This window comes from Pseudomonas sp. BN415 (assembly GCF_029871195.1).
GTDB lineage: Bacteria > Pseudomonadota > Gammaproteobacteria > Pseudomonadales > Pseudomonadaceae > Metapseudomonas > Metapseudomonas resinovorans.
On sequence record NZ_SSOK01000071.1, the window covers coordinates 55629 to 109645 of the forward strand.

The following is a 54017-nucleotide window of genomic DNA, read 5'->3' on the forward strand; positions in this document are numbered from 1 at the left end:
TCTTCAAGCTGAAGATCGGCGCGGGCGAAGTGAACCGCGACCTCAAGCACGTGATCGCCATCAAACAGGCCCTGGGCGACAACGCCAGCGTGCGCGTCGACGTGAACCAGGCCTGGGACGAATCCGTCGCCCTGCGTGCCTGCCGCATCCTCGGCGACAACGGCATCGACCTGATCGAGCAGCCGATCTCGCGCATCAACCGTTCCGGCCAGGTGCGCCTGAACCAGCGCAGCCCGGCGCCGATCATGGCCGACGAATCCATCGAAAGTGTCGAAGACGCCTTCAGCCTGGCCGCCGACGGCGCCGCCAGCATCTTCGCCCTTAAGATCGCCAAGAACGGTGGCCCGCGCGCCGTGCTGCGCACCGCGCAGATCGCCGAGGCGGCCGGAATCGCCCTGTATGGCGGCACCATGCTGGAAGGCTCCATCGGCACCCTGGCGTCCGCCCACGCGTTCGTTACCCTCAAGCAACTGACCTGGCACACCGAGCTGTTCGGCCCGCTGCTGCTGACCGAGGAGATCGTCAGCGAAGCACCGGTCTACCGTGACTTCCAGCTGCACGTGCCGCGTACCCCCGGCCTTGGCCTCGCCCTGGACGAAGAGCGCCTGGCGTTCTTCCGCCGCAAGTAAACAGGAGTCCGATCCCATGCTGTTCCACGTAAAAATGACTGTGAAGCTTCCGGTCGACATGGACCCGGCCAAGGCCGCCAAGCTCAAGGCCGACGAGAAAGAACTGGCCCAGCGCCTGCAGCGCGAAGGCAAGTGGCGTCACCTGTGGCGCATCGCCGGTCACTACGCCAACTACAGCGTCTTCGACCTCGCCAGCGTCGAGGAGCTTCACGACACCCTGATGCAGCTGCCGTTGTTCCCCTACATGGAGATTGAGGTGGACGGCCTCTGCCGCCACCCATCGTCGATTCACGAAGACGATCGCTGATCGTTTCGCGCCGATAACAACAAGATGAGGAAATAGCCATGACTATCAAACTGTCCAGCACCGAAAGCGTTCAGAAGTTCTTCCAGGAAGCCAGCGGCTTCAACAACGATCAGGGCAGCCAGCGCATGAAGAAGCTGGTCAACCGCATCCTGATCGACACTGTCAAAATCATCGAAGACCTGGAAGTCACCACCGAGGAGTTCTGGAAGGCGGTGGACTACTTCAACCGCATGGGCGCTCGTGGTGAAGCCGGCTTGCTGGTGGCTGGCCTGGGCCTTGAGCACTACCTCGACCTGCTGCTGGATGCCCAGGACGAGCAGGCCGGTCTGTCCGGCGGCACCCCGCGCACCATCGAAGGCCCGCTGTACGTAGCCGGCGCGCCGCTGTCCGAAGGCGAAACCCGCATGGACGATGGCACCGACCCGGGCACCGTGATGTTCCTCGAAGGCCGCGTACTCGATACCGAAGGCCAGCCCATCGCCGGCGCGGTAGTCGACCTGTGGCACGCCAACACCAAGGGCACCTACTCCTACTTCGACACCACCCAGTCGGACTACAACCTGCGCCGCCGCATCGTCACCGACAGTGAGGGCCGCTACCGCGCCCGCAGCATCGTGCCGTCCGGCTACGGCTGCCCGCCCGATGGCACCACCCAGGAAGTGCTGAACCTGCTGGGCCGCCACGGCAATCGTCCGGCGCACATCCACTTCTTCATCTCTGCGCCGGGTTATCGCCACCTGACCACCCAGATCAACCTGTCCGGCGACGAGTACCTGTGGGACGACTTCGCCTACGCCACCCGCGACGGCCTGGTGGGTGAGGTGCGCTTCACTGAAGACGCCGCTGCCGCCGCTGCCCGTGGCGCCAAGGATCGCTTCGCCGAGATCGAGTTCAACTTCGAGCTGCAATCCGCTTTGACTCCGGAACAGGAAGCGATTCGCGACCGCGTACGCGCCGAAGCCTGAGTCACCGAATTGGTGGGGGAGGCTGGTTCCTCCGCCATTTGAGCCGGCCGTTTGGCCGGCTTTTTTATGGGCGGCTGCTTTCGGGGCAATGCCGAACGCTGCTTCCCTCACCCCGCACTCGGTCTTGCCGCGAATCACTGCTCCAATTCTCCGGATAACCATCCCCGACTTTCCGGATTTCGCCCCTCCTCGGGATGCCGCCTAATCGCCGGAAAACCATCGGAGGTGCTCATGACCCGCCCCAGCGATCCGGCCGAACTGGCCGCCTACTACGACGTGCAATACAACGCCCGCGCCAGCGTCGAGGACTTCGACCAGTACCCACGCCACTACCGCGCGCTGAGTGACGAAGCCCATGCCGGCCTGCGCTGTTTCAAGGATGTTGCCTACGGACCGGGTGCCGGCGAGCGGCTGGATATCTTCCCCGCCGAGCGGCCGGATGCCCCGGTGCTGCTGTTCATCCACGGCGGCTACTGGCGAGCCCTGTCCAAGGCGGATTCCGCCTTTATGGCGCCGGCCCTGACCGCTGCCGGCGCGTGCGTGGTGGTGCTGGACTACGACCTGGCCCCGGCGGTAACCCTCGATCACATCGTCGGCCAGACCCGCCAAGCGCTGGCCTGGCTGCACCGGCATATCGCCGAGTTCGGCGGTGACCCACAGCGCCTGTATGCGAGCGGCAGTTCGGCGGGCGGGCACCTGACCGGGATGCTGCTGGCCGGAGGCTGGCATGGGCGCTACGGCGTGCCAGACGGCGTGCTGCGCGGTGCGCTTCCCATCAGTGGGCTGTTCGACCTACGGCCGCTGCTGGAAACGCATATCAACGGCTGGATGGGGATGGACGAGGCGGCGGCACGGCGCAACAGCCCGACCTTCCACCTGCCCACGCGAGGCGCCGAGCTGGTGATCAGCTACGGGGCGCTGGAGACGGCGGAGTTCGCTCGCCAGTCCCATGACTTCCTCGAGGCCTGGCGCGCGAACGGGCTGCCGGGGCGCTTTGTCGAAGCGCCCGGCCGGAACCATTTCGATGTGGTGCTGGAGCTGGGCCAGCCGGGGACGCCGTTGTACCGGGCGATGTGCGAATTGATGGCGTTGTAGCAGATCCTTTGTGGGGGCGATTTCAATCGCTGAGGGGCACGCAGCGCCCCCAAAGGCAGACCTGCGGCCTGCATCGCGAATGAATTCGCCCCCCACAGTAAAACGTCCCCACAGGGAGCCATTAGCCTCAACCCAACAACTCCCGCAACTGCCCGGTGATCCGCTGCTTCTCTTCCAGCCGCTGCATGATGCGCTGGACGATTTCGTAACGTGTGGTGGCCACGGTCTTCATCTCTGCCAGGGCCTGCAGCGCGATGGCGGATTTCTCCAGGCCGGAGCGGGTCGAGCCGTCCACCTGGGCCAGGCCCGTGCGGGCGTTCTCCGAGGCGTTTTGCAGGCCGCCGACAATCTCCCTGATCTGTTCGCTGGCTTCGTTGGCGCGGCGGGCGAGGTTGCGCACTTCATCGGCCACCACCGCGAAGCCGCGACCCTGCTCGCCGGCGCGTGCCGCTTCGATGGCGGCATTGAGGGCCAGCAGGTTGGTTTGCTTGGCGATCTCCTGGATGCTGCCGACGATGGAGCCGATGCGCTGCGACTGGTCACTGAGGTCGTTGAACACCGCGGTGATATGGACCATATAGTCGCCCAACTGGCTGATCGAGGTTTTCGAGTCTTCGATGCTGCGGGTGCTCAGTTGCAGGCACTCGCCTGCCTGCCGCGCCAGGGTATTGGCCTGCTGCATGTCGGCCTCGCTCTGGGCGATGGCGCCACCGAGGTCGACCAGGCGGGTCAGCAGTGGTTCGAGGGGCAGGCTGGGCACTGGCGATGCGGAGATATCCACAAGGGGCGGCGAGGCGGGCAGCGGCTCCGGGGCTGGCTGGATCACCGGAATCTCGATGACCTGAGCAGGCAGATGGTGATAGAGCAACCCACCGCAGAAGCTGCAGGCGCCGGCCAGGACCAGCGGCCAAGGGCTGGCCAGCAGCCAGGCGGCGAGCATGAACAGGCCGCCGAGAAAGAGCAGCAGGGCGGCCAGGGATTGTCGGGACATGGGGAATCCTTGTCGGTGGCAGGCACCGGGGGAAGTTACCTGTGGGGGCGAATTCATTCGCTAGGGGCGGCGTAGCTGCCCCCAACGAACCTCCGTAGGGCAGCCCTTCGGTCTGCTTCGCGATTGAAATCGCCCCCACAGGTAGAGCAGGCCGTGCCGAGGCCTGATCTTGGTGCTCGGTCTTAGAACAGTGCCAATGTGTAATTGAGGATCAGCCGGTTCTCGTCAATGTCGGTGCGGTAGTTGGAACGTGCGGTGACATTGCGGATGCGCACACCCAGGCCCTTGAGCGAGCCGCTCTGGATCACGTAGCCGATATCCAGGTCGCGTTCCCAGTCCTCGCCTTCGAAGCCCTTGCCGGTATCCACGTTGTCGCCCTTGATGTAGCGCACAGTGGTGGTCAGGCCGGGGATGCCGAGGGCGGCGAAGTCGTAGTCATGGCGCACCTGCCAGGAGCGCTCATCCGCCGAAGCGAACTCGTAGGTCGGCACTTCGTTGCCCAGCGGTGTGATGTTGGCGAACACCTTGGGGAAGCCCTGGTCGCCGTACATGCCCTGGTAGCCGACGAAGAAGGTATGGCCGCCGCGCTTGGCCGAGAGCAGGGAGTAGAAGGCCTGGTTGTCGACCTCCCCGATCAGCTTCTTGCCGTCTTCGGCGGAGTCGTAGAAGCCCATGTTGGCGCCCAGTACCCAGTCACCCACCGGCTCGGCGTGCTTGAGGCTGATCAGGCGCTGGTCGTAGATGTCCTCCAGCTGCGCGTACCAGGCACCTACCGTGGTGCGGTTGGCGTTGAAGGCGTAGTCGGCGCCGGCGTAGTTGAAGGCATCGCTTGCGGCCTGGCGCTGCGGTTGGTAGCCGATCTGGGCCTGGATCTTGTCGTCGCCGGCCTCGTTGCGCAGGCTGGTGCCGGTCAGGTGGCCGCCTTGCAAGGTCAGGCCGGCGATCTCATTGGAGGTGATGCTGGCGCCCTGGTAGCTGGGCGGCAGCAGGCGGATGTCGCTGAACATCAGTACCGGCAGGTTGGGTTGCAGCTCGCCGACTTTCAGCTCGGTCTTCGACATGCGCATCTTGCCGGCCACGCCCAGGCGGCTGTAGTCGTCGGCGGCCTCGCCATCTTCCTGCACCGGCAGCAGGCCGGTGTTGACGCGGTCGGGGCTGCTGTCGAGCTTGATGCCGAGGGTGCCGATGGCATCGATGCCGAAGCCCACCGGTCCAGGGGTATAGCCGGACTTGAAGTTGAGGATGAAGCCCTGGGCCCATTCCTCGGCCTTGGACTGCTGGTTCGGCCCGACGATGTCGGAGAAGTCGCGGCTGAAGTAGTAATTGCGCAGTTGCAGGGTCGCGGTGGAATCCGCGATGAAGCCGGATTCTGCAGCCAGGGCCGAAAGCGGGAGGGTGCTCAAAAGGATCGGGAACGCACGGGACTTGTAGATCATCGCAAGGCTCTTCTTCTTCTGGTTTTCTGGGCGCAACCGTCCGCCGCCGGCCTTCGAGGAGGCCGATGGAGGGCGGGTTGCGTCGGGGTGTCCGGCCCGTCGTGACTACGGGCCGGATTCAAGGGCGAGCTAGACGCCCAGGTATCGGTGCGACAACTCCGGTGTCGCGGCGAGTTGATCCGGCGTGCCCTGCCAGACCTGTCGGCCCTTCTCGATGATGTGGTGGCGATCGACCACCCGCGCCATCTCCTTGAGGTTCTTGTCGATGACCAGGATGGTTTCGCCCTCGGCCTTGAGGGTGGCCAGGCAGTTCCAGATGGTCTCGCGGATCACCGGGGCCAGGCCTTCGGTGGCTTCGTCGAGGATCAGCAACTGCGGGTTGGTCATCAGTGCGCGGCCCACCACCAGCATCTGTTGCTCGCCGCCGGAGAGGGTCCTGGACAATTGCTCCCGGCGCTCTTGCAGACGCGGGAACAGCGCGTAGATGCGCGCCAGGTCCCACTTGCCGCCCTTGGTGGCGGTGGCCAGCAGGTTTTCCTTCACGCTCAGGCTGCCGAAGGCGCGGCGGCCCTCTGGCACCAGTCCGAGGCCCGCCTGGGCGATGCGGTAGGGCATGGCGCCGCGCATCTCCTGGCCGTGGATGCGGATACTGCCGGCACTGGGCTTGAGCAGGCCCATGATGGATTTCACGGTGGTGGTCTTGCCCATGCCGTTACGGCCTATCAGCGAGACCACCTGACCCTGTTCGATGCTCAGGTGCATGTCGAACAGCACCTGGCTCAGGCCGTAGCCGGCCTGCAATCCACTGACTTCAAGCATGTTCTTCCCCCAGGTAGGCAGTGCGGACCTGCGCGTTGCTGCGGACTTCTTCGACGGAGCCGGTGAGGATGGTCTGGCCATAGACCAGTACGGTGATGCGGTCGGCGAGGGCGAACACGGCATCCATGTCGTGCTCTACCAGCAGAATGGCGTAGCGCCCCTTGAGCGACTGGAGCAGCTCGGTCATGCGTGCGGATTCTTCCGCCCCCATGCCGGCCATGGGTTCGTCCAGCAGCAGGACCGAGGCTTCCTGGGCCAGTGCCAGGGCCAGTTCCAGCTGGCGGCGTTCGCCGTGGGACAGCTCGCTCACCAGGTCCTGCGCGCGGCGACCGAGGCCCACCTGTTCCAGGTAGCCCTGGGCCGGGTCCAGCAGGCGGCGGTCACGGGACAGCGGGCGCCACATGCCGAAACTCTTGCCTTCGCGGGCAGCGATGGCCACCGCGACGTTCTCCAGCAGGCTGAAGTCCGGGTAGAGCTGGCTGACCTGGAAGGAGCGGGCCAGGCCCAGGCGCGGCCGCTCATGGGCCGGCACGTCGGTGATGTCCTGGCCGGCGAAGAGGATCTGGCCCTTGTCCGGGCGGATTTCCCCGGCGATCTGCGAGATCAACGTCGACTTGCCGGCGCCGTTGGGGCCGATGATGGCGTGCAACTCGCCAGCGGCCAGCTCCAGGTTGGCGCCGTTGGTGGCTTTCACTGCACCGAAGGCCTTTTCCAGGCCCCGAATGGACAGTTGCGCGCTCATGGGTGCACCTCGCGGGTGGTGGCGACAGGGGGGGACTTGGCGGAGACCTTGCGCGGCCCTTGACGGGCCATCAGCAGGCCGTAGATGCCCTGGCGGCCGAACAGCACTACCAGCAGCAGGAGGGGGCCGAAGATCAGCAGCCAGTGCTCGGTCCACAGGCTCAACAGCTGTTCCAGGCCGAGGTAGACAGCCGCTCCCAGCACCGGGCCGAGGAGGGTGCCGACGCCGCCGAGGATGACCATCGCCATCAGTTCACCGGACTTCTGCCAGGCGCCCATGTCAGGGCTGACGAACAGCGCGTAGTTGGCCCAGAGCACACCGGCCAGCCCCGCGCCGAGGCCGGCGATGACGAAGGTGGTGAGGCGATAGCGCAGGGGTTTCAGGCCGAGGCTGACGGTACGCCGCTCGCTCTGCTTGAGGCCGCGCAGGACGAAGCCGAATCGCGAATCCACCAGGCGCCGACAGAACAACAGCCAGCCCACCAGCAGGGCTACGCAGAGGTAGTAGAACGCGTTGGCGTCATTCAGGTCGAGGCCGGGCAGGCTGTTGCGCTCGTTCATCAGGATGCCGTCGTCACCGCCGTAGAGCGACAGCGAACCGAGGATGAAATAGAGCATCTGGCTGAAGGCCAGGGTGATCATGATGAACTGCACGCCGCTGGTGCGCAGCGACAGGTAGCCCATCACCAGGCCAAGCAGGGCGCAGCAGAGTAGGGCCAGCGGCCAGACCACCAGCGCGCTGTTGCTGCCTTCCCAGCCCCACAGCGGCATCGCCTGCGAGCTGTGGAAGGCGATGATGCCGACCACGTAGCCGCCCAGGCCGAAGAAGGCCGCGTGGCCGAAGCTGACCAGGGCGCCGTAGCCGATCAGCAGGTCCAGGCTGGCGGCGGCCATGCCGTAGATGGCCAGGCGCGTGAACAGGCTGACCAGGAAGGGTTCGTCGAACAGCGCTGCCACCAGGGGCATCAGCGCGAAGGTGGCCAGGCAGGCCAGGTCGATAAAGAGGCGACGGGACATGGGATTCTCCTCAGGCGCGGGCCGGCAGCAGGCCACGCGGACGCACCAGCAGCACCAGGGCCATGACGATGTACGCGCTGGCGGATATCAGCCCGGCGCTCAGGGCACCGCTGACCTCGGCCGGCAGCAGCTGGTCCAGCAGTTGCGGGATGTAGGCGCGGCCCAGGCTGTCGACCATGCCGATCAGCAGGGCGCCCACCAGGGCACCGCGCACCGAGCCAACGCCGCCGACGACGATGACCACGAACGTAGTGATCAGCACCTTCTCGCCCATGCCGATCTCCACCGAGAGCAGCGGCGCGGCCATGAACCCGGCGAGGCCGCAGAGCATGCAGCCGAAAACGAATACCAGGGTGTAGAGACGGCTGATGTTTACCCCCAGCGCACCGACCATCTCGTGGTCGTCGGCGCCGGCGCGAATGAGCATGCCCAGGCGGGTGTGGTTGATCAGCAGCCACATGCCCAACGCCACCAGCAGGCCCGCGCCGATGAAGAGCAGGCGGCTGACCGGGTACATCAGGCCGGGGAGCACTTCGACGAAGGCGTTGTACCAGTCCGGCGTCGGCATGGCCGGCGGGCTGCGGCCGAACAGCAGGGTGATCAGCTCGTTGGTGAAGAACACCACTGCGAGGGTGGCCAGCACCTGGTCCAGATGGTCGCGGTTGTAGAGACGGCGGATGATCCCGGTTTCGATCACCAGGCCGTAGAGCGCGGCACCGGCCAGGGCGGCGAGGCCGCCGAGCCAGAACGAGCCGCTGGCAATGGCGGTATAGGCGGCACAGAAGGCGCCGACCATGTAGAAGGCGCCGTGGGCCAGGTTGATGACGCCCATGATGCCGAAGATCAGCGTCAGGCCGGAGGCGAGCAGAAACAGCAGGGCGCTGTACTGCAGGCCATTGAGAAGTTGTTCGAGCAACAGCATGGCGAAGTCCTGCGGTGGTGGCCCGCCGGTGTGGCCGGCGGGCAGGCGGATCAGGTTGGAATCAGAGCGCGCACTGGGCTGCGTAGCTGTCCACCTGGGCCTTGGCGATGGTCTTCACCGGCACTTCGGCGAGCTTGCCGTCGGCGCCGGCCTGGACCTTGAGCAGGTGCCAGTCGATCACCGCATGCTGGTTGCTGCCGAAGCGGAAGTCGCCACGTACCGAGTCGAAGCGGGCATCGCGCAGGGCCGCGCGGAAGGCATCGGCGTCCTTGAGGTTGCCGTTGGTGGCCTTGAGTGCCGAGCCGATCAGGCGCGCGGTGTCGTAGCCCTGGGCGGCATACATGGTCGGCGCGCGGTTGTACTTCTCGGTGAAGGCCTTGATGAAGGCCTGGTTGGTCGGGTTGTCGGACTGCGGGTTCCAGCCGCTCACCACGTTGACGCCCTCGGCCACGTTGCCGGTAGCCGCGAGCATGCGTTCATCCATGGAAAACACCGGCACCACCATTGGAATGCTCTTCGCCAGACCCGAGCTGCCGTACTGCTTGGCGAAGTTGATGCCGGCACCACCAGGATGGAACTGGAACACGGCGTCCGGGTTCAGCGAGCGGATGCGCGCCAGTTCCACGGAGAAGTCCAGCTGGTTGAGCTTGGTGTAGATCTCGGTGACTTCGCCCTTGAAAGTGCGCTTGAACCCGGCCAGCGCATCGCGACCGGCCTGGTAGTTGGGCGCCAGGATGACCATCTTCTTGTAGCCCAGGTCGTTGGCGGCAACGCCGGCCATCTCATGGGGCACATCGTTCTGGTAGGAGGCAGCGAAGTAGTTCGGCTTGCACTGCGCGCCGGCAAGGTTGGAAGGTGCGGCGTTGGTGCTGATGTAGAAACGGTCGCCCTGGGTGGCGCCGTTGACCACGGCGGCCAGCACATTGGAGAACATCACGCCAGTGTAGAGGGAGATGCCGTCCAGGCTCATGCGGTCGATGATCTGCTTGCCCTTGGCAGGTTGCAGGCCGTCGTCCTCGACCACCAGTTCCACCGGCACGCCGCCGAGTTTGCCGCCTTCCTGCTCCATGGCCAGGCGGAAGGCGTCGCGGGCGTCCTCGCCGAGGTAACCGGCCGGGGTCGAAAGGGTGGTGATGAAGCCGATGCGCACAGGGTCCTGTGCCAGGGCGGGAAGGGAAGAGGCCAGTGCGGCCCCGAGCATCGCAAGTTCAAGGGTCTTTTTCATGGTTACCGCCTTGGTTGCGCAGTGCCGTCGTGACCCGGCCTGCTAGTTGTTGTGTGGGCAGTTGGTGAAGCAGGTGGAGCGCTTTTGTTCTTCTTGCTCTCGTAGGATGGGTGGAGCGGAGCGAAACCCATGCTGGCCGTGCCAGGGCATCGAGTCCGATGGCGCTTGAGGTCGCTAATCGATGGGTTTCGCAGGCTCTACCCATCCTACGGAGAGGTCAGAGCGGGCTTTTCAGGTATTGCTCTCGGTGAACTTCTCGAAATACAGGTGGCCGTTGTCGAGGCTGTTTTCCGTGAGCCAGGTCTTCACCGACTCGACCATCGGCGGCGGGCCGCACAGGTACATGTCGAAGGGGGCTTCGCGCAGGGCGGCTGCATCGAAGTGCTCGGGTACGTAGCCGCGTTTGCCATTCCAGTCCTGACCTTCGTCGCTGATCACCGGGGTGAAGCTGAAACGGGGGATGCGCGCGGCGTAGCCCTGGATGCGCTCCAACTCGCAGAGGTCGGCCACCTGACGCACGCCGTAGAACAGGTGCACCGGCTGGCCGCAGCCGCCGCGCTCGGCGATTTCGTCGAGCATGCCGAGGAAGGCCGAGAGTCCGGTGCCGCCGGCTACCAGCAGCAGCGGCTTCTCGATGTGGCGCATGTAGAAGGCACCCAGTGGGGCCTCGAAGCGGATCTCGTCGCCCACCTTGCAGCGCTCGCGGATGTAGTTGCTCATCGCCCCGTCCGGCAGCAGGCGGATGAGGAACTGCAGCTTGTTCTCTGCATTCGGCCGGTTGGCGAAGGAGTAGGAGCGTTTCGAGTCCGTGCCCGGTACCTGTAAGCGGGCGTATTGGCCCGGCAGGAAGTCGAGGTGCTGGCCGTCGACACCGGCATCCAGGTGAAGGATGGCGGTGCTCGGTGAGACCTGCTCGACATGGGTGACGATGCCGCGCTCTTCCACCGTCTTCGACGCGCCGCAGAGCGCCGAGTCGAAGTCGAAGTAGAAGGCGGCGTCGGACTGCACGCGGGTCTGGCAGGTAAGCATTTTGCGCTGTTCCAGGTCCTTGGCCGACAAGGCCTCCTCGTCCACGTAGTCCATGGCGTAGCGGCCGGACTCGCAGCGGCCCATGCAGGTGCCGCAGACGCCCTCGCGGCAGTCCAGCGGAATGTTGATGCCGTTGCGCAGGGCGGCATCGAGCAGGATCTCGTTGCCGTGCACGGGGAAGAACAGCGTTTTGCCATCGGCAAAACTGAAGGCGACCTTGTGGTTCATGGCGCGTACATCCGGGCAATCAGAGGTGGTAGAAATCGAGCACCGAGTTGATGGTGTCGTTGAGCAGGAGCATGTGCTTGCGGGTGATCTTCCAGCTCTCGCCCGTGGGCTTGAGGTGGTAGGTCGCATGGCCGAAGAACTGCTCGCTCTGGCCTAGCCGGAAGTACAGGGTGTGCCAGTTGGTCTTCACTTCCAGTTGGCCGTCGTCACGCTCCTTGATGCGCACGTTGCTGATCTGGTGCAGGGTGCGCGGCATTGGGATGGTTGAGGCGGCCTTGCCGGTGCGGATGCGGAATACGCGGTCTTCCAGGCCCGAGCGGTTGCTGTAGTAGATCAGCGACATGCCGCGCTTCGGGTCGGTGGTGTACTGGTGCTCGGACTCCCACTGCGGCAGGTGGTACTCACACTGCTCGTCGAACAGGTCCAGGTAGGCGTCCCAGTCCTGGGCGTCGCACAGGGCCGACTTGCGGTAGAGGAACTGTTCGATCTGGTATTGCAGCTGCGGGTTCATGCCTGCACCTCCTGCAGTTTCAGGGCTTTCTGGTCCAGGCCCTGGAGCAGGAACCGCTGCCAGTTGCTGTGCTGGTTCACGTACAGGCCTTCATGGGTGAATTCGGTGCCGGTCATCACCGGGGCGATGCCCAGGGTCTGGCTGTTCGGCGTGGCGCCGGTGACCCACTTGCCGTAGCCGCGGGAGATGTCGCTCCAGCGCTCGAGGCGGCCCTGGAAGCCGCGTTGCTGTTCGCGGAATTCCACCAGGTCGTCGGGGGTGCCGAGGCCGGAGACGTTGAAGAAGTCCTCGAACTGGCGGATGCGGCTCTCGCGGTCGGCGTCGGATTCGCCTTTCACGCCGATGCACTGGCTGATGACCTCGGTCTTGTTCCAGGCCACCGGGCGCACGATGCGCAGTTGGGAGCTGATCTGGTCCATGAAGAACAGGCTGGGGTAGATGTTCAGGTTGCGCAGGCGGTGCATCATCCACTCCGCCTTGGCCTGGCCGTGCTCTTCCACCAGACGCGGCATCACGGTGGCGTAGCCGGGACGCACGGTGGGGTTGGGCATGTCGCTGAACAGCACGCTGTGGCCGTTGTGGAATGAGAACCAGCCATCGTCGGTCTCCGCATCGCCGGCGCCGAGCTTGCTGTAGTCCAGGGTGCTGCTGGCGCCACCCTTGGCGGCGTTGACCTGCTGGCGGTGTTGCACGGTGGCCACGTAGTTGTAGTGCACGGTGCTGACGTGATAACCGTCCAGGCCGTTCTCGTTCTGCAACTTCCAGTTGCCGTCGAAGGTGTAGGTGGACCTGCCGGGCAGCACTTCCAGCTCACCGGTGGGCGACTGGGCGACCATCATGTCGAAGAACACCTTGGCGTCGCCGAGGAAGTCTTCCAGGGAGTCGGTGCCGTTGGGGTCCAGGCTGATGAAGACGAAGCCCTTGTAGCTTTCGATGCGGGCTTTCTTCAGGCCACGGGTGGCCTTGTCGAAGCCTTCCGGGTACTCGCCGGGCGCCTTGACCTTCACCAGACGGCCGTCGCTCTTGTAGCACCAGGCGTGGAAGGGGCAGGTGAAGGTGGACTGGTTGCCCTTGCCCACACGGGTGAGGGTGGCGCCGCGATGCTGGCAGGCGTTGATCAGGGCGTTCAGCGCGCCATTGCCGTCACGGGTGATGATCATTGGCTGGCGGCCGGCGCGCATCGTCATGAAGTCGTGGACGTTGGGGATCTCGCTCTCGTGGCAGGCGTAGATCCAGTTCTTCTCGAAGATCAGCTCCATCTCCAGGTCGAACAGCTCCGGCTCGGTGAACATGTCCCGGGCAATGCGGTACACGCCTTCGGCCGGACGGAAGTCCAGGCAGCCGCTGACGTACTCTCTCCACTGCGCAACGTTTTTATTCGAAGTATTCATGGGTGGCACCTTCCACATCGGGCGAAACAGTGGAGGCCATTAGAAGGAGCCGGGACTTCCCCGGTCTATCCGCTTGGTTGGCAAAGATGCGCCGAAAATTTTGTGTTCGGCTGGCTGGCCGCAAGGCGCAGGGGACGGGGTTTTCAGCGGATTTCGGGCGGTCGGAAAAAGTGGATAGCCTTTGTCCGGGAAGCGGATAGCGGCGAGGTGCTGAAGGGGAATTGAATCCACGCTGTCGGCAGGTTGACGGGGCGCGGTAACGGTGGCCTGGCCTGGATTGGCACGAGGTAACGCAAAATCGTGGAAAGGGCGGATGGCTACCCGATTCGTTCGCTGCGCGCTATCCGAAAAATTGGCGAAGACTATCCGCCGGTGCTGCGCGGGTAACCCTTTGCCTGCGCGCCCTTCCCAAGTCGGGTAACACTGGGGCGCTTCACCTGTCTGGCGGTGCGTCATCGAGTGGCGCCGGTGACGGTGGGCAAGGCGCGCATCGAAACGTTGCTGCGCGTGCTTCAGGGCGTGGCAGCAACGCTCTGGGATGAGGCGTCCAGACGCGCGGTCTGGTTCTTTGAGGTGACCCGTCCGGGGGCGGGAGGAACGGTTCTATCCGGAAAGTTGGCCAATGCTATCCTCGTTTTCTGCTCTTCGAAGGATCGTGCTGGCGTGGCATGGAGCTTGCCTGCTTTAACTCGACGCGCCGCTAGAGCGCGCATCTCCAATTGCCGTGTTGGGTGCCGCGTGATGAGTACGAAGAACCATCTTCATTTTCGAGACATATCCGCCGATCGCTACGATCTGGCCGGAGCCCGGTCCTGGATGTCGAACATTTGCGGCCCTCACCACTTGAAGGTGGCGAGGCCCGAACGCATCCAGTTCCACCACAGCGGCAATGTGCTGCCCTCGATGTCCACGACCCTGGGCTATGTGGAGTACGGCACCGACGTCACCATCGGCGTCGGTGAAGAAATGAACCTCAACTGCTACAGCGTCAGCCTGCCTCTCCGCGGCGAGCAGGAGCTGGCCAAGTCCGGTCGTCTGCTGCATTCGGATCGCGATTGGGGCGTGATCGTCTCGCCCCACGAGCACCAGGAGCTGACCATCGGCGGCGACTGCCACAAGCTGCAAGTGGCCATTCCCCGTGCTGCCATGCAGCAGACGCTGGAAGACCTGCTGCAGCGCAGCGTGGACTTGCCCATATGCTTCCAGGCCGAGATGGACGCCGTGGATGGCGCGGCTGCGTCCTGGTGGCGCATGGCCCGGCACCTGATCGATGAGTTGGAACGCAGCCGTGACCTCTACGGCCAGCTGTTCTTCACCCGCGACCTGGAAAGCGCGCTGATCAAGGGACTGATCCTGGCGCAACCGAACAACTATTCGGACGAGCTGCGCGAGCGTCTGGAGATCAAGCTGCCGCACTACCTGCTGCGTGCCCGCTCGTTCATCCAGGCCCATGCCCGCGAGGACATCTGTCTGGAAGATATCGAGCGAGCCGCCGGCGTTTCGCGCTTCAAGCTGTTCGAGGGCTTCAGGAAGTACTTCGACCAGTCGCCGATGGCCTACTTGAAGAAGCATCGGCTGACCGCCGTGCGCCAGGACATCCTCGAGGATCGCTCGCAGCGCAACATCTCCGAGATTGCCATGGCCTGGGGCTTCAATCACCTCGGGCGCTTCTCCAGCGAGTACCGCAAGCTGTTCGGCGAAACACCGAGCGCCACTGTCCAGCGGCTGGAGGCCAGACGCGGCCTCAGCTTCTGAGGCGAGACCGCTCGTCGCCAACGCTTCGCACTATTGTCGAGCGCTCCCGCTGCCGGACGACTACCAGGGCGAGATCCCTATCAACGTCTGGTTCAGGAGTGCGCACCATGAAAATCGACAATCACCCCGTAGTTTCTCGAGCAGAATGGCTTCAGGCCCGTGAGGCGTTGCTGCGCCAGGAAAAGGCCTTCACCCGCGAGCGCGACAAGCTCAGTGCCGAGCGCCGTGCGCTGCCCTGGGTACGCATCGAGCAGGTCTACGCCTTCGAGGGACCGGACGGCTGGGAAACCCTGGCCGACCTGTTCGACGGGCGCAGCACGCTGGTGGTCTACCACTTCATGTTCGGTCCCGGCTGGAAGGAGGGCTGCCCGGGTTGCTCATTCCTTGCCGACCATATCGACGGCCCCAACCAGCATCTCAAACACCACGATGTGACCTTGCTCTGCGTGTCGCGGGCGCCTTTGCAGGAGTTCCAGGCTTTCCGCAAGCGCATGGGCTGGACGTTCAAGTGGGTGTCGTCCCAGGGCAGCAGCTTCAACCAGGACTTCGGCGTGGCCGCACGGCGCGAAGACATCGACGCCGGCACCGCGCGCTACAACTACGGCACCAGCAAGGACCCGGGCGAGGACATGCCAGGGCTCAGCGTGTTCTACCGCAACGAGGCGGGGCAGATTTTCCACACCTATTCCACCTACGCCCGGGGACTGGACCTGCTGGTGGGGGCGTACAACTTCCTCGACTTGCTGCCCAAGGGACGGGACGAAGCGGAAATCATGGACTGGATGACCTACCACGACCGCTACGAGGACGAGCCCGCCAAGGTGCACAGCTGCTGCGCGGATTAATGCGTCCAGCGCCGCATTACTGGGGTGATTGGCCGTGTAGCCCGGATGAAATCCGGGGGATGGTCCGCTTCTTTGTGGGGGGGAATTCATTTGCCAAGCAGGCCGCCGGTCTGCCCTGACTGGCCCCGGGGGCAACTGCGTTGCCCTTGGCGAATGAATTCGCACCTACAGGAGGTTTACCGCCTCATGCCAGGGCCGCTGCGGTGGTTATCGGTTTTTCCTTCCGCAGTACCAGTGCGCACAGCGCCGGCAGGAACAGCAGGGTCAGCACGGTGCCCACCAGCACGCCGCCGATCAGCACGTAGGCCAGGGATGACCAGAACACCGAGAAGGTCAGCGGGATGAAGGCCAGGGCGGCGGCCAGGGCCGTGAGCAGTACCGGGCGGGCGCGGCGGACGGTGGCTTCGATGATGGCTTCGCGCAGGGGGCGGCCGTGGGCCCGCTCCTGTTCGATCTGGTCGGTGAAGATCAGGGTATTGCGCATCAGGATGCCGCCGATGCCGATCAGCGCCAGGATGGCGTTGAAGCCGAAGGGCTGGTTGAACAGCAGCAGCGCCGGGATGGCGCCGATCAGACCCAGGGGCGCGGTGGCGAAGACCATGAACATCACGCCGAAGGAACGCACCTGGAACATGATCACCACCAGGGTCAGCAGGATCATCACCGGGAACAGCACGGCGAGCGCCTTGTTCGCCTTGGCGCTTTCTTCCACCGGGCCGGCGATGGTCACCTTGTAGCCCGCCGGCAGCTTGGCGATCAGCGGTTGCAGCTGGGCGTAGACGGCCTTCTCCACATCCGGCGGCTGGGTGCCGGCAACGATGTCGGCGCGCACTTCGAAAGTCGGTTCGCGGTCGCGGCGCTTGAGGATGGGATCTTCCATCACAGGCTGGAAGCGGCCGACTTGTTCGAGCGGCACCGAGACGCCGGCTGAGTTGGTGATGGTCAGGCCCTGGATGCCGCCGAGGTTTTCCCGTTGGGCATTCAGCGCCCGCACCATCACGGCCACGGTGCGTGTGCCTTCACGCACTTCGGTCACCGGGTTGCCGGTGAGCAGGGCATTGAGCTGGCTCTTGACTTCGTTGGGGGTGAAGCCGAGCAGGCGCAGGCGGTCCTGGTCCAGTACCAGGCGATAGGCGCTGCTGCGCTCGCCCCAGTCGACGAAGGTGTCGCGGGTCAGGCTGTTGGCTGCGACCACGGTGCGAACGTCTTCGCTGATCTGGCGCAGGGTGTCGAGGTCCGGGCCAGAAACGCGGAACACGACCGGGAAGGGGACCGGCGGGCCGAACAGCAGTTGGGTGACGCGTACGCGTGCGGACGGGAATTCACCGGCTTCGATGCGCTCACGCATGCGCGCCTTGAGGGCGTCGCGGGCGTCTGAGTTCGCTGTCTGCACGATGATCTTGGCGAAGGCCGGGTCCGGCAGTTCGGGGTTCAGGGACAGGAAGAAGCGCGGTGCGCCGCCACCCACGTAGGCGTCAACCAGCTTGGTCTGCGGTTCGTCCAGCAGGGCCTTTTCCAGCTGCGCGACCACGGCTTCGGTGGCCTTGAACGCGCTGCCCGGCGGCATATAGACCTCGACCAGCAGTTCGGAGCGGTCGGAGTTGGGGAAGAACTGCTTCTTCACCACGCCCATGCCCAGGCCGCTGAGCACGAAGGCCAGCACCACCAGCGCGGTGACCGACTTGCGATGGTTGACGCACCAGGTGACCAGCGCGCGCAGGCGCTGGTAGAGGCGGGTGGCGTAGAGCGCTTCATGGCCGCCGGGCACCGGTTTGATGTTCGGCAGCAGTTTCACCCCCAGGTAGGGCGTGAAGAACACCGCTACCACCCAGGAGGCGATCAGGGCGAAGCCGACGATCCAGAAGATGTTGCCGGCGTATTCCCCGGCGCCGGACTTGGCGAAGCCCACCGGCAGGAAGCCGATCACGGTCACCAGGGTGCCGGTAAGCATGGGCGCGGCGGTGGAGGTCCAGGCGAAGGTGGCGGCCTGGACACGGTCCAGGCCTTCCTCCAGTTTCACCACCATCATTTCGATGGCGATGATGGCGTCGTCCACCAGCAGGCCAAGGGACAAGATCAGCGCGCCGAGAGTGATGCGGTCGAACTCGCGGCCGGTCATCAGCATCACTACGAAGACGATGGACAGGGTCAGCGGCACCGCTGCCGCCACCACCAGGCCGACGCGGAAACCCAGGGCCAGCAGGCTGATCAGCATCACTACGCCGAGGGCGACGAAGAACTTGAGCATGAACTCGTTGACCGCGATGCGGATCTTTTCGGCCTGGTCGGAGACCTTGTCGAAGGTCACGCCAAGCGGCAGCCCGGCGTGGATGCGCTCTTCCTCGGCCTGCAGGGATTTGTCCAGCTCCAGGCCATTGAAATGCTTCTCCATGATCACACCGAGCATCAGCGCCGGCTCGCCCTGGTGGCGGATACGGTAGCTGGGTGGATCTTCATAGCCGCGCTTTACCGTGGCGACGTCGGCGATGCGCAGCAGTTTGCCGTTGGCGTTGATGGGCACGTTCTCGATCAGCTTCAGGCTGTCGAAGGCGCCGTCCAGGCGGATGTAGGCGCGCGGCCCGCTGGTTTCGACGAAGCCCGCCGGGGCCACGCCGTTCTGCTTGCCCAGGGCTTCGAAGATCTGTTCGGGCTTGAGGCCCAGGGTCGCCAGGCGCTCATAGGAGAACTCGACGAAGATGCGCTGGGCCTGTTCGCCGAGGATGTTGACCTTCTTCACACCGGGCAGGTTGAGCAGGCCCTGGCGCAGGTCCTCGGCCATCTGCACCAGTTGGCGGTGGGGCAGTTGCTCGGCTTCGAGGGCATAGAGGGCGAAGTAGACGTCGGAGTATTCGTCGTTGAAGAAAGGCCCGACCACGCCTTGCGGCAGACGCTTGGCTTCGTCGGAGAGCTTCTTGCGGGTCTGGTAGAAGAGCTCTTGGATGTCGCCGGGCCGCGTGGAATCGAGGTACTGGAGCTTCATCGAGACGAAGCCAGGTTGGGCGATGGTTTCAACCCGGTCGTAGAAGTCCAGTTCCTGCAGGCGCTTTTCCAGGCGGTCTGCCACCTGCTCCTGCATTTCCCGCGCGGTGGCGCCGGGCCAGGCGGCGGTGATGGTCATGGTCTTGACCGTGAAGGACGGGTCTTCGGCGCGCCCCAGCTTGCTGAAGGCAATGGCGCCGGCGATCAGGGTGGCGATGATCAGGAAGAGGGTGACGGCGCGGTTCTGCACGGCGAAGGCTGAGAGGTTGAAGCGGCTCATCTCAGTGCTCCAGGGCCAGCGACGGCGCCGGCAGTTCGCGGATGCTGTCGCCGGTGTTCAGCAGGTGGGCACCGAGGGCGACGATGCGCTCGCCGGGTTGCACGCCACCTTCCAGCACGGCCTCTTCCTGCTCCAGTCGCACCACGCGTACCGGTCGCAACTCCACGTTGTTGTCCTTGCCAATCACCCAGACACCGGCGCCCTGGCCCTTGTCATGCAGGGCGCCCAGCGGCACGCGCACCAGCTTCTGCTGGGCCGCGCCATCCAGGCGCAGGGTGACTGTGGAACCGATGGCCAGGGCAGCTGATTCCCCGCCCAGGGTGTAGCGAGCACGGAAGGTGCGCGTGGTGGCGTCCGCTGCGGCGGAGAGTTCGCGCAGGGTGGCGGGCACCGCCTCAGCCGCGGCGCCGTAGGGATAGGCACGGGCCGCGTGGCTGGCCAGGGCGCGCTGGGTTTCCGGGATGTCGATCACCGCTTCGCGAGCGCCGTCATGGGCCAGGCTGGCAACCACCTGACCTTCAGCGACCACCTGTCCGCGGTCCACGCGCACGTCGGTGATCACGCCGTCGGCATCGGCCTTCAAGGTCGAGTAGGCGCGGCGGTTTTCCACCTGGGCGGCTTCGGAGGTGGCAGCGGCTTGCTCGGCCTGGGCCACCCGCAGGCGTGTGGCGGCCTGATCGAATATCTGGCGGGAAACAGCGCCGGTGCCGGCCAGACGGCGGTAGCGGGATTCGTCATCACGCGCCTGGCGCAGTTCGGCTTCGGCGGCGGTAACGCGGTTGCGTGCGGCGCGCAGGGCCAGTTCGAAGTCGGTGTTGTCCAGCACCAACAGCACGTCGCCACGTTTGACGCGGGTGCCCGGGTCCACCTTGCGGGCGATCACTTTGCCGCCGACGCGGAAACCCAGGTCGCTGGCGGTACGCGCTGCCACCACGCCGGTGTAGAGGGCGTCCTGCTGGGCGGCGGCTTGCACCTCCGCCACCAGGACAGCGCGCGGTTGCGGCGCCGAGACGCTGGTGTCGGCCTGACTGTTGCAGCCACTCAGGGCCAGCAGGGCGGCAGGAATCAGGGCGAGAAGGGCGGCGTGCGAACGGTTCATGGAGCGATCCTCTGGTTCGGCGGCACAGGGCGGAAATACCGTGGGTCGAAAATATGATAGGCATAATCTAATTTCGTGTATATATGTCACTCGTAATTTAAATCGTCAGCCCAAGGGCGAAGCGACCAACGGAGGTGCATGCGATGAACAATGAACAACACGCAGTAGAACGCATCGCGGACTGCGGTACGCCGTCCGCCATCAGCAATGACGACTGGCAGGCACTGGAGTGGCAGCTGATGGCCCTGGCGCTGGATGGCGAAGTAGAAGGAGTCCGCGCATGAACCCGTCACGCCTGCTGCTGGTGATCCTCATGGTGCTGACCGCCATGGGCGAGATATCCACCCAACTGATCATTCCCGCCCTGGGCAGCATCGAGCAGGGCCTGGGCGCCGCCCGTGGTGGCAGCCTGGCCGCGCTGTCCGCCTTCGTCGCCGCCTTTGGCGTCGGGCAGTTGCTGCTCGGCCCGCTGTCCGACCGCATTGGCCGTCGCCCGGTGCTGATCGGTGGGCTGAGCCTGTACCTGGTCGCCACGGCCTGGATGCTGCTGGCCGACAGCATGACCGGCTTCATCTACGGGCGCGTGGCCCAGGGCCTCGGCGCCTGCGCCGCGCTGGTGTTGGCGCGGGCCATCGTGCGCGATGTGTGGAAGGCCCAGGCCGCGCCGGCCCTGGCCATGACCGTGATCGGCATGCTCAGTGCCATCGCCCTGGCCCCGATGCTGGGCGGCCTGCTCACGCAATGGGGCGGCTGGCACGCGCCCATCCTGGCCTCATTGACCATTGGCAGCCTGGCTCTGTTGGCGGTGCTGGCCTACTACCGCGAATCCAACCCCAGCCTCGACCCTAAGGCCGGTCATCCGGCGACCCTGGCGCGGGACTACTTCGACCTGCTCAAGCAGCGCTCCAGCCGTGCCCTGGCGTTCACCCTGGCGGGCACCTACGGGGCGATGTTCGCGGTCGTGGCCGGTTCCTCGGCTGTCTATATCGGCCTGCTGGGGTTGAGCGCGGCCGAGTACGGCCTGGCCTTCGGCGCCACCATTTCCGGGTTGATCGCCGGGGCGCTGTTCACCCAGCGCAAGATCATGCAACTGGGCCCGCAGCGTATCGTCGGCATCGGCGTGAGCCTGGTCGCAACAGGGGCCCTTGCCACCTTGCTGGTGCATGCCACGCTCGGGTTGTCGGTGCTCGGCCTCTCGCTGCCGCAGGTGCTGGTGACCCTGGGCGGCGGCATGCTGATCCCGGCGTCGGTAGCCGGCGTGGTCATGCCCAACGCCCACCGCGCGGGTCTCGCCGCCGGCCTGATGGGTTTCGCCCAGATGCTCGGCGCCACCTGCAGCGGCCTGCTGCTCGGCGCCCTGCAGGATGGCACCGCCTGGCCGATGATCGGCCTGCAATCGCTGTTCGCCCTGGCCGCCATCAGTGGGTTCACCCTGATGACTCGCAAGCCGCGCAGCGCAGCGGTATCAGCGGCGGGGTAGGGCGATCGACGCGGGAAGGGCGGATGGATTCGCCCTTGCGCTGATCCGCTGGCGGCCAAGGGGACGGTTCGCCGGACACCCGGGCCGGTCGAATTTGAGCGTTGATAGGCGAGCCGTAGCGTCCAACTACCAAACAGGCCGATCAGCAACAGCGCGCTCAAGGTGAGTTTCCTCATTGCTCGGCTCCTCTGTGGGATCGAGGGGCGACAGAACCTGGTTCCCCTGTCATGTCAGGTTCATGACGATGTGCGAATATACGGTTTCTCGGATGTTTTGCGTGGAGTAGAGAGGCGCAAGTACTCGGGTCAGTGCGGGTTCATTACCCTGCTGGCAAGAATCTCGCTGCTCAGATCGGGTGATCCGGTTGGATAGCTTTACCTGATATTCGAAAAATCATATATTCGATAAACCATATCTGTTTGAAGAAATGGTCATGACTTCCAAAACCCGATGACCAGCAGCAGACCCGACGCTTTCCGCCACACCGTTCACGACATCCATGAACGCATCAAGATGTTCGTTCTGGTGAAAACCAAACGTTGAGACCGCTATGGCCGACCATCTGACCCCCACCACTGTATTCAAATGCCTGGCTGACGAAACCCGCGTGCGCCTGATGCTACTCATCACCCGCGAGGACGAGTTGTGTGTTTGCGAACTCACCTGTGCACTGGATGAGAGCCAGCCGAAGGTTTCCCGTCACCTGGCGCAGTTGCGCACCTGCGGGCTATTGGCAGATCGCCGTCAGGGCCAGTGGGTCTACTACCGCCTGCATCCCAACCTGCCCGACTGGGTACACCGCGTGCTGACCACGGCGCTGGACGCCAACCGGCACTGGCTGAGCCCCGACGCGAAGCGGCTGGAAGGCATGGGCGAGCGTCCCGAGCGCGTCGCTGCCTGCTGCTGAGTTTGCCTGCCCGGCGTTATCAGGCCCGGTGATCAAGACCCACTGGTGTCTGGCCGACCCATCGGATTCTCAGGGCTGCCCTGGGGAAATCGAACAACGTTCCATTTGATCCACGCACTTTTTCGAGAACACGAGCATGAGCATCAAAGTCGGTATCAACGGTTTCGGTCGCATCGGTCGCCTGGCGCTGCGCGCTGCCTGGGACTGGCCGGAGTTCGAGTTTGTCCGCATCAATGACGTCGCGGGTGACGCCGCCACCCACGCCCATCTGCTGAACTTCGATTCGGTTCATGGCCGCTGGCAGCACGAAGCCAGTGCCGAAGGCGACTGCGTGTTGATCGGCGGCAAGCGCATCCCGGTCACGGCCAACAAAGCCATCGCCGACACCGACTGGTCCGATTGCGATCTGGTGATCGAGGCCAGCGGCAAGATGAAAACCGTCGCCGTGCTCCAGGCCTATCTGGACCGGGGCGTGAAGCGAGTGGTGGTCAGTGCGCCGGTCAAGGAGAAGGGCGCGCTCAACGTAGTGATGGGGGTCAACCAGCACCTGTTCGACCCGGCGCAGCACCGCATCGTCACCGCCGCGTCCTGCACCACCAACTGCCTGGCGCCGGTGGTCAAGGTGATCCACGAGAGCCTCGGCATCCGCCACGGTTCCATCACCACCATCCACGACCTGACCAATACCCAGAGCATTCTCGACCAGCCGCACAAGGACCTGCGCCGCGCCCGTGCCTCGGGCATGAGCCTGATTCCCACCACCACCGGTTCGGCCACCGCCATCGCAGAGATCTTCCCCGAGCTGCGCGGCCGCTTGAATGGTCACGCCGTGCGGGTGCCGCTGGCCAACGCATCCTTGACCGACTGCGTGTTCGAAGTGGAACGCGCAACCACGGTGGAGGAGGTCAACCAGCTCCTCAGGGCAGCATCGGAGAATGAACTGAAGGGCATTCTCGGCTATGAAGAGCGCCCGCTGGTGTCCATCGACTACCGCACCGACCCGCGCTCGTCGATCATCGACGCACTGTCGACCATGGTGGTCAACGGCACCCAGGTGAAGCTCTATGCCTGGTACGACAATGAATGGGGCTACGCCAACCGCACTGTCGAGCTGGCCCGGCTGGTCGGTCTGGCCGGTTGATCGCACCGGTAGCCCGCATGAAATCCGGGAATGCCCCGAAGCACATTTCCCCGGATGGATATCCGGGCTACCCGCCAGGAGTGGAACCCGATGAAGGCGTTGTCCGGCCTGTCCCCTGAAGTGCGCCAGTACCTGCTAGTGACCGGCAACTACTGGGCCTTCACCCTCACCGACGGTGCCTTGCGCATGTTGGTGGTGCTGCACTTCCACACCCTGGGCTACACGCCACTTCAGATCGCCGCGCTGTTCCTGTTCTACGAGATCTTCGGTGTCATCACCAACCTGCTGGGCGGCTACCTCGGCGCGCGCGTGGGGCTGAACCGCACCATGAACATCGGCCTCGGGATGCAGGTCATCGCGCTGCTGATGCTCACGGTGCCTGCCGCCTGGCTCACCATCCCCTGGGTGATGGGTGCCCAGGCGTTGTCGGGCATCGCCAAGGACCTCAACAAAATGAGCGCCAAGAGCTCCATCAAGCTCCTGGTGCCAGACAGCCAGCAGGGCACGCTCTACAAGTGGGTGGCGATCCTCACCGGCTCCAAGAACGCGCTCAAGGGCGTGGGCTTCTTCCTGGGTGGGGCGCTGCTGGCCCTGCTGGGATTCACGGGCGCGGTCCTGGCCATGGCGGTCGTGCTGAGCTTGATCTGGCTCGGCAGTCTGGTGCTGCTGAAGAAGGATCTGGGCAAGGCCAAGGTCAAGCCGAAGTTCCGCGACATGCTGTCCAAGAGTCGGGCCATCAACATCCTCTCGGCGGCCCGGCTGTTCCTCTTCGGGGCTCGCGACGTCTGGTTCGTGGTCGCGCTGCCGGTGTACCTGAGCACCGTTTTCGGCTGGGACTTCTGGCTGGTCGGCGGCTTCCTCGCCGCGTGGGTCATCGGCTACGGCATCGTGCAGTCCTTTGCGCCGGCCATCACCGGCAAACGGCGTGGGCATGTACCGGACGGCCGCGCGGCTTTCCTATGGGCAAGCTTGCTGGCGGCGTTAGCCGCCGCCATTGCGGTTGGCCTTTCAAGCGGCTGGTCGGCCCAGGTGGTGCTGCTGGGTGGGCTGATGCTGTTCGGTGCGCTGTTCGCCGTGAACTCCTCCCTGCACAGCTACCTGATCGTCAGCTATGCCAAGGAAGACGGCGTATCCCTGGACGTGGGCTTCTACTACATGTCCAACGCGCTGGGGAGGCTGATCGGAACCCTGCTGTCCGGCTGGATCTACCAGGCCTATGGGCTGGAGGCGTGCTTGTGGGTCTCCACGGCTTTCGTGGTGTTGGCCGCAACCATCTCCATCGGCTTGCCCAGGCACTCGCAGAACCTGCAGTCGGCGTGACGGGGTTATCGCTGGAGCGATTCTGAGCACGGCTGGGTTTGAGAAGCGGAAGGCGGGAAAGGCGACCGAACCGGAGTTGTTTGATCGACTCGATGTGGGTATGCGCAAGCGTCCGCCTCTGTCCGATCCCTGCTAGTTGTGGTCGATAGAGCTCGAGCTGCTCCAGTCATTCGCAGGTGCCCGCGGCTGTTCAGTCCTGTTTGATGATTTGGATGAGCTTGCTGAAAATTTCTTCGAATGCGGCCATGGTGACCGGCCCTCATGGTGGTTGGCAGTTTGGTGAAGCAAACAACAGCCGCGCAAAGACGGGAAAATTCCCTATACACATCGCCGACCTCAAAGGAGGAGTTCCGTGTTACTTGCGCGCCGGATTTTGTATAGTTCTAGCTTGCTCCGAACTCCACCGATCGCCAGACACCGCCTGCTGTGGCGATCAGCTTATCGTTGACCCGAAGCTCGCCAGAAAGGAATACCAAGTTACCGGTAATCCTGTTGACTGTTGCAGTGCCAACAACCCAGTCACCTGCTTTTGCTCCGGCAACAAAGTTAGTGTGCAACCCCACAGTGATGCATGGCTTGTTGCCAACCGCGTGAAAGGCGGTGCCGCCTAGAGTATGGTCAAGGAAGGTCATAACCATTCCTCCATGCAGGCGCCCTAGCGGGTTCAGATGCCTCTGCTGTACTAGGAACTTAAATGACCAAGTATTTTCCTCGTTCTTGTGTAACAACGGACCAACCGTTTGCTCAAAGGTGTCGTAGGGGAAAAGCTTGGGGAACGGTTCGTACCCATCAGGGTTTTTATTGTCCTCAGCCACAAAGTCGTCCATAACTACCTCAGCAAAGTTGTTCTGGTGAAATTTATAGAGCGCTCATCCATCATCCAGCGCCATAGCGGTGGAGTAAGAGCAACTGCTGCCATGGTGAAGTAGCCGTAAGGCATCACAGGTGCAGCAGGTTGTTGGCTCAGTAACTGGAAGGGTTTGGCAGGATTAACGTGGTGGTCTGAATGATACCCTAGGTTAAATAGGGCATAATTGGTTAGCGAGTAATTGTCCCAGGAGCTTGTGTAGTCAGCGCGATGGCTGTGTGGACTACGCGTCAGTCCGTAGTGCTGAATATAGTTAACTGTTTCAAGCACAAAAATTGCAATGATGCCCTGCGTCATGAACACAGCGAGCGCGATAGGCCCAAGTAGGAGTAGGACTGCTGCGTAGATTAAACTCTGGATTCCCCATAGAGCGATAACGCGGTTGTGAATAAGGTGGTATTTATGGTTTGAGCGGATTGCAGACCGGCTGCATTCTTTCTTCCATACTGACATTCCGCCGGAGAAAATTGACCGAATGTAAAAGATATAGATAGTTTGGCCGCGTTGAGCTGAGGAGTGGTCACTCTCTGTCGCTACGTTGGGGTGGTGGCTGTACAAATGTTGAAGTTTGAAGTGAGGGTAGCTCGCCAGAAACATAAGTGCGGTTCCTAAATATCGATCAACAGCAGGTCGGCGATGAAATAACTCATGAGCTAAAACTATCCCAACGATTCCTGTGGACAGTCCGCAGGAGTAAATCAGAACGATCTTTTCGCCGACTGTAAATGTGCCGTAAGGGATTGTGGCGATTGTGATGATTACCACAATGATGACGACTGCAGCTGTGGCTCGAGCGAGGAGTTCAGGTGCTGTCGAGAGATTGGTTACTTTGTTTTTGCGTACAGTTGGTTTTGTCAGTATCTCAACAGCAGGGTAGACAACTGCACTTAGAATGACAGTGGAGTAGACCCAGTTGCCACCCATCCACAAGCCGAGCCCAACAGACAAAGGATGAAGCAATGCAAGGCAATACGCATAGTTACGAATCATCAGATGGACTCCACAAGCATGCCTACTGGAGTGAATGGTGTGACGCTATATGGCAAGTCGGCAAGTTCAATAATAAACCTCATCTCTTGGATGCTATAAGCGCGCCTGTGCGAGATTATTCCGTCGTTTATGAAGCTTTTTGAGTAGAAAGGGGAAAGTAGCCTTACGAAGGTGGGTCCGTAAAATGTGCGTCTCAGGTCGAAAATTAAAACCTTTTTTGCAACTCTCTTCAACTCTGTAAGAAGTTTGATAACCATGTCCACTGGAAAATGGTGTAGAGCCTGACAGTTGAGAGCGAGATCAAAATGCACGTCTGGGTATGGGAGGTCAGTGGCGTCGGCAATAGCCCACTTAATATTCATGTTTCCGAATTCTTCTTTGTTCGTCTCAATGTGGCGCTGTGAAATATCACTTCCTATCGCGTTGATGCGTAAGCCAGTATTTTCTGCTTTCAACAACAAGCTCCTGAGCAGCCAGCAGCTTCCACCGCAGACTTCGATTGCCGAAACTTTGTCATTGGGCTGTATTCGCAGTTGATTCAGAGCAATTTTGGTCAGCTTTCGTTGGAGGCCGGAAGAGCTTGCGAGCTCTTCCAGATCTTTGACTACCTCGGCTGCAGACTCACTGTCGGGGAACAGATCAAGAATTTCGGATTCCTCTCGATATATCAGCTTGCCAATCAGGCCGAGGTGCTGCTGGCGATACGTTGCAAACCGCTCTTCAAACACTGACATGGGACAGGATTCCGTGTCGTACCGTGTTGTGCAGGCTTTCGGCTTGTTTACGTCGCTGACGAATTGCATTCATCGTCTTTTGCTGGTGAAAATATCGATCAGAACGCTCTTTTAAGTAGGCAGCTGCTGACCTCTCACTGGTTCGGTAATACATGATCCAGTCGTCGACGTCGTCTCGCCCCAACAGGTGCAGGGGAGGGTGATCAATCGGGACTAGGCCGAACTCTACAAAGTATCTGAGCGTCTGATATCGGGTAATCCCAACTACGAAGTCGAAGCCACCATCGATTGCTCGCGTTGCTGCTTCTCTCAGCAGAATGCCGATCGCAATGCTGCCGCGAAGCTTTGGTGTTAGAACAACGTTCGTTGCTTCAAGCAGCTTTGGTATCTGCCCGATATCAGGCAGGTACCGAAGGTATGGCTTAGTTTCGGAGTCCTGCTGGGGCTCGCACAGGCCAAGCGTCCCTTCCATATTTCCGTTAAAGAAAAGGCCGAAGCACTGGGTGTCTGGCCCAGGTAAAATCGATGGTTTGAAAAAACCGAGCGTTTCGTATGACTGTCTGAGGATCTTTTCATACTGCTTCATCAGGCCCAGATCCGACCGATCGATCTCCAAAACCGAATAATTACCCGCGTCATAATGATCTTTCATTTCAGTGCTCCGGCTTGCGCATTACGCCACTACCGACTCAAGAGCCGGTTGATCTATTTCGCCTGACGCCAGTACGTCATTGAAGAGTTGGCCGTAGAGCCGGAAAGTCATCCGGCGCGCATGTGCTACGAGCTCTACCTCGTCGTCATGAATCAGTTCGATCGCATCAACGGCTTCCTGCAGGTGCTTCGCGTCGAAGCCACCGTGGCTGCGCAGAAAGGTCACCGCATTACTTGGCATCCCATATTTTTCCACCATGACATCAGCGAACATGGTTCCAAAATCGGCTCCAAGGCCCTCGGTAGCTGTGGCAACCCCAAGGATGCCAACAGGGTTACCGTACGTTGCCATGAAATAGTTCTGTGTGATCAAGCCCCAGGCGCCTGCGGAAGGCTGAGAGTTGAGAACGATCTCCGGATCGAGGTCGATGTTCTTGAGATCCTTGATGCAGAAGAGGTCGTGGCCGTTTTCCTCAAGAACCTGCTCAAAAAACCAGTTGCGGAGATCCCGACGATCATCGGTCAGGCGAGCGCCACCCAATGCCAACATTCGGGATGTATGACGCACTAGATGGTAGGTCTCACGAAGATAGGCTGCATAATGATTCTTGGTCATGTCGCCGCTCGCAACGATCTTGAGCAGTGGATTGCTCTCTACAAACTCCTTGTATTCCTTCGTTGTTCTTTCAACAATCAGATTAAACTTATTCATATTGAGGCCCTGTGAGATTGGAGTCCTCAACGATAGTCGCCACCACCTAAGGATTTGAATAGGAAAAATGTACTAGGATGCCCGGTGAGCGCGGAAGGATGGGATAGGTTGTGAAAGTTTCTCGCTTCAGACTGGACTTCAGTGCCGGTTTTCTTTGAGCGCGGCCAATTGATCCATAACACTTAAATCATCCGCGTTTCTTTTTCGCTGCTGCGAGCACTTCGCGGCAGCCATTTCGTGCATTGCAGGTACACTTCGGCGAAAATGCCGGTGCGCCATCGAGTGGTTCGACAGAGCGAATTAGGTCACCAGCTGCGATGAGTTTTTGTCTAGGCCCCGGAGACGCACGTTGGTTTAGCCAAACTGCCGTTGAACCACGCGGAACGGGTATTCGACTTTGGCACGGATCTGGGCCTTGGCCTTCTCGATCTTGCGGGGAGCGTTGTACGAGGTACTGCCCTTGCCATGCTTCTTGTAGGTGCTGCGCCGAGCCTAGATCTGCCAGATGACTTTGCGACCTTCATGTTCAGGCTGTTATTTAACTCCGTTAAAACTGGCGTCAGCACACACCGCGCTTTCCTGGTCGTGCAGCAGTTTGTAGTCCTGGGTGATATTTGCGAAATCGGCTGCGGTAACTACTGCGCTGTGCATCAGGCCCGATTCTTCGGCAGAGCTAATGTGGGTTTTCGCGCCGATTCATTTCCGTGCGGGCCAAGTGCATGAAAGAGGAAGTTTCAAGATCCATTATCGGGGCCTGCAGGAAGCCGGGGATTTCACCGGCGAAGGCATGGTAAACGCTACCTTCCACTGCGACAAACTGCACTAGTTCGAGTCCATCTTCGTCCAGGTGTGCGTCTGGGAGACTGAAGGCCGGATCGTGAGTTAACTCCGTCTTCCACCCACCAAGTTTAAATGGGGGGCAGTGTGCGGCATTGGCCGCCCGCAGGATGAAAAAGGAAGCAGCCTACACTTCCATCGGATACAAGCCACTAAACTTTAGGAGTTCAAAAATTCATGTAAAAATTTCGCCCGGCTACAGTCTTACGTCACGTCCATCCTGAGTCGAATCCCACCAAATATCTGGCTAGTTGCACGTAGCCATATTCATTGGTGTGAGAGTGAGTAATCAAAATTTGTGCTGGTATGAAAGCTGATTACTATAGGTGTGCGGTAGATGGAAATGTGTGGGTTGAATCAAATGGAGGAGTTTATATTGTGGCTTGTAAAATTCGGAAGAGCATTGTACTAGATGATTCACATCCTTCCCCTGCCTTGGTTCAAGGAAAAGTTAAGGGTTGTAGGGATTTCCTTAGATTTTTTCAACGGCTTACGAGTCGGTCTGTTAAATTTGATGCATCTTTCTTCGGGAAAGGGGTATGCCACTCCCTTGGTACATCTCTGGAGCTAGAGATTACTCATAATCTCCCTCTGACATATCGAGAAGGCATCAGAAATAGAGCAGGAGGGGTACAAAGTCCTCCGCTTTTATCTTGGATTACTTCGGGTGAGCCGTTGCTGGTAAAGGTGTCTGGCGAAGTGCGGTCCGCATGGGAAGATAATTTCTTCAATCACGGATATCGGAATATGGCTGTTCATGGTCTTTCAGATGAAGTGACGGGTAGAATGTCTATTTTTGGGTTCTACAACTATCAGGCGGAGTCTGATGGTGTGATGGTAGATCTTCTAAATAATATTGCAGAGCTTACGCATGAAGCACTTTACGCAATTCCTAAAACCATTGATCGTGAATTTCATATGGTGGGGAACGAAGAGATTGCAACTCTGACGGCGCGTGAGGAAGAAATAATCTATTGGGTTGGTCAGGGGAAAACCAACGCAGACATAGGCTTAATTCTCGGGATTAGCTCAAATACTGTTAGGAATCACCTGTATAATGCTTCGGAGAAATTGTCGGCAAGCAATAGAACGGAGCTTGTTTCTTTTGTGGGTCAACGTTTTTCTATTTGATGGACTAATTGGGTGAGTACTCTATGGACAAGAACGCTTTTTTCTGGCTGGTGCAAAACGGTCATTTGCCACCACCGAAGGCTGCTGAAACGCTCGGTATCAGAGTCCTGAATGTAGATGGCAGTCAAGGAGTCATTGACGTCTCATTTGAAGCTCCCGCGGCCTTTACGAACCCGGTGGGTAATGTACAAGGCGGGTTTCTTGCAGCAATGCTAGATGACACGATGGGCCCAGCACTTGCGGCGACCCTCAAAGAGGGAGAGTTTGCGCCAACCCTGAACTTGAACGTGAACTTTCATACGCCAGCTAGGACAGGAACGCTGATTGGGAGAGGGCGCGTAGATAGACGAGGCGGACAAGTTTGCTTTCTCTCTGGCGAACTTGAACAGGACGGGAAAGTTATCGCGACTGCAACCGCAACGGCGCTAGTCCGAAAACTATAGGGTCATTCCATTTTATTTTGATGGTAAGGATGCCCTCGTTCACATGACCGTTGCTCGTGCAGCCAAGTGATCAAAGGGTCTTCGCCATCTCGGCGGTGCCCGACCAGCCCAATCCCTCGTACACCGGCTTGCCGGCCTTGGTCGCGTGCAGCACGGCAAAACTCAAACTGCGTTGGGCGAACTCGGCTTCCGCCAGCTTCATCAGGGCGGAAGCCAAGCCCCGGCGCCGGTAGGCAGGTTCAACGAATACGTTCAGCACATAGCCGCGCTGGTCCGAGGCTGGATGGGACGGATGAGGGGGCCAGTCGATACTCATCAGGCCAATCGCCGCCGCAGGCTGCTCGGCGTCCATCAGCGCGAAACCGTAGTAGCGGCCGTCGAGCAGGCGTTGCTGCAGCCAGGGCCGGAAATGCTCGGTCATCAGGCGCAATTTCGATGGATCGCCTTCAGCCTCGAGGAACATCGTCTCGCGGTGCACGCAGATGATCTCAAGGTCATCGGGCCTGAGCCTGCGAGCCGTCAAGCCTGCAAAGTCGATGTTGCCGGGTATGTCGTTCATCGCGGGCACCTGGACGGAAAAATCCAAATCTAGGGTGGTCGAGAACGGGGTGACAGACACAGATTGGATAAAAGCGCGTCATACAGCGGTCGTGGGACTCGGCCTCCGCTGCGCTCTGCACCAAGCTACGGTTCGCAGTTCAGGCAACGGCGCCGCCAATGGGCGGCGCCTTTGTTTTCAGATTCGCCACCTGCTCGGCAGGCGGCTGGCGCTTTGCGGGGCTTGTTGTGATGCGAAATGGGGGAGCTCTTCGAGGGGCACCCAGAGTCTTCCTTGCCATTCCAGCAGGCTTTGCCGCAGGCCGTCCCATTTCATCAGTACGCGTCTGGGTTGGCTGGGGGCGAGGGTTTCGGCGTCGCGCAGGGTGGGGAAGAATTCGTGGTCGAGCCAGTATCGGAGGCTGCGGTTTTCGGGGCGGTAGTAGCGGCAAAGGGTGCGGTAGGTGGCGGACTGGCTGATGACGGGTACGTCTTCTTCGTTGCCGGTGGCGTAGAGGAAACGCAGGGTCCGGCGCTGGTCGGGGTCCATCTGGTCATAGAGGCGCTGGTGGTGCTTGTGGCCGATGAGCCGGGCGAAGTCGAAGGCGCTGGTCCAGGGCTGGCCGTCGATCATCACGCCGCGCAGGGGGCGGGTGTAGCGGTGGAGGGTGATGGGGGTGAATGCTTCATGCATGGGTGTAACTCCTGGGACTGGTTGAGGAGCTACCGTCGTTCGCTGTCAATCGAAGGGCGGCAGACCGCGCGGGGTTGACAGACCGGGTCCAGGATCCGGCAGATCACGAGGATCTCCCCGCGCGATCTGCCATGAAGCGTTGCAGCAAATACTGCATGCGTATCAGAGCCTGCAAAGAACCTTCGCTGTTCCTCGCATGCACCGGTTGGCGCAATCGCGCCTGGACAACGGGCTGTCAAACCCGGCCACGGGATTGACCGTGGCGGACCGGAACACTATCGAGCGCGCTTGTAGGCCCTCAAGGTTACTGGTGCGTGGGAAATTTCTCTGTAGGACGGCGAAAGCGGATGCGGTGCAGGTGCGTAGGTCGCGGGCCCGCGATGAGCCGGTGATACCGAGCCCGGCCGATCAGCCCTCTCCCGGAGGGGGAGGGGAGTAAAGCGGCGCTCAGCTGTACAGCCAGCGCTCCAGCTCTTCCAGGTTGGCAGCGACTATCTGTTGGGCCACAGCCTTGGCCTGCAGCTTGTTCGGGTCGATCTGGTAGCGCTGCAGCACGTATTGCACCAGGGCGCCACGGGTATCCAGCACCAGGCGGCCGTCCTGCATGCCGTAGTCGATTTCGATCAGCGTCTTCTGCGCCGGTTTCAGGCGCGGGTCCGGCTCGATGATCACTTGCACCTGGGTATTCCAGCCCTGGTCCTGCTCGCGGCTGTGTTCCGAGGCGTCCAGCAGCTCCGGCACGCCACGCAGGCGGCTGAGGACGAAGTCGCGGTAGGCGCGATTCTTCTCGCAGTAGGCGCGTACATGCCAGCGCATGCCGGTGTAGACCAGGGTGTGTGGGGCGATCAGGCGGATTTCCGGCGTGGGGTTGGCCAGGGAGACGTACTCGGTTTCCAGCCGCAGTCCTTCCCGACAGGCCTTGAGCAGCGGCCGCAGCACTTCGGGGCGTACCGAACGGTCTGGCACCTTGAGCACGTCGGTGTGGGCGTAGGCCAGGGCCAGGCCCTCGATATGGGGCGCGCGCTCGTGGTTGTGGTTGAGCAGGTGGAGATAGGCATCGGCGCTGTCGTCGATGAACAGCGGACGGAACTGCTTGCTGGGGACATAGCCTTTCAGGTGCTTGTCATATGTCAGGTTTTTGGGCGCATGTTCACCGATGTAGGTGTTGATGTCCTTGGACGCCTGTTGGCGGCTGATGCCGAAGCTCTGCATCAGGTGGTTGGTGGTCAGGCGCCCCTCCCACCAGACAACGGTCTCGATCAGGCGGTAGCGCAGGGCCAGGTCCCAGCGCACGTGTTCGATCGACTGCTTGCGTTTCATGGCGTGCCTCCATCCGTGCCAAAAGTTTACCTGTACACATCTACATTCTAGACCTGTCTTGTGACGCTACATATCTTCGCGTCATTGGGCAAGACGGCCCATTCTGGAGACAGGGATGAACGCAATGGAACTGACCTGGGCCTTGCTCGGCGGTGCGATCCTGCTGATTGTGCTGCTGATGCTGGCCCTGTTCTGGCAGGAACTGCGGGTGTGCTACGGGCAGGAGGTGCTGGCGGACATGCGTGGACGTCTGGAGGGGCTGCAAGCCGCTAACGAGATGCTGCGTCGGGAAAATCGCGAGCTGCGTGCGGCCTTGCAGGCGACTGGCCAGTACTTGACCAAGCCGTCTGCGACACCGGGATAGCTATCCCCGCCAGCTTCGGCGACGACAGCGGAACGGGGCCTTAAGATCGCGCCATCGATGAGAGCATCCATCGCCGCTGGTCTGAATCATGAAGATCCATCCTCTGCCTCCCTTGAACAGCCTGGTCGCCTTCGAGGCTGCCGCCAGGCACCTGAGCTTCACGCACGCCGCGAGCGAACTGAATGTCACCCAGGGCGCCATCAGCCGCCAGGTACGTCACCTGGAAGAGTACCTGGGCAAGCCGCTGTTCGAGCGCGGTACGCGTACCATTCACCTCACGCCCACGGGCAGCCGCTACTACGAAACCGTGCGCGACAGCCTGCTGCACGTTGCCCGTTCCACGGACGAAATCCGTCATTGGCGGGGTGACCAGCAAGTGACGGTGGTCACCAGCACGGCGCTGGCGGCGCATTGGCTACTGCCGCGCGTGCCGCAATTCAAGAGCCGTTTCGAAGACATCGACCTGCGCATCGTCGCTGACGATCAGGTCCGGGACTTTTCCCGCCTGGAGTGCGATCTCGCGCTCTACTACTGCAGCAAGCCGCCGAAGGACATGCGGAGCACGCCGCTGTTCGCCGAAGAAGTCTTCCCCGTATGCAGCCCGGCCTACCTGGCACGCCACCCGCAATTGACGACGGTGGACGGGCTGGCCGATTGTACCTGGCTCTGGCTGGAGGCCACCCAGCGTGACTGGATCGGCTGGCCGGAATGGCTTGATCGACTCGGCCTTGGCCCGCTGATGCCGCGCCAGCGGATCAATATCAACAGCTACAGCCTGCTGATCCAGTCGGCCCTCTGTGGGCAAGGGGTCGCGCTGGGTTGGCATCAACTGGTGGACGACCACCTGCTGACCGGCGCCCTGGTGCGACCGAACAGCCTCGCGCTGAAGACCGAGGGGAGTTTCTGCCTGCTGGAACGCGCCGGTCCGGGCAGTCCGAGGCAGAGCGTGCGGCAGTTCCGCCAGTGGCTGACGGAGAGCGTGTGACCTGGGGCGCCTGGTTAGCACCGCCGTAGGCTGGGGTAGAGCGCTGCGAAACCCATGCTGTTGGCAGCCAATGGGTTTCGCATTGCGGTTAGTCAGACCTGCTTGCGCGCGGTAAGGGCGCCCGCTGGGTCGATGTTGCGCTGGGGCTGGCCGCTGGCGAGGGCGTCCACCAGGTGGGGCGCCTGGCCGGGGAGGCGACGTCCGCCTGGATGGCCGGGCAGGGCGCCCAGCGGCTCTTCGCGCAGGCAGCGCATCAGCGTGTAGCTGAGCAGCAGGACGAACAGCGCGATGGGCAGCCCGGCGGCGATGCTGGCCATCTGGATCGCTGTCAGTCCGCCAGCCAGCAGCAGGGCAATGGCGATGCCGGCCTGGAGCACGCACCAGACCAGGCGGATGCTCTTGGGTGGGTCGACGCTGCCGTTGGAGTTGAGCGTGCAGAGCACCTGGGTGCCGGAGTCCGCCGAGGTGATGAAGTAGGTCGCCAGAAGGATGCAGATCAGGATGCTCAACGCCTTGCCCAGCAGCCCCGTATCAATCCGCTCCATCAGCACGAACATGGCCGAGGTGGTTTCCTGCTGGGTGGCCTGCAGCACGGTGCCGCCCTTGAACTCGGCCTGAGGGCCGGTCAGCTCGCCAGCGGCGACGCGCTGCTCGTGCTGGAGGCGGTCATCCTGTTCGGCCTTGAGTGCCGATCCGCCGAACACCGACATCCAGACGATGGTGACCAGGGTCGGCACCAGCAGCGCACCGACGATCAGCTCACGAGCGGTACGGCCTTTGGATATCCGCGCGATGAACAGGCCGACGAAGGGGCCCCAGGTGAGCCACCAGGACCAGTAGAACGCGGTCCACAGGTTCTGCCAGCCGTCGTCCTTCTGGGCGTCGCTCCAGAAGCTCAGGTGCATGATGTTCTGGGCGTAGTCGCCGGTGCTTTCCAGCATGAGGTTGAGGATGTAACGGGTCGGCCCCAGGCAGAGCACGGCGGCCACCAGGACGACGGAGAGGATCATGTTCCATTCCGAGAGAATCTTCATGCCGCGGGACACACCGGCCATCACGGAAAGGGTAGTGACCAGGCTGATGGCGATCACCAGGCCTACCTGCACATTGAGGTTCACCGGTAGATCGAACACCTGGGCCAGGCCGGTGTTCATCTGCACCACCCCCATGCCCAGGGAAAGGGATACGCCAAAGGCGGTGATCACGGCGGCGGTGATATCCACAACATGGCCAAGCGGCCCGTGGATGCGCTCGCCGATCAGCGGGTAGAGGATCGAGCGCATGGTCAGCGGCAGGCCCTTGCGATAGGCAAAGTAGGCCAGCGCCAGGCCGACGATGGTGAAGATCGCCCACGGATGCAGACCCCAATGGAACAGCGTGATGCGCATGGCGGTCGTGGCGGCTTCGTCGCTCAGCGCTTGGGCGAAGGGGTTGCCGGCGTAGTGGGACATGGGTTCGGCCACTGACCAGAAGATCAGCCCGATGCCCATGCCACCGCTGAACAGCATGGCAATCCAGGAACCGAAGCTGAACTCGGGTTCGTCCTCGTCACGCCCAAGCTTGATGTGCCCGAAGCGGCTCATGGCCAGGTAGATCAGCAGCCCCAGCACACCCGTGACCAGCGCCAGGTAGAACCACTTGAACTGCTGCAGGACGAAGCTGGAAGTGGCCTTGAACACGTCCCCTGCCTGCTCGGCCTGCAGTACGCAGCTCACGACGAAGGCGATCACGATCAGCACTGAGCCGAGCGTCACCGTGGGATTGAGGCCCTTGAACAGGCCCGATTCTGCACGCATCTATATCCCCTTTTGTTCTTGTTCAAGGGTTTCTACGGGGCGCAAGGGCCCAATCTAGAGCGACAAAATGGAGCTAGAGGGGATTGTCGGACAAGTCATTTTTCGTCATGCCTCGATGATATTTCGGCATGGGTGACGCCTTCCTGGCCGCGCATTGCGTGGGCTGAAGCCCACCATCGTGATCTCCGCCCAAGCCACCAGCAAGCTGGCTCAGAGTGCCTTGCCGCTACTCGCCACCGTCGGCTTGAGCGCCCGCGCCACTTCGCCCTGGATCTTGTAGGCCGGCGCTTCCACCGCGTTGTAGTCGCGGGTATAGCGGCGGGCGAAATCTGCCACGCCCCAGTCCAGGTACTGCTTCACGTGATGGAGTTCGTGGGCCCACAGCGCGACGTTGTTCTGCGCGTCGTCCTCGTTGCGGAAGACGATCACGTCCACCAGGGTCACCGCTTCCACGTCGGGGTTCTGCATCAGGGTGTTGGCGGCATTCATCTCGGCGTCGACGCCCACCTTGTAGCGCGCCGTGTCCAGCACTCGCAGGTCGTAGTAGGGCTCCAGTTGCGCGCGGATATGCAGCGGAATCGGCTGCAACTGGGTGGCAAGCATGTTGCTTCGAGATTGCACGATCCACTGCTGCAGGCTGGCGGCGGCCACTTGGTTGACGCTTTCCAGCAGCGGCGCCATATCGCCCTGCGCACCTGGCGCACAGAAGCAGGTCACCACGCACACCTGCGATTGCCCGGTGGGGCAGGCGAGGGCGGCGGTGGAGATGAAGGGCAGGGCGAGAATGGTCTGGCGAAGCAATGTACGAGCGGATACAGCGAACAAGGGGCCTCCCGGAAGCGCTGACGGAGCGCACCATTATGGACAGCGGCGGCGGGAATTGGTTGCGCAATCCCCATCCGGCTGTCGGCCAGGCGTCAGGCGGAAGCTGGTCGATCAGGTCCTGTACCGTGAATTCGCAATTGCGTCTCATCACGTCTTCCCCCATGCTCCTCGCTGTCCCGCATTGGTATGTCTAAGTCCATGAAAACTATAGCGATGGTGTTGTATCCGGACTTCCTGCTCCTGGATATCGCCGGCCCCCTGGAAGTCTTCTCGATCGCCAACCGCTATCTGGCACCGGACAAGCACTACCGCATCACCATCATCGGCACCGAATCCGGCCCCCTGCGTGCGTCCAACGGCGCGCTGATGCAGGCGGAGTTCACCCTCGAGCAGGCCACCGGCAGCTACGACCTGCTGCTGGTACCCGGTGGCCCCGGTGCCTACAACCACCAGCATCCCGAGCTGCTGACCTGGCTGCGTGGCGCGAGCGAGCGGGCCGGGCGTTATGGCTCCATCTGCACCGGTACCTTCATCCTCGGCCATGCCGGCCTGCTGGACGGCCATCGGGTGACCACCCACTGGCATTACACGGAGCGCCTGATCAAGGCCTTCCCAAAGGCGCGTGTGGAGACGGACCAGATATTCCTCGAGGACCGTCGCCTGGTGACCTCGGGTGGTGTCACCGCCGGTATCGACCTGGCGCTGTCCATGGTGGCCCTGGACCATGGCCGCAAGGTCGCCCTGGACGTCGCCAAGGTGCTGCTGGTGGTCATGAGCCGGCAGGGTGGGCAGGCTCAGTTCAGCCCGTTGGTGGCCAACATCACCCCCCATGAGACGCCCATCAGTCGGGTGCAGAACTACGTGCTGGAGCACCTTGATGAGTCCTTCAGCATCGCGCGGATGGCTGAGATCGCCGCCATGAGTCCGCGCCACTTCGCCCGTCTGTTCGCCCGCGAAGTGCAGATGACGCCCATGGAGTTCCTGCAGAACGCTCGTATCGACCAGGCCCGTAGCCTGCTCGAGTCCAGTGACCTGCCACTGAAGACCATCGCCTTTCGCAGCGGCTTTGGCAGCGTGCGACTGATGCGCCAGCGCTTCGTCGAGCGGCTGGGGCTGACCCCAATGCAGTACCGCCTTCAGTTCAATTGAGTGAGTGCGTGTCCGCATCGGGCACTTCGATGTCCGTACCCGGCCCTGCAGCGCGGTTGTCGCCCAGTCTCCAAGTGACAAGATAAAGCCATTCGTCGAGAGCCGGGCGCACGCCTGCCCATGCGGCCGCTTGCGCTCACCGGTGATGAACGGGGGCGACTGCCAACCTGGCACTGCCGTGCCTCTGGCCATGGCCTACATTCAATCGGGCCTGGAAGTTCCTGCCAGACCCGCCCCATCACCACGACACCGATTCCTCCACCAGGATGGCTCCATGAACCGAAACGAACTGCGCCGCGTCGACCTCAACCTGCTGGTGGTGTTCGAAGCCCTGATGTTCGAGAAGAACGTGACGCGCGTGGCTGAGAAGCTCTTCCTGGGCCAGTCCGCGGTGAGCGCCTCGCTGGCGCGCTTGCGCGACCTCTTTGATGACCCGTTGCTGATCCGCCAGGGACGCGGCATGGAGCCGACGCCCAGGGCGCAGGCCATCCTCAAGGAACTGCGTCCGGCCCTGGATGCCATTTCCGGTGCGGTGAGCCGTGCCCGGGAGTTCGACCCCTCCAGCAGTCGCGAGGTGTTCCGCATCGGCCTCTCCGACGATGCCGAGTTCGGCTTGTTTCCCGAACTGCTGCGGCGGCTGCGCGAAGAGGCGCCAAGCATCAAGGTGGTGGTGCGCCGGGTGAACTACCTGCTGATCCCCTCGCTGCTGGCCTCCGGGGAGATTTCCGTGGGAGTCAGCTACACCCAGGACCTGCCGGCCAACGCCAAGCGCCGCAAGCTGCGGGACATCCCCTGCAAGGTGTTGCGTGGCGACGACCGGCCGGAGCCACTGACCCTGGACGATTATTGCGAGCGGCCCCATGCCATGGTGTCCTTCTCCGGGGACCTGTGCGGCAACATCGACCTGGACCTGCAGCGGGTGGAGCGCAGCCGCAACGTGGTGCTGGCAGTGCCGCAGTTCAGTGGCCTGCGCTCGTTGCTGGCGCGCACCGAGTTGATCGCCACCGTGCCCGACTACGCCGCCTGCGCGCTGGTGGAGGGCACCTGCCTGCGTGCCGAGGATCCCCCGTTTCCCATCGCCCCTGCCGAACTCTCCATGGTCTGGAGTGGCGCGCATGACAACGACCCGGCCGAGCGCTGGCTGCGCAATCACATCTACCGGCACATGTCGCGCTCGCTGCATGAGCTGGGTGAACCGGAAGCCGTCTAGCACGGTCGCGCCAGTGCGAGAGGGCAGAGACGTGCAATCGCTTTCCGCCGGGAGACGGCGTGCTCGGGGTCCGACCTGTGCCACCGCTCCGGCGCCCACCGACCGAGGACCTGTTCATGAGCCAAGACCCCTCCGACAAGAGCCGTCGCCGATTCCTGGCGACCAGCTCCGTGCTGGGCGCCACCGGCGCCCTGTGGTCTGCCCTGCCATTTGCCGGCAGTGGCGGCGCGACCTTCGCCAGCCCATCGAGGAAAGACATGAAAGCTGACCTGATCCTGTTCAACGGCCGTTTCCATACCGTCGACCGTGAAAGGCCCTCCGCCAGCGCGGTGGCCATCAAGGACGGCAAGTTCCTCGCCGTCGGCAGCGATGCCGAAGCCATGGCCCTGCGCGGCGACGCGACCCAGGTCATCGACCTGAACAAGCGCACCGTCATTCCCGGCCTCAACGACTCGCACCTGCACCTGATCCGTGGTGGCCTCAACTACAACCTGGAACTGCGCTGGGAAGGCGTGCCCTCGCTGGCCGATGCCCTGCGCATGCTGAAAGACCAGGCTGATCGCACGCCCTCGCCGCAGTGGGTGCGGGTGGTCGGCGGCTGGAACGAATTCCAGTTCGCCGAGAAGCGCATGCCCACGCTCGACGAGTTGAACAAGGCGGCGCCGGACACGCCGGTGTTCGTCCTGCACCTCTACGACCGTGCGCTGCTCAACCGTGCCGCCCTCAAGGTGGTCGGCTACAACCGCAATACGCCCAATCCGCCCGGTGGCGAGATCCAGCGCGACGCCAGCGGAGAACCCACCGGCATGCTGATAGCCCGGCCCAACGCGATGATCCTCTACTCGACCCTGAGCAAAGGGCCGAAGCTGCCGCTGGAGTACCAGGTCAACTCCACCCGCCAGTTCATGCGTGAGCTCAACCGCTTGGGGCTGACCAGCGCCATCGACGCCGGCGGTGGCTACCAGAACTACCCGGACGACTACCAGGTGATCCAGGAGCTGGCCAAGCAGGGCCAGCTCAGCGTGCGCATCGCCTACAACCTGTTCACCCAGAGGCCCAAGGAAGAGCTGGCCGACTTCCAGAACTGGAGCAAACAGGTCAAACCCGGCGACGGCAGCGACTTCTTCCGCCACAACGGCGCCGGCGAGATGTTGGTGTTCTCCGCCGCCGACTTCGAGGACTTCCTCGAACCGCGCCCGGACCTCGCGCCGAGCATGGAGCAGGAGCTGGAGCCAGTGGTGCGCCACCTGGTGGAACAGCGCTGGCCGTTCCGCCTGCACGCCACCTACAACGAATCCATCTCGCGCATGCTCGACGTGTTCGAGAAGGTCAATCGCGACATCCCGTTCAATGGTCTGCCCTGGTTCTTCGACCACGCCGAAACCATCAGCCCGCAGAACATCGAACGCGTGCGCACCCTCGGCGGCGGCATCGCCATCCAGGACCGTATGGCCTTCCAGGGCGAGTACTTCGTTGACCGCTACGGCGCCAAGGCCGCCGAGCAGACCCCGCCGATCCAGCGCATGTTGGCCGAGGGCGTGCCAGTGGGCGCCGGCACCGACGCCACCCGCGTGTCCAGCTACAACCCCTGGACCTCGCTCTACTGGCTGGTCAGCGGCAAGACCGTGGGCGGCCTGGAGCTGTATCCCCAAGGCCTGTCCCGCGACACCGCGCTGCAACTGTTCACCCACGGCAGTGCCTGGTTCTCCAGCGAGCAGGGCAAGAAGGGCCAGATCAAGGTGGGCCAGTTGGCCGACCTGGCGGCATTGTCGGCGGACTTCTTCAGCGTCGAGGAGGAAGCCATTAAGTGGATCGAGTCGGTGCTGACGGTGGTGGACGGCAAGGTGGTGTATGCGGCCGGCGAGTTCGACAAGCTCGGCCCACCGCAACTGCCGGTGCTGCCCGACTGGTCGCCGGTGGCCAAGGTCCCCGGCCACTGGAAACTCGCCGCGCCGTTGACCGCCCAGGTGCACCAGTGCGTCGGCGCCTGCGCCGTGCACGCCCACAGCCACGAGCGGGCGCGGCAGTCCAATGTGCCAGTGAGCGATTTCCAGGGCTTCTGGGGCGCTTTTGGCTGTTCGTGCTTTGCTTTCTGACGGATCTCCGCAGGTTCGAAGGGCAGACCTTCGGCCTGCTTGGCGAATGAATTCGCCCCCACAGAAAAGCTGTTCGTCACCACCCAAGTAAGGAAAAATGCCATGACAACGCGCTATAACCGTCTCGACAAGGACAACGCCGCCGTACTGCTGGTCGACCACCAGGCCGGCCTGCTGTCACTGGTTCGTGATTTCACCCCCGACGAGTTCAAGAACAACGTGCTGGCCCTGGCCGACATCGCCAAGTTCTTCAACCTGCCGACCATCCTCACCACCAGCTTCGAAAGCGGCCCCAACGGCCCGCTGGTACCGGAGCTGAAAGCGATGTTCCCGGACGCGCCCTACATTCCGCGCCCAGGCCAGATCAACGCCTGGGACAACGAAGACTTCGTCAAAGCCGTGAAGGCCACCGGCAAAAAGCAACTGATCATCGCGGGCGTGGTGACTGACGTGTGCGTGGCCTTCCCGACTCTGTCGGCCATCGAAGAAGGATTCGACGTGTTCGTGGTGACCGACGCTTCCGGCACCTTCAACCCGGTGGTGCGTGATGCCGCCCTGAACCGCATGAGCCAGGCGGGCGCACAACTGATGAACTGGTTCGCCGTGGGCTGCGAGCTGCACCGTGACTGGCGCAACGACATCGAAGGCTTCGGCGGCCTGCTGGCGAGCCACCTGCCGGCCTACTCCAACCTGATGCAGAGCTACTCGGCGCTGAACGCCAAGTAAGTCCGTCGCGGTAAAGCAGAAATGCCCGCATTATGCGGGCATTTCTGTTTGTGGGTGCCCCCGGCGCCGCAGGCTGTCGCGTCGTGGGTACTCCGAAACGAGGGCGCCCCCTGAAGCGGTCGCGCAAGAACGATCACGTGCCACATTCGGAAACGCGGCACATGGGCTCGCATCTCTTGAGGAACACGCAAGGAAGACCCCAAGGCAGGCACCGGCCATGTCAAAGTCTGGGTGCCACTGAAAGACTGAAAAGGGGGGAGACTGCCGACTTCCCGCCAGCCTAAACTGGCGGGCATTTCTGCAAGGCTCTTGCCCTTCTATGCCAATCCTGCTGGTCAAATGCCGTTGTCGAGCACAGCGTTTCGTCACGCTGTTGCTCGCTGTTTTCTGGCTGCAGTCCGGGCTGGCCGCTGAGCCGGCGGAATACCTCATCGGCGTGGAGCGGGTGGACTATTACCCGATCTACTCCGCCGTAGCGCCGGACTACCCGTACCGTGGCTACGCCCGCGACCTGCTGGACCTGTTCGCGGCGCGGGAGAACCTGCACTTCACCTACGTGGCGCTGCCAGTGCGGCGCCTGTCCCATGCCTACCTGACGGGGCGGCTCGATCTGGTCTTCCCTGACAATCCGCGCTGGGAGACGGCGCACAAGCCGCCCCACATCGCTTATTCACAGCCGGTGCTGCAGTTTCAAGACGTCATGCTGGTATTGCCCGAGCGCAAGGGCCAGCCGCGTGAGAACTTCCATCGGCTTGGCTTCGTTCGCGGTTTCACACCGTGGAAATTCCAGGACGATATCGCCGCCGGACGGGTTGTCATCGAAGAGGCGCCCAATCCGGAAGGGCTGATCCATATGGTCCTGGCCGGCCATATAGACGCCGCCAACATGGCGCAGCAAGTGGCGCACTTTCATCTCAAGCGTGAGGGGCGGGAGAACGACCTGGTGGTGGAACCCGGCTTGCTGCCGCTCCGCGACAGCTTCTATCACCTGTCGAGCATTCGGCATCTGGAGCTGATCCGTCGCTTCGATGCTTTTCTTCAGCGAGAGCAGCAGGCGATTCAGGCGTTGAAGGCCAAGTACGGCTTGTGAGCTGTGTTCGGCGTCAGGCTACTTTGAACACGTCCATCAATTCCGCCAGAAAGGTGCTCATCAACTCGCTCTGTCGGGTGGAGCGCCTCACCGCGACGTGGAACTGCACCTCATAGCGCAGTCGCGCCGGATCGAGCGCGCGGAGTTGCTCCAGTTCCACATGCCGCGCCGCATAGTGTTGTGGCAGAAAGCCCAGGTGCTGGCCGGGCCGACGCTGCAACTGTGGCAGGCCCTTGCCCGCGAGCTGGAGATCGTCATCGTCGGCGGTTTCTGCGAGCGGCTGGATGCACAGCGGGTCGCCAACAGCGCGGCTCTGGTGGATGCCACGGGCGTGCGCGCGATTTACCGCAAGGCCCACCTGTGGGACGCCGAGAACGCCATCTTCATCGCCGTTTGCGACCGTCATGGAGCGGAGCGCGGGGTGAACTGGGTGCAGGGTTCGGTCATTGTCGACCCGGACGGCTACCCGTTGGCCGGGCCGGCCGAGGAGGGCGGGGAACAGATCCTGATGGCCACCCTGAAGCTGGACGACGCGCGCAACAAACGCATCAGCCCACACAACCACCTGCACGACGACCGCCGCCCGGAGTTGTATGGAGTGGGTGGATTGCTGGAGTAGCTGGCGGCATTCCTGTAGGCGCGAGCTTGCTCGCGACCGGGGATATCTTCGCGAGCAGGGCTCGTTCTTACGACGTTTGCTTGCCTAGGCTCTGTACGAAAAGTGCCTGCGCTCGGTGATGCTGCGTTGAAATCGGCCTCAGAATGCTCATTTACAACGCGTAAACTGCGCTTCTTCGGCCGATTTCGCCTTGCCTGACCTTCGCTCGACGACTTTTCGTACAAAGCCTAATCCGCTATCGCATCGGCAACGGTGGCTTGGGACGGAGGCTGCTGCTCCTTGATGCAAAACAGGACCATATGGAAGTCGGCGTGCCATTCCGACTCGCAGCGGCTGCGAATCGCTCCGCTGTAGCCGGCGACCGCATCGGCCGCTTCACGCTGTTCCTCCAGGCAGTAGGCGCGCATGGCATCACCGCTCCATTTCTCCAGGCAATGTGCCTGAATAGCCGACTCGCTGGCCTGGACGCTGGAAATACAGATGGCTGAAAGGCAAGTGGCAGTGGCAATCAAGTGCTTTCTGTACAGCATGGTTGGGCTCGCGCTCCCCTGGGAAGGTCGGCTCTCCTGGCCTGCGAATTACCGGATGCAGTGATTGGAAACCCTGGATGCGCTGTGCGCGGAGCCCTGATCAACGCTGCTCCTGTGCACAGTGGTGGTGCAGTCTAGTACAGCGTGGGCGATAGGGTTCCTAGGTCGGATGTCGCAACCGGACAGACGGCGGGTGAAAAGCGCGGTGACCGGTCAAGGTAGGCTGGAACTCGTTTCACAGGCCGCACTCTGAGGAGAACGCAAACACCAAGGAGTCACCATGCGTTTCCGCATCACCGCTGCAACCCTCACCCTCATTGCCCTTACTTGCACATCGGCCATGGCACGGGATGATCACGATGACCTGCTGCGCAACCTCATCTCCACCGGCGCCACGACGGCCTCCACCTACCTGACCAGTGGCGGCGACGACGACAAACTCGTCGGCCCGGTGCAAGACGACGCCAGCAGCTTCATTGCCAGCGAGGGCGAGATTCGCGGGCCGTACCTCGAAGCGGAGCTGCAACGACTCCGCAGCGAGAGTCCTGAGCTGCAAGCGCGCAGCGACCTGGAGCTGGCGGGGGCGATTCTGGCGGCTGAGCCGCGCTGATCGTTTTCGACGCCCATCGGTTCGGGGGAGGGACAGGCCTATCGTCCTCTCCCTTCCCTGATCTAACCGATCAGCCACGGCGCCTGCTCCAGCAGACGCGCACATTCATTCAGCGGCAGCCACGCCTTGCCTTGCCAATGCAGCACCTTCAACTCTCGCCCCAGCCAGTGCTGCATCTTGCGGCAGGGGCGTGCTTCATCGACCCGCTCCTCGCTCCGTAATCGCGGGATCACCTGCTGAGTTATCCACTGGCGGATGCAGCGGTTCTCCGGGTGGTAGAAGTGGATCAGCACGGCAAACACACCGGAATCGCTGATCAGCAGTTCTTCCTGGAACTCGCCGTGCCCGTTGCGCATCCAGGCCCGTTTCAACTGATCGTCATCGAGATTGCGGTGCACCCGTTCGGCGAGCTGGGGATGGTTCATCAGCCGTGCGAGATCGCTGACTGCGAACCAGGGTTCGTCGTCCAGCAACAGGGCGCGTAGTTGCCTTTTGTGGCGAATGAAGGAGAGGAGGGAGCAGCACGTCGATATCTGTCTGCTGCTCGGGGGGAGTGTCAAAATCAGGCATATCCATTACCTCTGCCTGGTGGAACAGCTTTCCTAGGGCTGTTGGCGTCGGGAGCTAAAAAACCTCAAGCAGAAGGCTGGGTGATCTACCCGAAGAACGAGAAGGATGATCTGACGGCCGATGAGCGAAAGGTGCTCAGGCAAATCATTGAGCGGTGGAGGTAATCGCCATGAGCAAATTCTTTGAAGACCTTCTGGAAAGCGTCCAGCAGATGGACGAAATCCACCGTGGCGAACGTAAGCCCTCGCGGGAGTTCACCGTGGACGCGCTGCAGGTGAAGGAAATCCGCAAGGCCACTGGCCTGACCCAAGCCAAGTTTGCGGCCATGATCGATGTGCAGCTCGGCACGTTGCGCAATTGGGAACAAGGTCGACGTGAACCCACTGGCCCGGCCAAGGCGTTGCTGCGGGCCATCCATAACGACCCCGAGCACGTCATCCAGGCGCTGTCTCACTGAGCCTGTAGGCGGGTCGATTTCGACACTTCTTCGACACCACCAAACCCCAGAAACGAAAAAACCCCATAAATCAGGGGTTTAGTCAGGGGATTCTGGAGCGGGCGAAGGGAATCGAACCCTCGTCATGAGCTTGGGAAGCATTGTGGCGCACTGTCCACGGCTGTCTGAGTTCATGCACAATTGCCCGCTGAGGCCTTCTATATCGGGGCCTCTGGATAGGCGGGGTGTCCATGGTTGTCCCAGGGTGAACCACCTTGCTTCGTGCAAACGGCCCCCAGAAACGGCCCCCAACTAAGGACAGCCCTGTGCTCACAGAGAGACAGATCCGCGCACTCAAGCCGGCCGAGAAGGAATACACCGTCAGCGATGGGCGCAGCGCGCGCGGTGAGGGTGTCCTGATGCTTCGGGTACGGCCCAATGGTACGAAGGAGTTTTACTTCCAGCGCCGGAAGAACGGGCGGAAGCTGAAGACGAAGCTGGGCACCTGGCCGACTATGGCGCTCACGGATGCACGGGACCGGTGCCGTGAGGAAAAGGAAGTCCAGGTCGAGGCGGGCACCTTCAAGGAACTGATGGCCGCATATGTCGCCAAGCTGAAGGAGGAGAAGGCCGCCAGCGCTGAGCACGTCGAGTGGTCGTTCAAACGCTACGTTTCCGAGCCATTCCCCACCCTGGTGGAGCGTCCGGCCGTGTTGATCGGGCCCGCCGATATCCGCGACATACTGGCCAAGATGATTGCCGGCGGCGTTACCACCATGACGAACCGGGTGCGCTCCCGCCTTCATTCGGCCTTTCAAAGCGCCCTTCAGCAGGACTACAACCCCCGCACTTACCTGGAACAGGAAAACCGCTTCGGGCTGACCAGCAATCCGGTGGCCAGCGTCCCCGTCCAGGAAGACTGGGAGCAACCGGGGGAACGGGCGCTTACTGAGGACGAGCTGAAAGCGCTCTGGCACCTGCTGCCGGAGAAACTATCCCTTACGACGTCCGAGCTGCTCAAGTTCCTGATAGCCAGCGGTGGCCAACGACCGGAACAACTGCTCCGCTCTGATCGGACGATGTATCAACGCGACCATGTGATGATCCGCAATGGCAAGGGCGGCGAGGGGGAGCGGGCGATGCATGTGGTGCCCTACAACAAGCTGATTAGAGCCTGCCTGAAGGAAATGGAGTGCATCAATAAGGAGGGCGCCTATCCGTTCCAGGGCAAAGAAGAAGGGAAGTCGCTGAACCCACAGTCTCTATCCAGGGCGGTGAGAAAACTGCAGGAACGGCATGAAAAATCGTTCAACGGCCCGTTCACGCTTCGAGACATCCGGCGCACCTGCAAGACGCTGATGGCCAAGGCCGGGCTCACCAAGGAACTGAGGGACCGAATTCAGGGACACGCCTTCAACGACGTGTCGTCCAAGCACTACGACCGATACGACTACTTCCAGGAGAAGAAGCGCGGCCTCGATCGCTGGGCCGCCTGGTTGGAAAAAAACGTCATCGAGGCCAAGAAGTAGGGCCGCTCATGCGGCCCTTTTTGGTGTCCACCCCATCGGGTTTTCCAACCAGCGGTTGATTTCCGACTGTCTCCAGCCTACACGCCCGGGCGTGATCTGCACCGGGCTGGGAAAGCGCTCAGCTTTCACCTCCCGCCAGAGTGTCGAGCGTGCCAGGCTGATGGCTTCCAGCACCTCGGCCTCCCTCAAAAACCTATCCAGCTCACTGGCCACCGTTTCCACCTCCCAGCCACTCTTGGCGCCGCGTCCATTGGCGGCGCATTTCTTCGATTAGTCTTTCAACTGCTGCGGCCCCGCGCCTGGCGAGAGACTTCTCGAGCTCGGTGATCTTCTCCGGCGTGGTATTGCCACGCCGGAGCCAGTACCGGGCCTCACATTCCAGCATGTGCTGGCGTTCGGTCTGGTCTGTCATGGTCGGTTCCTACTCGCAAAGGCCATAGATCGAACTGCAAAGCTCCGTCGGACTGTCGGAACGCAGCATGTCGTACTGGGTGCCGCCTCGGCTGGTCTTGGACCATTCAACTCGGCCACGGATGCCGTGCTTCGAAGGGTCGATCGCTGCGGCATTTCTGGCTCCCAGGTCACGGGCAGGGAAGAACGTTGCGGCACGGGTCTTGGATGACATCGAGACATTCGCCTCCCAGGCTTCCTTCTGGTCGATGACCTGAGGGAAGCGCCTGCTGATCTCCAGGATCTCGTTTTTACCTGCGTTGATGCAGGGCATGCAGCCGACCCGGCTCATACCCATCAGGTAAAGCGGGTTCGGTTTGATCCCGTGTCGCCGGGCGATTTCGAATACCTGCTCAGCAGTCCATTTGTGGATTGGACGGTAATGCCAGAGCTCCGCTCCGCTCGCGCGATTGGTCAACTTCCATTCCAGTTCCACCAGGCTGGCGCGATCCGGCGACTCGTCGGCCCTGACGCCTTGCCACGACATGATGTCGTGGCCTTCGGTAAGCAGTGGGTTCTGTATCTGCTGCTCCATAGGCTGGATCTTGAGCTCAATGGTGCAGAACTTGACCTTGGTCGATGGGAATCGGCCGTGTACCAAGCACATGTCCAGGAAGGGAATGCCGGTCGGATGCAACACCGACAGCGCGCGCTCAGCCGTCTCCGGTGTCCAGTGGTACTTGGCGTTGGTGCGTTCCTTGTGGGTTCCGGCGATCACGGAAAGCATCATCTGGCGTCGAGCGGCTATCGCTGCTGTGAAGTCGGCCCGGACTCGACGTAGGGGGAAGGGGAGCACGCTCTCCAAGTAGTCCAAGTATTCGTAGGTCAGCTCGTGCTCATTGCCGGTGTCGGCGAACGCCAGTATGCCGTTCTCGACCTCGCGCTCCTTCATCAGCAGAGCGGCAGCCAAGCTGTCCTTTCCAGCGGATAGGCTCGTGATGTTGTACTCGATCACTTTGCCACCTCCACCATCGCATACAGGGTCACGCCCTCAAGGTCGAGGTCCTGATGCAGGTTCAGGCGCTTGAGGCCGTCCAGGTTGTCTGGATGGCAGTCGGTGAGGAGCACCGCCGGCATGCGGGCGGACTCGCTGCGGATGGCCTTCAGCTTGGCGAGCAGGGTGGTGAAGTTGTAGAGCCCGGCCTCCAGCTCGACAGAACTGTGGCCCTGGGCTTTTAAGTTCTGGCGTAGTTGGCGGGGCGACTTGGTCGCGGTGCTGATGAATTCAACGCGCATAGCGGCGCCCTCCCTGGGCTTTCTTCGCCTTGATGTTGTCCATGTAGGTCGCCCACTCAGCGTTTTTGCGCTGCTGGCGGATCTGGCTGCAACGCTGGTGGCGGCGGGTGGAGCGGGCCTTGCCGCAGATGTCGCAGGTGCTGGGCAGGTCCAGGCGGTGGCTGGCCATGGTCGGCCGGATGCGCTCAGCCATGGGTCACCTCGTCTACCTGCAAGGTGTCGAAGTCGATCACGTAAACGCTGGCCGCCACGCAGCGGATGCCGCAGCGCCCGAACAAGCTCCCTTCGACAGTTCCACCCCATCCTTCCTCGTTGTGGATGTCAGCAGTCCAGTACGGGCCAGGGTTATCGCCAGACAGCGGGTTGCGCGACTTCTCGGTGAACTCGGCTCCACCCTGGGCGAGCATCTTGTTGATCATCCATTCGCCGAAGAGGCGAATGACAGTGCGGACAACGTCGCCTTGTTCTTCGGCAACTCGACTCCTGGAGTCGGTCCAGAACTGGTTGATCATGGTGGCCAGCTCTTCGGTGAGTAGGTCGTGGTTGACCTCCAGCGTCACCTGGTCGTCGCCGATCTGATCCGAGACGACGTATCGCTTGATGTTGGCAGCGGTGGTAGCCTCAGCGGCGCCGCCTTGGGGTTGATTCACTTGCATGGTGCTTCTCCTTTGGGGTGGTTGGCGTCGGGGAGTTGCAGCTCCCCGGCGCCTCTTCTTCCTGGGCTGTTCAGCCCCAGTTCTCGCGCAGCTCGGCCCAGATGGCGTCGCCGTTCGGCAGGTATTCGTGCACCTCCATTTCCGGGCAGTTGTCCAGGCATAGGACGGCGACGCAGTCGTCGAATAGGCCCGCGTCCAGGGCGCGGAGCCGGGTCAGATCGAAGGGGAATGCCGGGCCGTTGTAGAGCCCGAGCAGGAAGCTGCCGATGACGCCGCTCTGGCCTGTATCGCGGCGCGCTACAGGTACCAGGCGCTGCAGGGCGGCGATTCCGGCCTCACGGATGGCGGGTCGTTCCTCTTGGTACTGGAACAGGGCGTCGAAGGCGTCGCGGTCAGGTGTGCTCATTGCGACTTTCCTCAGTACGACACAACGGCATGGATGGTCAGTTCGTCGGGCAGGCGGCCTCCGAGGCGCTGCAGGCACTCGATGTGCTGCTCGCTGCACTCGTCGATGCAGATGACCTTGGCCCCGCGGCTGATGCGGTGACGGACTAGCAGCTCCAAGTCGGCGGGCTTGTAGGCGTTGCCGGTGATGATCTGGTGCTCGTCCTGGCCGGACGCGCGGGCGGTCTGGATCAGGCGGATGGTCTTGCCGGTGGCAGGGGCGCCGCGTTCTACGTTCAGTTGCATGGTGCTTCTCCTTTGGGGTTAGGCCCGGGCGTTGCAGCGCCCGGGCTGGGATTCAGTGGCGCTGGATTAGCGCGAGGACCAGGTCAGGGGCGGTGTTGCCGGCGACGATCAGCAGGACCAAGGCGAGGCCGCTACCCAGCAGGGTGAGCAGCAGTTCGCGGCCGGTGGGTTCGTGGTGGTCTTGCATGGTGCTTCTCCTTTGGGGTGGTGCCTGGCGTTGCAGCGCCTAGGCGGGGTTCGTCAAACTAACTGGAACAACCAGCAGCGGACGGTCTTGGGCTGGCCGGAAATGTCCTCCGCGCGCGCCGAGTTGACCGGTTTGTTCGTCTCCAGGAACTTCGGCGACTTGCTGGTCTTGAGCAGGCGCTTGAGCTCGCTGAGCGGGGGCACCTGCTGTTTCTTGTTGGCCGCCATCTCGATCACCTCGTTGAGGTGGAGGGCGACGAAAGCCGACTTGCGGGAGTGGTTGAGGGTGCCGCCCGGCTCGTCCAGCGGGCCGTTGAGGAACTCGAATAGCTCCCAGAAGCTGGTCACGATGGGGTGGTCGGCGTTGATAGCCTGCTGCCGCTCCTGGGCCATGGTGGCGATTTCGCTATGCACCAGGGCAGCGCGCTCGTCGCTGAGCGGCACGACCAGTTGCAGGCAGTCCACCAGGCTGCGCAGCTGCGCGTGGTTCTTGGCGATACGCACGGTGCGGACGCCGGGCAGGGCCAGCAGCTGCTGTTCATAGCCGGAGGTGCGTTCGTCCATGAGCTTCATGATCTGTTGCTCAGGCTTCAGGGCCTTGATCAGGAAGCCGCTCAGCTGCTCCACCGGCATGCGCTCCAGTTGCTCGGCGATCAGCTTGGTTTCCGGGCTCTGGTGCTCTCGGGTCAGGTGGACGTGGCCCAGGCGTTGGAGGATCGGCTCGGAGGCGTTGACCGCGTTGTTCTGGGCGATCAGCAGGGCACCGCGGAAGGGCGGCTCTCGGGTGTCATTGCCGTTGTTCTTCACACCAGTGGAGCGGACGCTGCGGCCGTTGTACGCGGTCTTCAATTCGTCCCAGTCGAAGTGCTTCACCGGGGCGCCTTCCTTCTGCTCACGCTCCGACTCAATCAGCACCACCGGCAGGTTGCCCACCTGGGCGAAGTTCCGCGCGCGGCTGGCGGCAGTGGCCTTGGACGGGTCGAAGCCTTCGTACTCTGTCCGACCGCAGGTCTTCCACAGCAGCTCCACCAAGGTGGTTTTGCCGGATCCGGCCTCGCCGATCAGTTCCAGGAACAGGTAGGACTTGTGAATCTGGCGGATCTGCTCGGCATACAGGGAGCCTAGCCACCAGGCCAGCACCACCACGCCACGTACACCGAAGCACTTCCAGAACAGCTCGAACCAACCCTCGTTGAACTCGCTCAGATTCGGGTTGATGTGCAGCACGGGGGACTGGCTCTGGGACTTGATGCTCAGCTTGCCGATGTCGAAGAAGTCCTCTTCGTTGCGCTGGTGGACCTTGCCGTCGCCGATGGCGATGTCGTTGAAGACATATACGCCGTGCTCGCGGCTGTAGCCGATCCAGTCGATGGTGTTCACGGTCTTGAGGGTGTCGAGCTGGCCCTCGAGCATGCGCTCCAGCTGCTGCGGGGTTCCGGAGAACAGGGCGCCGTTGCACACGTTCAGCAGGCGCTTCTTGAACTCCGGCGCCGACGAGATCTGGGCGGACGTGAATGTGCTCTTGACGGTGGGCGCTTCGGGGCGCTCCACGCGGAAGTAGTACCAGGCCTCGTCGGTCTGCTCGTTCCGCATGAAGTACAGGGCCTGGAAGTAGCAGTTGCCGATGCGCGTTACCGACCCACTCTGGCGCAGAGCTTGGTCGCGGCGTTGTTTTTCGTTGAGCAGCGCGGCTTCATGGTTCTCGTCGCTCTCCAGCTCACGCATGGTCTTGCTGTATTTCTCCTCGTCCAGCCGGAACCAGTAGAGGCGGGAGCGGAACGAGAAATGGAACTCCCGGCGCTCTTCCCAGGTGTACATGAGCAGGCCCTTTTCTTCGGCCGATTCGGCCAGCAGCAGGGCGCCCTGGTGGCGAGCTTCATCCAGGTCCAGCTGGATACGTTTGGCGCGGTCGTCGTCGCTTTCGATGAAGGCCCAGCGCTGGTGGAGGTCATTCCAGTCGACCTTCTTGCCGCTGCGCTGCGGGATGACTGCCGCCTCGCACTTAAAGCCCAGCTCGCGGGCTTCCTTGGCCCAGCTGCGCATGTTGGCCTTGGCGACCGGCTCGTTATCCAGCGCCCAGACCAGGCGCGGCAGCGGCTTGTCCGCCTCCTGGCAGGCCTTTTTGAGGGCTTTGAGCGACTCGGTAGGGCAGGGCGCGCTGCTCATCATGGAGACGGCGGCCATGTCGTGGTGGAGCAGGGCGATGGCGTCGAAGATGCCCTCGACGATCCAAAG

General features: G+C 62.3%; 57 protein-coding genes and 4 pseudogenes (2 of these 61 cut by a window edge). 25 read left to right on the plus strand and 36 right to left on the minus strand.

The features are described from left to right. The 4 genes from E8F20_RS27425 to E8F20_RS27440 all read left to right on the plus strand — a co-directional run. Positions 1-629 carry the 3' portion of a muconate cycloisomerase family protein gene (locus E8F20_RS27425; protein WP_028628791.1) on the plus strand. Its footprint begins 493 nt before the window's first position, so 629 of the gene's 1122 nt are visible here — the last part of the coding sequence; its start codon lies off the left edge, out of view; its stop codon occupies positions 627-629. Between the two features lie 16 nt (positions 630-645). Next, complete coding sequence (gene catC / locus E8F20_RS27430) at positions 646-936, plus strand: muconolactone Delta-isomerase (RefSeq protein WP_028628792.1); 291 nt, start codon at positions 646-648, stop codon at positions 934-936. A gap of 38 nt (positions 937-974) precedes the next feature. Then, complete coding sequence (catA, locus tag E8F20_RS27435; protein WP_280286565.1) at positions 975-1901, plus strand: catechol 1,2-dioxygenase; 927 nt, start codon at positions 975-977, stop codon at positions 1899-1901. 231 nt (positions 1902-2132) lie between these two features. Beyond that, on the plus strand, positions 2133-2996 hold the full coding sequence (locus E8F20_RS27440) for an alpha/beta hydrolase (RefSeq protein WP_280286566.1): 864 nt from the start codon (positions 2133-2135) through the stop codon (positions 2994-2996). Positions 2997-3123: 127 nt separating this feature from the next. Here E8F20_RS27440 and E8F20_RS27445 read toward each other — a convergent pair whose 3' ends face one another. The 10 genes from E8F20_RS27445 to antA all read right to left on the minus strand — a co-directional run bounded on the left by E8F20_RS27445 (position 3124) and on the right by antA (position 13306). Then, the gene (locus E8F20_RS27445) at positions 3124-3987 is read right to left on the minus strand and encodes a methyl-accepting chemotaxis protein (RefSeq protein WP_280286567.1); all 864 of its coding nucleotides are present in this window, start codon (positions 3985-3987) and stop codon (positions 3124-3126) included. A gap of 182 nt (positions 3988-4169) precedes the next feature. After that, positions 4170-5423, minus strand: coding sequence for an OprD family porin (locus tag E8F20_RS27450; RefSeq protein WP_280286568.1), 1254 nt, complete (start codon positions 5421-5423; stop codon positions 4170-4172). 129 nt (positions 5424-5552) lie between these two features. Next, positions 5553-6242 carry an ABC transporter ATP-binding protein gene (locus E8F20_RS27455; protein WP_280286569.1) on the minus strand — a complete coding sequence of 230 codons (690 nt, stop codon included), beginning with the start codon at positions 6240-6242 and terminating at the stop codon, positions 5553-5555. After that, positions 6235-6984, minus strand: coding sequence for an ABC transporter ATP-binding protein (locus E8F20_RS27460; protein ID WP_280286570.1), 750 nt, complete (start codon positions 6982-6984; stop codon positions 6235-6237). Before E8F20_RS27460 ends, E8F20_RS27455 begins: the two co-directional genes overlap by 8 nt. After that, positions 6981-8000, minus strand: a complete 1020-nt coding sequence (locus E8F20_RS27465) for a branched-chain amino acid ABC transporter permease (protein WP_280286571.1) — start codon at positions 7998-8000, stop codon at positions 6981-6983. Before E8F20_RS27465 ends, E8F20_RS27460 begins: the two co-directional genes overlap by 4 nt. Positions 8001-8010: 10 nt before the next feature. Next, entirely contained in the window at positions 8011-8922 is a 912-nt protein-coding gene (locus E8F20_RS27470) for a branched-chain amino acid ABC transporter permease (RefSeq protein ID WP_137822891.1), read from the minus strand. Positions 8923-8983: 61 nt separating this feature from the next. Continuing rightward, positions 8984-10147 (minus strand): ABC transporter substrate-binding protein, encoded by a 1164-nt coding sequence (locus E8F20_RS27475; RefSeq protein WP_280286572.1) that lies wholly within the window; start codon positions 10145-10147, stop codon positions 8984-8986. A gap of 231 nt (positions 10148-10378) precedes the next feature. Further along, a complete protein-coding gene (gene antC, locus E8F20_RS27480) occupies positions 10379-11404 on the minus strand; it encodes an anthranilate 1,2-dioxygenase electron transfer component AntC (protein WP_280286573.1) in 1026 nt (341 codons plus the stop codon). A 19-nt stretch (positions 11405-11423) separates the two neighbouring features. Next, positions 11424-11915, minus strand: a complete 492-nt coding sequence (antB, locus tag E8F20_RS27485) for an anthranilate 1,2-dioxygenase small subunit (protein ID WP_280286574.1) — start codon at positions 11913-11915, stop codon at positions 11424-11426. Then, positions 11912-13306, minus strand: coding sequence for an anthranilate 1,2-dioxygenase large subunit (gene antA, locus E8F20_RS27490; protein WP_280286575.1), 1395 nt, complete (start codon positions 13304-13306; stop codon positions 11912-11914). Before antA ends, antB begins: the two co-directional genes overlap by 4 nt. 741 nt (positions 13307-14047) lie before the next feature. On the opposite strand from antA, the gene E8F20_RS27495 reads away from it, so the two are divergent. Both E8F20_RS27495 and E8F20_RS27500 read left to right on the plus strand, forming a co-directional pair. Then, positions 14048-15061 (plus strand): AraC family transcriptional regulator, encoded by a 1014-nt coding sequence (locus tag E8F20_RS27495; protein ID WP_280286576.1) that lies wholly within the window; start codon positions 14048-14050, stop codon positions 15059-15061. Between the two features lie 107 nt (positions 15062-15168). Next, positions 15169-15906: a thioredoxin family protein gene (locus E8F20_RS27500; RefSeq protein ID WP_280286577.1), complete on the plus strand. Its 738-nt coding sequence runs from the start codon at positions 15169-15171 to the stop codon at positions 15904-15906. A 184-nt stretch (positions 15907-16090) separates the two neighbouring features. Here the strand turns inward: E8F20_RS27500 and E8F20_RS27505 are convergent, their stop codons facing one another. Together E8F20_RS27505 and E8F20_RS27510 are read right to left on the minus strand one after the other, a co-directional pair. Further along, the gene (locus E8F20_RS27505) at positions 16091-19165 is read right to left on the minus strand and encodes an efflux RND transporter permease subunit (RefSeq protein ID WP_280286578.1); all 3075 of its coding nucleotides are present in this window, start codon (positions 19163-19165) and stop codon (positions 16091-16093) included. A 1-nt stretch (position 19166) separates the two neighbouring features. Beyond that, a complete protein-coding gene (locus tag E8F20_RS27510) occupies positions 19167-20264 on the minus strand; it encodes an efflux RND transporter periplasmic adaptor subunit (RefSeq protein ID WP_280286579.1) in 1098 nt (365 codons plus the stop codon). A gap of 143 nt (positions 20265-20407) precedes the next feature. Between E8F20_RS27510 and E8F20_RS27515 the strand changes: the two genes are divergently transcribed. From E8F20_RS27515 to arsJ, 6 genes and pseudogenes are all read left to right on the plus strand, one after another. After that, positions 20408-20548, plus strand: coding sequence for a hypothetical protein (locus tag E8F20_RS27515; protein ID WP_280286580.1), 141 nt, complete (start codon positions 20408-20410; stop codon positions 20546-20548). Then, entirely contained in the window at positions 20545-21744 is a 1200-nt protein-coding gene (locus E8F20_RS27520) for an MFS transporter (RefSeq protein ID WP_280286581.1), read from the plus strand. The genes E8F20_RS27515 and E8F20_RS27520 overlap by 4 nt, the downstream gene beginning before the upstream one ends. A gap of 435 nt (positions 21745-22179) precedes the next feature. Next, positions 22180-22287: pseudogene (locus tag E8F20_RS27525) on the plus strand (arsenate reductase ArsC); the annotation flags it as partial. 7 nt (positions 22288-22294) lie between these two features. Continuing rightward, a complete protein-coding gene (locus tag E8F20_RS27530; RefSeq protein ID WP_280286583.1) occupies positions 22295-22651 on the plus strand; it encodes a metalloregulator ArsR/SmtB family transcription factor in 357 nt (118 codons plus the stop codon). 136 nt (positions 22652-22787) lie between these two features. Continuing rightward, positions 22788-23792: an ArsJ-associated glyceraldehyde-3-phosphate dehydrogenase gene (locus E8F20_RS27535; RefSeq protein WP_280286584.1), complete on the plus strand. Its 1005-nt coding sequence runs from the start codon at positions 22788-22790 to the stop codon at positions 23790-23792. Positions 23793-23882: 90 nt separating this feature from the next. Next, positions 23883-25112 (plus strand): organoarsenical effux MFS transporter ArsJ, encoded by a 1230-nt coding sequence (arsJ, locus tag E8F20_RS27540; RefSeq protein WP_280286678.1) that lies wholly within the window; start codon positions 23883-23885, stop codon positions 25110-25112. A 383-nt stretch (positions 25113-25495) separates the two neighbouring features. Here arsJ and E8F20_RS27545 read toward each other — a convergent pair whose 3' ends face one another. From E8F20_RS27545 to E8F20_RS27570, 6 genes and pseudogenes are all read right to left on the minus strand, one after another. After that, on the minus strand, positions 25496-25939 hold the full coding sequence (locus tag E8F20_RS27545) for a PaaI family thioesterase (RefSeq protein WP_280286585.1): 444 nt from the start codon (positions 25937-25939) through the stop codon (positions 25496-25498). A 2-nt stretch (positions 25940-25941) separates the two neighbouring features. Beyond that, the gene (locus E8F20_RS27550; RefSeq protein WP_280286586.1) at positions 25942-26970 is read right to left on the minus strand and encodes an alkane 1-monooxygenase; all 1029 of its coding nucleotides are present in this window, start codon (positions 26968-26970) and stop codon (positions 25942-25944) included. Beyond that, positions 26970-27704, minus strand: a complete 735-nt coding sequence (locus E8F20_RS27555; RefSeq protein ID WP_280286587.1) for a class I SAM-dependent methyltransferase — start codon at positions 27702-27704, stop codon at positions 26970-26972. Before E8F20_RS27555 ends, E8F20_RS27550 begins: the two co-directional genes overlap by 1 nt. Next, positions 27691-28356 (minus strand): hypothetical protein, encoded by a 666-nt coding sequence (locus tag E8F20_RS27560; RefSeq protein WP_280286588.1) that lies wholly within the window; start codon positions 28354-28356, stop codon positions 27691-27693. Before E8F20_RS27560 ends, E8F20_RS27555 begins: the two co-directional genes overlap by 14 nt. Positions 28357-28377: 21 nt before the next feature. Continuing rightward, positions 28378-29067, minus strand: coding sequence for an iron-containing redox enzyme family protein (locus tag E8F20_RS27565; RefSeq protein WP_280286589.1), 690 nt, complete (start codon positions 29065-29067; stop codon positions 28378-28380). 303 nt (positions 29068-29370) lie between these two features. Continuing rightward, positions 29371-29760 (minus strand): annotated as a pseudogene (locus E8F20_RS27570) (transposase); the annotation flags it as partial. A 450-nt stretch (positions 29761-30210) separates the two neighbouring features. Between E8F20_RS27570 and E8F20_RS27575 the strand changes: the two are divergent. Together E8F20_RS27575 and E8F20_RS27580 are read left to right on the plus strand one after the other, a co-directional pair. Continuing rightward, complete coding sequence (locus E8F20_RS27575; protein ID WP_280286590.1) at positions 30211-31035, plus strand: helix-turn-helix transcriptional regulator; 825 nt, start codon at positions 30211-30213, stop codon at positions 31033-31035. Between the two features lie 23 nt (positions 31036-31058). Then, positions 31059-31478, plus strand: a complete 420-nt coding sequence (locus E8F20_RS27580) for a PaaI family thioesterase (protein ID WP_280286591.1) — start codon at positions 31059-31061, stop codon at positions 31476-31478. A 70-nt stretch (positions 31479-31548) separates the two neighbouring features. Here the strand turns inward: E8F20_RS27580 and E8F20_RS27585 are convergent, their stop codons facing one another. The 3 genes from E8F20_RS27585 to E8F20_RS27595 form a co-directional block, all read right to left on the minus strand. Next, positions 31549-32037 (minus strand): GNAT family N-acetyltransferase, encoded by a 489-nt coding sequence (locus E8F20_RS27585; protein ID WP_280286592.1) that lies wholly within the window; start codon positions 32035-32037, stop codon positions 31549-31551. A 177-nt stretch (positions 32038-32214) separates the two neighbouring features. Continuing rightward, a complete protein-coding gene (locus E8F20_RS27590) occupies positions 32215-32709 on the minus strand; it encodes a BRO family protein (RefSeq protein ID WP_280286593.1) in 495 nt (164 codons plus the stop codon). A gap of 447 nt (positions 32710-33156) precedes the next feature. Further along, positions 33157-34029: a WYL domain-containing protein gene (locus E8F20_RS27595; RefSeq protein WP_280286594.1), complete on the minus strand. Its 873-nt coding sequence runs from the start codon at positions 34027-34029 to the stop codon at positions 33157-33159. Positions 34030-34144: 115 nt separating this feature from the next. Between E8F20_RS27595 and E8F20_RS27600 the strand changes: the two genes are divergently transcribed. Then, on the plus strand, positions 34145-34393 hold the full coding sequence (locus E8F20_RS27600; RefSeq protein WP_280286595.1) for a hypothetical protein: 249 nt from the start codon (positions 34145-34147) through the stop codon (positions 34391-34393). Positions 34394-34481: 88 nt separating this feature from the next. Next, entirely contained in the window at positions 34482-35378 is an 897-nt protein-coding gene (locus tag E8F20_RS27605; protein WP_280286596.1) for a LysR substrate-binding domain-containing protein, read from the plus strand. A gap of 92 nt (positions 35379-35470) precedes the next feature. Here the strand turns inward: E8F20_RS27605 and E8F20_RS27610 are convergent, their stop codons facing one another. Then, positions 35471-37174, minus strand: coding sequence for a BCCT family transporter (locus E8F20_RS27610; RefSeq protein WP_280286597.1), 1704 nt, complete (start codon positions 37172-37174; stop codon positions 35471-35473). A 210-nt stretch (positions 37175-37384) separates the two neighbouring features. Then, complete coding sequence (locus E8F20_RS27615; protein ID WP_280286598.1) at positions 37385-37999, minus strand: DUF4157 domain-containing protein; 615 nt, start codon at positions 37997-37999, stop codon at positions 37385-37387. A 198-nt stretch (positions 38000-38197) separates the two neighbouring features. Between E8F20_RS27615 and E8F20_RS27620 the strand changes: the two genes are divergently transcribed. The 5 genes from E8F20_RS27620 to E8F20_RS27640 all read left to right on the plus strand — a co-directional run bounded on the left by E8F20_RS27620 (position 38198) and on the right by E8F20_RS27640 (position 44270). Continuing rightward, entirely contained in the window at positions 38198-39148 is a 951-nt protein-coding gene (locus E8F20_RS27620) for a GlxA family transcriptional regulator (protein WP_280286599.1), read from the plus strand. 274 nt (positions 39149-39422) lie between these two features. Continuing rightward, positions 39423-40358 (plus strand): LysR family transcriptional regulator, encoded by a 936-nt coding sequence (locus tag E8F20_RS27625; protein ID WP_280286600.1) that lies wholly within the window; start codon positions 39423-39425, stop codon positions 40356-40358. A 257-nt stretch (positions 40359-40615) separates the two neighbouring features. Then, positions 40616-42454 carry an amidohydrolase gene (locus tag E8F20_RS27630; RefSeq protein ID WP_280286679.1) on the plus strand — a complete coding sequence of 613 codons (1839 nt, stop codon included), beginning with the start codon at positions 40616-40618 and terminating at the stop codon, positions 42452-42454. A 102-nt stretch (positions 42455-42556) separates the two neighbouring features. After that, on the plus strand, positions 42557-43180 hold the full coding sequence (gene ycaC / locus E8F20_RS27635) for an isochorismate family cysteine hydrolase YcaC (protein ID WP_280286601.1): 624 nt from the start codon (positions 42557-42559) through the stop codon (positions 43178-43180). Positions 43181-43499: 319 nt separating this feature from the next. Beyond that, positions 43500-44270, plus strand: coding sequence for a transporter substrate-binding domain-containing protein (locus E8F20_RS27640; protein ID WP_280286602.1), 771 nt, complete (start codon positions 43500-43502; stop codon positions 44268-44270). Between the two features lie 13 nt (positions 44271-44283). Here E8F20_RS27640 and E8F20_RS27645 read toward each other — a convergent pair. Beyond that, a pseudogene (locus E8F20_RS27645) lies at positions 44284-44475 on the minus strand (LysR family transcriptional regulator); the annotation flags it as partial. On the opposite strand from E8F20_RS27645, the pseudogene E8F20_RS27650 reads away from it, so the two are divergent. Then, positions 44476-44889, plus strand: a pseudogene (locus tag E8F20_RS27650) (nitrilase-related carbon-nitrogen hydrolase); the annotation flags it as partial. It lies immediately after the preceding pseudogene. A gap of 227 nt (positions 44890-45116) precedes the next feature. On the opposite strand, the gene E8F20_RS27655 reads toward E8F20_RS27650, so the two are convergent. Next, on the minus strand, positions 45117-45419 hold the full coding sequence (locus tag E8F20_RS27655) for a hypothetical protein (protein WP_280286603.1): 303 nt from the start codon (positions 45417-45419) through the stop codon (positions 45117-45119). A 280-nt stretch (positions 45420-45699) separates the two neighbouring features. On the opposite strand from E8F20_RS27655, the gene E8F20_RS27660 reads away from it, so the two are divergent. Next, positions 45700-46029 carry a DUF2388 domain-containing protein gene (locus E8F20_RS27660; protein WP_280286604.1) on the plus strand — a complete coding sequence of 110 codons (330 nt, stop codon included), beginning with the start codon at positions 45700-45702 and terminating at the stop codon, positions 46027-46029. A gap of 62 nt (positions 46030-46091) precedes the next feature. Here the strand turns inward: E8F20_RS27660 and E8F20_RS27665 are convergent, their stop codons facing one another. Then, on the minus strand, positions 46092-46502 hold the full coding sequence (locus E8F20_RS27665; RefSeq protein ID WP_280286605.1) for a BRO family protein: 411 nt from the start codon (positions 46500-46502) through the stop codon (positions 46092-46094). Positions 46503-46768: 266 nt separating this feature from the next. Between E8F20_RS27665 and nadS the strand changes: the two genes are divergently transcribed. Together nadS and E8F20_RS27675 are read left to right on the plus strand one after the other, a co-directional pair. Beyond that, entirely contained in the window at positions 46769-47056 is a 288-nt protein-coding gene (gene nadS / locus E8F20_RS27670) for a NadS family protein (RefSeq protein ID WP_280286606.1), read from the plus strand. 305 nt (positions 47057-47361) lie between these two features. Beyond that, entirely contained in the window at positions 47362-48564 is a 1203-nt protein-coding gene (locus E8F20_RS27675; RefSeq protein ID WP_280286607.1) for an integrase family protein, read from the plus strand. A gap of 6 nt (positions 48565-48570) precedes the next feature. On the opposite strand, the gene E8F20_RS27680 is transcribed toward E8F20_RS27675, so the two are convergent. The 10 genes from E8F20_RS27680 to E8F20_RS27725 all read right to left on the minus strand — a co-directional run. Continuing rightward, entirely contained in the window at positions 48571-48786 is a 216-nt protein-coding gene (locus E8F20_RS27680; RefSeq protein WP_348529645.1) for an AlpA family phage regulatory protein, read from the minus strand. Next, the gene (locus tag E8F20_RS27685) at positions 48767-48976 is read right to left on the minus strand and encodes a hypothetical protein (protein ID WP_280286609.1); all 210 of its coding nucleotides are present in this window, start codon (positions 48974-48976) and stop codon (positions 48767-48769) included. The genes E8F20_RS27680 and E8F20_RS27685 overlap by 20 nt, the downstream gene beginning before the upstream one ends. A 9-nt stretch (positions 48977-48985) precedes the next feature. Continuing rightward, positions 48986-49969: a phosphoadenosine phosphosulfate reductase family protein gene (locus tag E8F20_RS27690; RefSeq protein ID WP_280286610.1), complete on the minus strand. Its 984-nt coding sequence runs from the start codon at positions 49967-49969 to the stop codon at positions 48986-48988. Further along, positions 49966-50250 (minus strand): hypothetical protein, encoded by a 285-nt coding sequence (locus E8F20_RS27695; RefSeq protein WP_280286611.1) that lies wholly within the window; start codon positions 50248-50250, stop codon positions 49966-49968. The genes E8F20_RS27690 and E8F20_RS27695 overlap by 4 nt, the downstream gene beginning before the upstream one ends. Further along, entirely contained in the window at positions 50240-50443 is a 204-nt protein-coding gene (locus tag E8F20_RS27700) for a hypothetical protein (RefSeq protein ID WP_280286612.1), read from the minus strand. The genes E8F20_RS27695 and E8F20_RS27700 overlap by 11 nt, the downstream gene beginning before the upstream one ends. Next, positions 50436-50906 (minus strand): DUF2528 family protein, encoded by a 471-nt coding sequence (locus E8F20_RS27705; RefSeq protein WP_280286613.1) that lies wholly within the window; start codon positions 50904-50906, stop codon positions 50436-50438. Before E8F20_RS27705 ends, E8F20_RS27700 begins: the two co-directional genes overlap by 8 nt. Positions 50907-50976: 70 nt before the next feature. Next, on the minus strand, positions 50977-51312 hold the full coding sequence (locus E8F20_RS27710; RefSeq protein WP_280286614.1) for a hypothetical protein: 336 nt from the start codon (positions 51310-51312) through the stop codon (positions 50977-50979). An 11-nt stretch (positions 51313-51323) separates the two neighbouring features. Next, positions 51324-51596, minus strand: coding sequence for a hypothetical protein (locus E8F20_RS27715; protein ID WP_280286615.1), 273 nt, complete (start codon positions 51594-51596; stop codon positions 51324-51326). Between the two features lie 52 nt (positions 51597-51648). Further along, on the minus strand, positions 51649-51783 hold the full coding sequence (locus E8F20_RS27720; RefSeq protein ID WP_280286616.1) for a hypothetical protein: 135 nt from the start codon (positions 51781-51783) through the stop codon (positions 51649-51651). Between the two features lie 53 nt (positions 51784-51836). Next, positions 51837-54017, minus strand: the 3' portion of a protein-coding gene (locus E8F20_RS27725; RefSeq protein ID WP_280286680.1) for a toprim domain-containing protein. The gene runs 537 nt beyond the window's last position; the window shows 2181 of its 2718 coding nt (coding positions 538-2718); its start codon lies beyond the right edge, outside the window; the stop codon is at positions 51837-51839.

Bases quoted from the DNA above. Each gene is read 5' to 3' on its own strand.
- E8F20_RS27475 (WP_280286572.1), bottom strand. From the start codon at position 10,147: ATGAAAAAGACCCTTGAACTTGCGATGCTCGGGGCCGCACTGGCCTCT.
- E8F20_RS27465 (WP_280286571.1), bottom strand. From the start codon at position 8,000: ATGTCCCGTCGCCTCTTTATCGACCTGGCCTGCCTGGCCACCTTCGCG.
- E8F20_RS27705 (WP_280286613.1), bottom strand. From the start codon at position 50,906: ATGCAAGTGAATCAACCCCAAGGCGGCGCCGCTGAGGCTACCACCGCT.
- E8F20_RS27600 (WP_280286595.1), top strand. From the start codon at position 34,145: ATGAACGCAATGGAACTGACCTGGGCCTTGCTCGGCGGTGCGATCCTG.
- E8F20_RS27695 (WP_280286611.1), bottom strand. From the start codon at position 50,250: ATGCGCGTTGAATTCATCAGCACCGCGACCAAGTCGCCCCGCCAACTA.
- E8F20_RS27440 (WP_280286566.1), top strand. From the start codon at position 2,133: ATGACCCGCCCCAGCGATCCGGCCGAACTGGCCGCCTACTACGACGTG.
- E8F20_RS27535 (WP_280286584.1), top strand. From the start codon at position 22,788: ATGAGCATCAAAGTCGGTATCAACGGTTTCGGTCGCATCGGTCGCCTG.
- E8F20_RS27595 (WP_280286594.1), bottom strand. From the start codon at position 34,029: ATGAAACGCAAGCAGTCGATCGAACACGTGCGCTGGGACCTGGCCCTG.
- E8F20_RS27590 (WP_280286593.1), bottom strand. From the start codon at position 32,709: ATGCATGAAGCATTCACCCCCATCACCCTCCACCGCTACACCCGCCCC.
- E8F20_RS27455 (WP_280286569.1), bottom strand. From the start codon at position 6,242: ATGCTTGAAGTCAGTGGATTGCAGGCCGGCTACGGCCTGAGCCAGGTG.
- E8F20_RS27720 (WP_280286616.1), bottom strand. From the start codon at position 51,783: ATGCAAGACCACCACGAACCCACCGGCCGCGAACTGCTGCTCACCCTG.
- E8F20_RS27655 (WP_280286603.1), bottom strand. From the start codon at position 45,419: ATGCTGTACAGAAAGCACTTGATTGCCACTGCCACTTGCCTTTCAGCC.
- E8F20_RS27620 (WP_280286599.1), top strand. From the start codon at position 38,198: ATGAAAACTATAGCGATGGTGTTGTATCCGGACTTCCTGCTCCTGGAT.
- E8F20_RS27495 (WP_280286576.1), top strand. From the start codon at position 14,048: ATGAGTACGAAGAACCATCTTCATTTTCGAGACATATCCGCCGATCGC.
- E8F20_RS27630 (WP_280286679.1), top strand. From the start codon at position 40,616: ATGAAAGCTGACCTGATCCTGTTCAACGGCCGTTTCCATACCGTCGAC.
- E8F20_RS27445 (WP_280286567.1), bottom strand. From the start codon at position 3,987: ATGTCCCGACAATCCCTGGCCGCCCTGCTGCTCTTTCTCGGCGGCCTG.
- E8F20_RS27550 (WP_280286586.1), bottom strand. From the start codon at position 26,970: ATGATTCGTAACTATGCGTATTGCCTTGCATTGCTTCATCCTTTGTCT.
- E8F20_RS27560 (WP_280286588.1), bottom strand. From the start codon at position 28,356: ATGAAAGATCATTATGACGCGGGTAATTATTCGGTTTTGGAGATCGAT.
- E8F20_RS27500 (WP_280286577.1), top strand. From the start codon at position 15,169: ATGAAAATCGACAATCACCCCGTAGTTTCTCGAGCAGAATGGCTTCAG.
- E8F20_RS27565 (WP_280286589.1), bottom strand. From the start codon at position 29,067: ATGAATAAGTTTAATCTGATTGTTGAAAGAACAACGAAGGAATACAAG.
- nadS (WP_280286606.1), top strand. From the start codon at position 46,769: ATGAGCAAATTCTTTGAAGACCTTCTGGAAAGCGTCCAGCAGATGGAC.
- E8F20_RS27470 (WP_137822891.1), bottom strand. From the start codon at position 8,922: ATGCTGTTGCTCGAACAACTTCTCAATGGCCTGCAGTACAGCGCCCTG.
- antC (WP_280286573.1), bottom strand. From the start codon at position 11,404: ATGAACCACAAGGTCGCCTTCAGTTTTGCCGATGGCAAAACGCTGTTC.
- E8F20_RS27530 (WP_280286583.1), top strand. From the start codon at position 22,295: ATGGCCGACCATCTGACCCCCACCACTGTATTCAAATGCCTGGCTGAC.
- E8F20_RS27625 (WP_280286600.1), top strand. From the start codon at position 39,423: ATGAACCGAAACGAACTGCGCCGCGTCGACCTCAACCTGCTGGTGGTG.
- E8F20_RS27700 (WP_280286612.1), bottom strand. From the start codon at position 50,443: ATGGCTGAGCGCATCCGGCCGACCATGGCCAGCCACCGCCTGGACCTG.
- catA (WP_280286565.1), top strand. From the start codon at position 975: ATGACTATCAAACTGTCCAGCACCGAAAGCGTTCAGAAGTTCTTCCAG.
- E8F20_RS27515 (WP_280286580.1), top strand. From the start codon at position 20,408: ATGAACAATGAACAACACGCAGTAGAACGCATCGCGGACTGCGGTACG.
- ycaC (WP_280286601.1), top strand. From the start codon at position 42,557: ATGACAACGCGCTATAACCGTCTCGACAAGGACAACGCCGCCGTACTG.
- E8F20_RS27545 (WP_280286585.1), bottom strand. From the start codon at position 25,939: ATGGACGACTTTGTGGCTGAGGACAATAAAAACCCTGATGGGTACGAA.
- E8F20_RS27710 (WP_280286614.1), bottom strand. From the start codon at position 51,312: ATGAGCACACCTGACCGCGACGCCTTCGACGCCCTGTTCCAGTACCAA.
- E8F20_RS27585 (WP_280286592.1), bottom strand. From the start codon at position 32,037: ATGAACGACATACCCGGCAACATCGACTTTGCAGGCTTGACGGCTCGC.
- E8F20_RS27460 (WP_280286570.1), bottom strand. From the start codon at position 6,984: ATGAGCGCGCAACTGTCCATTCGGGGCCTGGAAAAGGCCTTCGGTGCA.
- E8F20_RS27555 (WP_280286587.1), bottom strand. From the start codon at position 27,704: ATGTCAGTGTTTGAAGAGCGGTTTGCAACGTATCGCCAGCAGCACCTC.
- antB (WP_280286574.1), bottom strand. From the start codon at position 11,915: ATGAACCCGCAGCTGCAATACCAGATCGAACAGTTCCTCTACCGCAAG.
- E8F20_RS27575 (WP_280286590.1), top strand. From the start codon at position 30,211: ATGAAAGCTGATTACTATAGGTGTGCGGTAGATGGAAATGTGTGGGTT.
- E8F20_RS27580 (WP_280286591.1), top strand. From the start codon at position 31,059: ATGGACAAGAACGCTTTTTTCTGGCTGGTGCAAAACGGTCATTTGCCA.
- E8F20_RS27505 (WP_280286578.1), bottom strand. From the start codon at position 19,165: ATGAGCCGCTTCAACCTCTCAGCCTTCGCCGTGCAGAACCGCGCCGTC.
- E8F20_RS27610 (WP_280286597.1), bottom strand. From the start codon at position 37,174: ATGCGTGCAGAATCGGGCCTGTTCAAGGGCCTCAATCCCACGGTGACG.
- E8F20_RS27660 (WP_280286604.1), top strand. From the start codon at position 45,700: ATGCGTTTCCGCATCACCGCTGCAACCCTCACCCTCATTGCCCTTACT.
- E8F20_RS27520 (WP_280286581.1), top strand. From the start codon at position 20,545: ATGAACCCGTCACGCCTGCTGCTGGTGATCCTCATGGTGCTGACCGCC.
- E8F20_RS27715 (WP_280286615.1), bottom strand. From the start codon at position 51,596: ATGCAACTGAACGTAGAACGCGGCGCCCCTGCCACCGGCAAGACCATC.
- E8F20_RS27510 (WP_280286579.1), bottom strand. From the start codon at position 20,264: ATGAACCGTTCGCACGCCGCCCTTCTCGCCCTGATTCCTGCCGCCCTG.
- antA (WP_280286575.1), bottom strand. From the start codon at position 13,306: ATGAATACTTCGAATAAAAACGTTGCGCAGTGGAGAGAGTACGTCAGC.
- E8F20_RS27640 (WP_280286602.1), top strand. From the start codon at position 43,500: ATGCCAATCCTGCTGGTCAAATGCCGTTGTCGAGCACAGCGTTTCGTC.
- E8F20_RS27685 (WP_280286609.1), bottom strand. From the start codon at position 48,976: ATGACAGACCAGACCGAACGCCAGCACATGCTGGAATGTGAGGCCCGG.
- E8F20_RS27605 (WP_280286596.1), top strand. From the start codon at position 34,482: ATGAAGATCCATCCTCTGCCTCCCTTGAACAGCCTGGTCGCCTTCGAG.
- catC (WP_028628792.1), top strand. From the start codon at position 646: ATGCTGTTCCACGTAAAAATGACTGTGAAGCTTCCGGTCGACATGGAC.
- E8F20_RS27450 (WP_280286568.1), bottom strand. From the start codon at position 5,423: ATGATCTACAAGTCCCGTGCGTTCCCGATCCTTTTGAGCACCCTCCCG.
- arsJ (WP_280286678.1), top strand. From the start codon at position 23,883: ATGAAGGCGTTGTCCGGCCTGTCCCCTGAAGTGCGCCAGTACCTGCTA.